The sequence below is a fragment of the Diaphorobacter sp. genome (assembly GCF_050251835.1).
Lineage (GTDB): Bacteria > Pseudomonadota > Gammaproteobacteria > Burkholderiales > Burkholderiaceae_C > JBFXIE01.
Genome location: NZ_JBFWLZ010000005.1, coordinates 1 through 50,773, shown reverse-complemented (window position 1 = coordinate 50,773; position 50,773 = coordinate 1). Strand labels below are relative to the sequence as shown.

The window sequence follows — 50,773 nt, the reverse complement described above, 5'->3', positions numbered from 1 at the left end:
TCGGCCTTCGTGGTGCTGATGCGCGCGCTGGACGTGCCCTCGCGCATCGTCACCGGCTACCAGGGCGGGCAGATGAACGAGATCGACGGTTACTGGACCGTGCGCCAGAGCGACGCCCACGCCTGGGCCGAGGTCTGGCTGGACGGCCGCGGCTGGGTGCGCGTGGACCCCACGGGCGCCGTGTCGCCCGGGCGCATCGGGCAATTTCAGCGGCTGCAGGCGCCGCGCGGCGTGTTCGGCACCGCGATGGATGCCGTCGTCAGCCCCACGCTGGTGCAGAACCTGCGCGCCGTGTGGGAAGCCGTGAACAACAGCTGGAACCAGTGGGTGCTGAACTACACCCAGGGGCGCCAGATGGACCTGCTCAAGCAGCTGGGCCTGCAGTCGCCCAGCTGGCAGGATCTGGTGCGCCTGATGGGCCTGCTGGCCGCGCTGGCCGCCGCCATCGGCGCGGGCTGGGCCCTGTGGGAGCGCCGCCGCCACGACCCCTGGCAGCGCCTGCTGCTGCAGGCCCGCGACCGGCTGACGCGCGCCGGTCTGCCGCTGCCGCCCCACCTGCCGCCGCGCGCCATGGCCCAGCAGGCCCGCGCCGCATTGGGCGCGCAGGCCGAGGCCGCCGCGCAGTGGCTGCTGCGCGTAGAGCAAGCCCGCTACGCCCCCCAGCCCCAAGCTGCTTTGGCAGACCTGCAGCGCGAACTGCGCCGCCTGCCCTGGCCTGCGGCGCCGGCTGCGCAAAGCCCCGGAACGCCGAAGACGACCAAAGCGCCTTTCACTCCAGACGCACCCGATTCATGATCCGCACCCTTGCAAAAGCTACACTTTTCATAGCTTCCAGCGCTTTATCCATAAGCGCGATAGCCCAAAACACCCCCAGAAAACCTGCCTCCAAGACGGCAACCGCCCATTACTACGCGCAGCGCCCTCAGGCCATGCAGTTCGCCGACGACCTGGCCGGACGCCGCGGCCTGGACCGTGAATGGGTGCGCCAGGCCATTGGCCAGGCACGGCTGCTGCCCCAGGTGCCGCGCCTGGTGCTTCCACCCGCCAAAGGCACGCCCAAAAACTGGGCCGCCTACCGCGCGCGCTTCGTCGAGCCGGTACGCATCCGCGCCGGTCTGCGCTTTTGGCAGGACAACGCCCCGGCGCTGGAGCGCGCGCAGGCCCACTACGGCGTGCCCGCCGAGATCATCGTCGGCGTCATCGGCGTGGAGACGCTGTACGGCCGGCACATGGGCGGCTTCAAGGTGATCGACGCGCTGGCCACGCTGGCCTTCGACTTTCCCGACGCCCACCCGCGTGCGGGCGAGCGCCGCGCGTTCTTCCAGCGCGAGCTGGAGCAGTTCCTGACCCTGATGGATCGCACGGGCATCGACCCCCACACCCCGCGCGGCAGCTACGCGGGGGCCATGGGCCTGGGGCAGTTCATGCCGTCGAGCTGGGCGCGCCATGCGGTGGACTTTGACGGCGACGGCCGCATCGACCTGTGGCGCAGCGCGCACGATGCGATTGGATCGGTGGCCAACTACTTCGTCGGCCACGGCTGGCAGACCGGCATGCCCACGCACTACCCGGTGGCGCTGGACACCACCACCGCGCAGCTGGACGCACTGCTGGCGCCCGACATCCTGCCCACCTTCAGTGCCGCCAGCATGGCCGACCAGGGCGCGCAGTTGCTGGAGGGCGGCGCGCGCCACGCGGGCCCGCTGGCGTTGGTCGAGCTGCAAAACGGTAGCGCCGCACCCAGCTACGTGGCCGGCACCGAGAATTTTTATGCCGTCACGCGCTACAACTGGTCCAGCTACTACGCCATGGCGGTGATCGAGCTGGGCCAGGCGGTGGCGGCGGCGCGTGCCAGCGCCGAGGCCAGGGCATCCGCCGAACCCATCACTGCCCCATGAGTTGGCGGATGGACGGCGGCACATCGCCGTCGGCGGCTGCTGCGTGCGGCGCTGGCGCATGCGTTGCGTTGCCGCTCAGGTCCTGGCCGTCGGCGGCCTGGACAGCCGGCGCACCGGGCACCGGGCCGGAGGCTGGCACAAGGTCTGGCACTGGCACTGGCGCAGCGTTTTGCCCCGGCGCAGGCAGCGCGGCTGCTGCTGCGCCCTGCGAAACGACGGCATCCGCGGTGACGGCGGCGCCAGACTGCGGCGCCTGCCCGGCGGTGGCAGGCAACGGCAGGGGCAGCGCTGCAGTGGCCGCAGGCGCCAGAACCACATAGCGCTCGAACAGCTGGAAGAAGCGCTCGTAGAACTGCGCATCGGTGATGGTTTCACTGCCCACCTTGACCAGGGTGTCGTCGGTGGCCGAAATGGGCAGCGACACCGAACCCACGCCGCCCACCCCCAGCGATGCGGAATTGTTGACCTTCTTGATCACATAGCGGTTTTGCAACGCGCTGGCAAAAGCCGAAGTGCGCGTGTCGCCCTGCCCCTCTGGCGCGCAGACGACGCGCATCTCCACCTCGTAGTGCACGTCGGTGTGGGGCTGGTAGTACTTGCGCCCGGCCACCATCTCGGCATTGGCCGAATGCACCACGTAGCCCTGGCTGAGCAGCGCTCGGCGCGCGGTCTCGCAGGTGTGCTGCTGCGAGGCCAGCACATGCCGCGTGTGCATGCTGGTGCTGTCAAAGTCGTTGGGCGTGAATTGCAGGCCACGCTCCAGCCCTGGCATAGAGTCGCCCATGCCCGCGCAGCCTGCCAGCAGGGCGCAGGCCGCCAGGCCAGGGATGAGGGAAAAAGTGCGGGGAAATCGGATCACGGCAAACAGGCAAAAAACAGCAGTAGGCCGCATTGTGAATGTCTGCCAGGCAGTGGTACTTTCTGCTACCAGTGTGATAGCAGTCGGCGCTTGCTGCGCTTGGACCAAAGACCCCTTTGACGCATAACCCTATTCATGGCGCAGCGCGTCGATGGGGTCCAGCTGCGCGGCGCGGCGGGCCGGAAAAAAGCCGAACACCACCCCGATGCCCGCCGAAAACACGAACGACAGCAGGTTCACGCCCGGGTGGAACACGTACGGAATGCCCATCACCTGCGACAACGCAATCGACGCGCCCGTGGCCAGCACGATGCCGATCAGCCCGCCCAGCGCTGCCAGCACCACGGCCTCGATGAGGAACTGCATCAGCACCTCGCGCTCCAGCGCGCCGATGGCCAGGCGCAGGCCGATCTCGCGCGTGCGCTCGGTCACGCTCACCAGCATGATGTTCATGATGCCGATGCCGCCCACCAGCAGACTGACGGCCGCCACCGCGCCCAGCAGCATGGTCATCACCCGCGTGGTGCCCGAGAAGGTGTCGGCCAGCTGCTTGGTGTCGAGCACGTTGAAGTTGTCGTCGTCGGTCTCGGCCAGCTTGCGCCGCTCGCGCAGCAGTTCGGTCAGGCTGGCCTTCACGCGCTCGGGGTCGCTGCCGTCTTGCATCGACACCAGCAGCGTGGGCACGCGCGTGCTGCCGGTCACGCGCCGCTGCAGGGTTTTGAGCGGCAGCAGCACCAGGTCGTCCTGGTCGTTGCCAAAGGCGCCCTGCCCCTTGGCGGCCAGCACGCCCACCACCTCGCACGAGAACTGGCGCACGCGCACGCGCTCGCCCAGCGGGTCGCTGCCGGTGGCGCCAAACAGCTCGCGGCGCACGGTCTGGCCGATCAGGCACACGGCGGCGCCCACGCGCTGCTCGTCGGGGGTGAATTCGCGGCCGCTGGCCAGCGTCCAGCCGCCGGTCTGCAGCCATTCGTTGGTGCTGCCCAGCACGCTGGTGGCCCAGTTGCGGCCATTGGCCACTGCGGTGGCGCTGGTGCGGGCTTCAGGGGCAACGGCCAGGATGCCGCCAATTTGCTGGCCTATGGCCTGCGCGTCCGCCTCTTTGAACCACGGCGCGCCGCCGCTGCCGCCCGGCCCCATGCGCTGGCCGGGCCGCACCTGCAGCAAGTTGGTGCCCAGGCTGGCAATCTGGGCCTGCACGGCCAGCGTGGCGCCGTTGCCCAGCGTGACCATGGTGATCACCGCGCTGACGCCGATCACGATGCCCAGCACCGTCAGAAAAGACCGCATCAGGTTGCGCCGTATCGAGCGCAAGGCCAGCAGCAGGGAGTTGAGCAGCATCATGCAGGCACCCCCTGCGGCGTCGGCTGCGTCTGCGTCTGCGTCTGCGTCTGCGCGTGGTGCAACGCATGCGGCTGCGGGTTGGCGCCGTCACTGTCGATGCGGCCGTCAACAAAGCGCACGATGCGCCGCGCGTACTCCGCCATGTCCGGCTCGTGCGTCACCATCAGCACGGTGATGCCCAGCTCGGTGTTCAGGCGCCACAGCAGCTCCATGATCTCGCGGCTGCGCTGCGTGTCCAGGTTGCCCGTGGGCTCGTCGGCCAGCAGCACCTCGGGCTGGGTGACGATGGCGCGGGCGATGGCCACGCGCTGCTGCTGGCCGCCCGAAAGCTCTGCCGGCGTGTGGTGCTCCCAGCCCTTGAGGCCCACGGCCTTCAGCGCACGCGCTGCCGCCGCATGGCGGGTAGCAGCGCTCTCGCCGCGGTACAGCAGCGGCAGCTCGACGTTTTCCTGCGCCGAGGTGCGCGCCAGCAGGTTGAAGCCCTGGAACACAAAGCCCAGAAAGCGCCGCCGCAACCGCGCCCTGTCGTCGCGCGACAGCGACTGCACTGGCACGCCGCGAAACAGGTAGGTGCCCGTGGTGGGCCGATCCAGGCAGCCGATCAGGTTCATGGCGGTGGACTTGCCCGATCCGCTGGGGCCCATGATGGCCACGAAGTCGCCGCTGGCAATGTCCAGGTCCACGCCCTTGAGCGCCTGAAAGGCCAGCGCCCCCTGGCCGTACACCTTGGTGATGCCGCGCAGCCGAATCAGCGGCTGCGCATTGGCTGCTGCGTTCATGCGCGCGCCCCTGCGGCCAGCTGGTCGGTGATGACCTGCATGCCGGGCTGCAGCTCGTCGCTTTCCACCTCGGTCACGCGCCCGTCCGTGATGCCCGTCTTGACGCTGATGGCCCTGGGTGTGCCGTCGTCTTGCAGCACCCAGATCTGGCGCTGCCCGGCGCCGCCCTTGCCCGGCGCGCCGTCGCCGCCGCCGCGGCGCTGGCCTGCGGCGCGCGGCATGCGCGGCATCAGCTGGCCCATGATGCCGCCGCCGGACGACTGCCCGGCCGATGAACCCGACGACCCGCCTCCCTGGCCCTGCCCCGGCTTTTGCGTCTGCCCTTGCGCGGAGGCACCCTCGGCGGCGCTGGTGGGCGTGAAGCGCAGCGCGGTGTTGGGCACGGTCAGCACGTCGTTTTTCTCGGTGGCGGTGATGGTGGCCGCAGCCGTCATGCCCGGGCGCAGGCTGAGGTCGGCGTTGTCCACCTCCAGGTAGGTGATGTAGGTGACCACGTTGTCCACCTTGGTGGAGCCGAACGCCACCCGCGTGGTGCGCGCCGGGTACGGCCGCGAGGGGTAGGCGCTGACGGTGAAGCTGGCCTGCTGGCCGGGCCGCACGGCGCCCACGTCGGCCTCGTCCACGCTGACCTCCAGGCGCAGGCGGGTCAGGTCTTCGGCCAGGGTGAACAGCGTGACGGCTTGCAGCGACGCGGCCACCGCGTTGCCGGGCTCCACCACGCGCGAAAGCACCATGCCGTCGATGGGCGCGCGGATCGATGCCTTGGTGACGTTGGTCTCGTCGGTGGTCAGGGCGGCGCGGGCGTCCTGCACGCTGGCGCGGGCTGCGGCCTCGTCTGCCAGGGCGCGGTCGTAGGTGGCGCGGCCCGTGTCCAGCTCGGTCGCGGACGGCACCTTGCCGCCCGACAGGCGGGCCACCTCCTCCAGGCGCGCCAGATTGGCACGCGCTTCTTTCACGGTGGCCTCGGCCTGCGCCAGCCGCGCCTGGGCCGATGCCACCGACGCACGCGAGCGCAGCACCTGCGCATCCAGCTTGGTGGTGTCCAGCTCCACCAGCACCTGGCCTTTCTTGACCACGTCATTCACATCCACCAGCACGCGGCGCACGGTGCCCGACAGCTCGCTGCCGATGTTCACCGACCGCGTGGGCTGCAGCGTGCCGTTGGCCGCCACGGTCAGCCGGACCTGGCCGCGCTGCACCGGCTGCGTAACGTAGCGCGGCGCAGCCTGCGCCTTTTTGGCGGATTGCCAGTACCACCAGCCACCGGCGGCAGCCGCCAGCACCAGCACGGCCAGCCACAAGGTGATGCTTTGCCACCAGCGCGGCTGCAGGCCGTCACCCAGCAGCGATTGCAGGTCTTGCACGGGCGCTTCTTTTGCGGTCGCTTTTGCGGACGTTTCGGCGGGGGGAGTCGTTTGTTTTTCTGTCATGGTTGTTTAGCCCATGGGGCACATCTCACAAGGCCTGCCAGCCGCCGCCCAGCGCCTTGTACAGACGCACGTGGCCGGTAGCCACGCCGGCTGCCGAGCTGGCCACGCTGTCCTGCACCGACAGCAGGGTGCGCTGGGTATCCAGCACGGTCTGAAAATCCACTAGGCCGCTGGCGTACTGGTTCTGCGCCAGCAGGGCCGCATTCGCCGCCGCCTCGGCTGCGGCGCCCAGACGCTCCAGCCGCTGGCGCTCGCCGCGCAGCGCCACCAGCGCGTCCTCCACATCCTGCAGCGCCAGCAGCACGGCCTCTTCGTAGCCCACGCGGGCCTGTTCCAGCGCCGCCTGCTGCACACGCACCTGGGCGCGCAGCGCGCCGCCGTCAAACACCGGCAGCGACACACTGGCCAGCAGCGACGCCACCGACGCGCCGCCGCCCGTGAGCGCGTCCAGCGTCAGCGCCTGCAGCCCCAGCGTGCCGCCAATGCGCAGGCTGGGCAGGCGCCGGGCCTCGGCCTGGGCCACACGTTCCCAGGCGGCGCGCACGCGCTGCTCGGCCTGGCGCACGTCGGGGCGCTGGCGCAGCGTGTCGGCCGGAAAGGCCAGCGCCAGCGTGGCCGGTGGCTGCGGCACGGGCACGCTGGCGGCCAGGGCTTCGTCCAGCGCCGCGGGCGGCTGGCCGGTGAGCACGGCCAGCGCATGGCGTGACTGGGCCATGCCCGCCTGCAGCGCGGGCAGTTGGGCAGCCGTCTGCTCGACGATGGTGCGCGCCTGCTGCGCCGCCACCGCGCTGGCCAGGCCCGCCTGCACGCGCCATTGGGCGATTTGTGCGGTCTCGCGCTGGGCGGCCAGGTTTTGCTGGGCGATCTGCAGGCGCTGCTGCTGGCTGCGCAGGTTGATGTAGTTCACGGCAACTTCAGCCGCCAGCGCCACCTGGGCTGCGGCCACGCCCTCCTGCGCTGCCAGCAGATCGGCCTGGCTGGCGCGCACACCGCTGGCAATGCGGCCAAACAGGTCAGGCTCCCAGCTGGCGTCCAGCCCCAGCTGGAAGTTGTTGCGGGTGCTGCCAGCGCTGCGGCTGCGCTGGGCCGTGCCCGATGCGTCCACCGCCGGTAGCTGGCCGGCGGCTTGCACCTCCAGCTGGGCACGCGCCTGCTCCACGGCGGCACGGGCGCCGCGCATGCTGGTGTGCGTTTGCAGGGCCTGGGTGATGAGGCCCGCCAGCTGCGCGTCGCCCAGCTGCTGCCACCACTGGTGCAGGGGCTCAGGCGGTTGTGCCGTGGCGCTGCCTGCGGTCTGCACTGCATCCTGGGCAGCCCAGCTGCTGGGCACGGCCGTGGCGGAATCCAGCGCGAACGGGGTTTGGTTGGCGCAACCCGCCAGCACCAATGCAGCCAGCAGCGGCGCCACAGCAACCGCACGCGGCGGTGTCTGCGGCACCGGCATGAACCGAGAAAAACGCGATGCGAAACGCGAAGAGAAAGACATGGCGGGCATTGTGCACACGCGGTTTGTCAGCGCCGCCAGCGCCCGATGAACTTGTGTAAAGAAACCGGGTTTGCGCCGGCTGCGCCCCATCGACGGGTCTGGTGTCTGGCTGCGGCCGTCAGGCGGCGATGGCGTCCAGCGGCCAGCGCGGCTTGACGTCGAAGGCATAGTTGCGATTGGCCTGTTGCTGGCCGGCCTGCAGCCGCATGGCCGCGGCCATGGCGATCATGGCGCCGTTGTCGGTGCACAGGTGCAGCTCGGGGTAGTGCACGCGCACGCCGCGTTGTGCGCATGCGGCATCCAGCTGCGCACGCAGCAGCCGGTTGGCGCCCACGCCGCCCGCCACCACCACGCGCCGCATGCCGGTGTGCTGCAGCGCCGCCAGCGTCTTTTTGACCAGCACCTCGACGATGGCGGCCTCGGTGCTGGCCGCCAGGTCGGCCTTGCGTGCCTGCAGATCGTCGCCCAGCTTTTTGGCCTGGGTGAGCACCGCCGTCTTGAGCCCGGCAAATGAAAAATCCAGGTTGCCGCTGTGCAGCAAGGGGCGCGGCAGCTTGAAGGCCCTGGGGTCGCCCTGCTGCGCCAGGCGCGACAGCGCAGGCCCCCCGGGGTAGCCCAGGCCCATGAGCTTTGCGGACTTGTCAAAGGCCTCGCCCGCCGCGTCGTCAATGGTTTCGCCCAGGATGGCGTAGCGGCCCACGCCGTCCACGCGCATCAGCTGCGTGTGCCCGCCCGACACCAGCAGCGCCACAAACGGAAACTGCGGCGGGTCGCTGCTCAAAAAAGGCGACAGCAGATGGCCCTCCAGGTGGTGCACGCCCAGCACGGGCTTGTCCAGCGCCGCGCCCAGCGCGCAGGCCACGCCCGCGCCCACCAGCAGCGCGCCCGCCAGGCCCGGCCCGCGCGTGTAGGCCACCACGTCCACGGCCGACAGGGGCTGGCCGGCGTCTTTCAATACGGCCTCGGTCAGCGGCAGCACGCGGCGGATGTGGTCGCGGCTGGCCAGCTCGGGCACCACGCCGCCGTAGGCCTGGTGCATGTCGATCTGGCTGTGTAGCGCATGCGCCAGCAGCGTGGGCACGCCGCCGCCGTCACCCGCGCGCACCAGGGCCACGCCGGTTTCGTCGCAAGAAGATTCAATGCCCAGGATCAGCAAACTCATGCCCGCGAGTGTAGGGCGTGCGCAACAGCCCAGGGGCGCAACCGGGGCAGGTCAGGCAGATGACTACAAAAACGATAGCTGCCTGCGCTTGTATTACAAGGGCAGGCAGCCAAAAACACCACAAACCGGCCATCGCGCCGGGCGCGCTCATCGCCCGCCGGTGATGTAGCGCTCCATCTCGGTGATGATGAATTGCTGCTCAGAGATCACGCTCTTGACCAGGTCGCCGATGGACACCAGGCCCACCACACGCCCGTCATCCACCACCGGCAGGTGGCGCAGGCGGTTTTCGGTCATCAGGGCCATGCACTGCTCGGCGCTGTGCGTGGGGTGCACAAAGCGCACCGCATGGGTCATGACCTCGCGCACCGGCGTGTCCACCGATGCGCGGCCCAGCAGCACCACCTTGCGGGCGTAGTCGCGCTCGGTGAAGATGCCTGCGATCTGGTCGCCCTCCATCACCAGCAGCGCGCCGATGCGCTTTTCAGCCATGAGCCGCAGGGCAGCGAGCACGCTGTCCGACGGGGTGATGGTGTGCACCTGGCCGTCGGGCTTGGTCTTGAGGATTTCTGCAACAGTCGTCATGGCGGCCTCCCTGGCTGTGAGTGAAAACGGTATCGAATGCCCGACCCCAGTGTCCCCGCAACCGGGGCCGGGGCGCAAGCTCGGGCAAATGCGAATGCCGCGCCCCTGCCCGGCTGGCGCTCAGCGGCGCCCGCCCAGCAGGTTGCCGCCGATCTTGAGCAGATCGCCCAGCCCCACCTGGCCGTCGCCATCCTGGTCCAGCAGGCTGCCCAGCAGGTCGCCGCCGGGCAGCCCCTGGCTGCGCACGGCTTCGCGCTCCTGACCCAGCATCTGGCCCAGGCCGCCGGCATCCATGCCGCCGCTGCTCACGCGCTGCGCCAGAAAAGACATGACGATGGGCGCCAGCATCTGCAGCAGCGCGCCGGCGTTGGGCCCCAGGCCCGTGGCCTGACCCAGGCCGGATTCGGCCTGACCGCGCGCGCCACCAAAGATGTGGCCCAGGATGTCCGCGCCCGCACCGCCCGCGCCCTGGTTTTGCGCGGCGCCGCCCAGCAGACCGCCGAGCAGGCCGCCCAGATCCAGCCCGCCCAGGGCCTGCTGCGGCGCGGCGCCCATGCCTGCCATGTGGTCGCGCTGCAGCGCGCCAAGCAGGGACTGCGCCCCTTGCGGGTCTTGCGCCTGCCGGCCCATGGCGCCCAGCAGCAACGGCAGGGCCATCTCGACGGCGCTTTGGGTCTGTGCCGGGTCGGTGCCCAGTTGCTGGGCGATCTGCTGCAACGGCTGGCCCTGCAGTTGCTGCAGCAGCTCCTGGGTCAGCAGGGGGGTGGATGCGGGGGTGTTCATGGCGGCTTGCTCCTTGGTGCGGTGGCGGCAGCCCACACGGGCTGCCGTGGGCGCATGGTATGCCGGCCCGTCCGGCCGGGCGTGACAGCGCCGCGCAAGCGCCGACTTTTTGCTATCAACTCAATAGCTTCCAGCGCTCATCCAAAAAGGGCTGCGGGCATTTTTTGCCAGGAGGAACCCACGTCAATCTCGGGTAAAGAATGATGAAGAATCGCGCCGGCGCCAACGCGTGCAGTGCCGATGTGCGAAAGTGTAAGCACCCTGGCCCAAGGTGCTCGCCGCCGCAGGCCGCTCCAAGAAAACCAACCCCCAAAAATTGCGCTGCGCCACATGACCCTCGCGACGAACACCGCAAACGTCACCATCACGACCTGCGCACCCCGCCCCCTCGCCTTCCCCCGCCCCCGCACGCTGCGCCTGCCCAGACCGGTGGCGGCGGGTCTGGCGCTGTGCCTGGCCATCAGCCTTGCAGCCTGCGGTGACAAGGCGGCCAAACCCGCCGCCCCGCGCGGCCCGGCGCAGGTGGGCGTGATCACGCTGCAGACGCAGCCGCAGCAGCTGGACGCCACACTGCCCGGCCGCACCCGGGCCTACCTGACGGCCGAGGTGCGCCCGCAGGTCTCGGGCATCGTGCAGCAGCGGCTGTTTACCGAAGGCGCCATGGTGCGCCAGGGCCAGGCGCTGTACCAGATCGACGACCGCTCGCTGCGCGCGGCGGTGGCCAGCGCTGAGGCGGTGGTGGCCAAAGCCGAGGCCAGCGCGCGCACTCTGGAGGCCACGGCCCGGCGCAATGCCGAGCTGGTGAAGATCGAAGCCATCAGCCGCCAGGCCAACGACGAAAGCCAAGCCGCCGCCGCGCAGGCCCGCGCCGACGTGGGCGTGGCCCGCGCCAACCTGGAGACGGCGCGCATCAACCTGCGCTACAGCCGCATCGAGGCACCCATTGCCGGGCGCATCAGCCTGTCCAGCGTCACGCCCGGCGCGCTGGTGACGGCCAACCAGGCGGGCGCGCTCACCACCATCGTGCAGATGGACCCGATGTACGTGGACTTCACCCAGTCCAGCACCGAGCTGATTCAGCTCAAGCGCGACTGGGAGGCCGGCCGCTACCAGAAGGTGGACGGCGACCAGATGCGCGTGCGCATCCGGCTGGACGACGGCAGCGACTACCCGCACGAGGGCAAGTTGCAGTTTGCCGGCGTGATCGTCAACGACACCACGGGCACGGTGACGCTGCGCGCGGTGGTGCCCAACCCGGGCGGCGTGCTCATGCCCGGCATGTATGTGCAGGCGCTGCTGCCCACCGGCCTGGCCAGGGACGCGCTGCTGATCCCGCAGCAGTCGGTAAGCCGCGACCTGACGGGCCGCGCCAGCGTGCTGGTGGTCAATGCCGACGACGTGGTCGAAAAGCGCCCCGTGGAGCTGGCGCGCGCGCTGGGCAACCGCTGGCTGGTGGACAGCGGCCTGCAGGCCGGTGAACGCATCGTGGTGGATGGCTTTCAGCGCATCAAGCCCGGCGACAAGGTCAGCCCCCAGATGGTGGACCTGAACGCCAGGAAAGGCGCGGCCCCGGCGGCCCCGGCCGCCCCGGCCGCCGCCGCCAGCTCCCCGGTGAGCATCGACGCCCCACGGGCCGGCGCGTCCCGATAAGAGCGGGAGCAGGCACACATGGCCCAGTTCTTCATCAACCGCCCCATCTTCGCGTGGGTGCTGTCCATCATCATCATGCTGGCGGGCGGCCTGGCAATCTTCACGCTGCCGCTGGAGCAGTACCCCGACATCGCGCCGCCGCGCGTGACCATCTCCGCGCAGTACACCGGCGCGTCGGCCGAGACGGTGGAAAACTCGGTCACGCAGATCATCGAGCAGCAGCTCAAGGGCATCGACAACATGATCTACATGAGCTCGACGTCCGACGCGTCGGGCCGCTCGGCCACCACCCTCACCTTTGCGCCGGGCACCAACATCGACGTGGCCCAGGTGCAGGTGCAAAACAAGCTGCAGTCGGCCCTCAACCGCCTGCCCGATGCCGTCAAGAGCCGCGGCGTGTTCGTCAACAAGGGCGGCCAGGACTACCTGGTCACCTACAGCTTTTTCTCGGACGACCCCAACATGACGGCGGTGGACGTGGGGGACTACCTCAACTCCAACCTGGTGGACGTGATCGGGCGCATCGACGGTGTGGGCGACATCCGCGTGTTCGGCACCTCGTACGCCATGCGCATCTGGATGGACCCGGCGCGCATGGAGAAGTACCAGCTCATGCCGTCGGACATCATCAGCGCGCTCAATGCGCAAAATGCCCAGGTGTCGGCCGGCCAGCTGGGCGCGCTGCCCGCCGTGCCAGACCAGCAGCTCAACGCCACCATCACCGCACGCACCAAGCTGCAGACGGTGCCCGAGTTTGAAGCCATCGTGCTCAAGACGGCCACCGATGGCGCGGTGGTCACCATCAAGGACGTGGCCCGCGTGGAGCTGGGCCCCGACAACCTGTCGGTCAAGGCCAAGCTCAACGGCCGCCCGGGCGCAGGCATGGGCATCGTGCTGGCCGACGGCGCCAACGCCATGGCCGTGTCAGACGCCGTGGCCGCCAAGCTGGCCGAGCTCAAGCCCTATTTCCCCAACCAGATCGACTACTTCGTCAGCTCGGACTCCACGCCCTTCGTGCGCGCCTCGATCAAGGAGGTGGTGACGGCGCTGGGCGAGGCCATGGTGCTGGTGGTGATCGTGATGTTCATCTTTTTGCAGAACTTCCGCGCCACGCTGATCCCGGCGATTGCCGTGCCGGTGGTGCTGCTGGGCACCTTTGGCGTGCTGGCGGCGGCGGGCTATTCGATCAACACACTGACCATGTTCGCGCTGGTGCTGGCCATCGGCCTGCTGGTGGACGACGCCATCGTGGTCGTGGAGAACGTCGAGCGCGTGATGCACGACACCGGCCTGCCCCCCAAGGAGGCCACGCGCCAGTCGATGCGCGAGATCACGCCCGCGCTGGTGGGCATTGGCGTCACGCTGTCGGCGGTGTTTGTGCCCATGGCGTTTTTTGGCGGCTCCACGGGCGTGATCTACCGGCAGTTTTCCATCACCATCGTGGCGGCCATGGCGCTGTCGGTGCTGGTGGCGCTCACGCTCACGCCGGCGCTGTGCGCCAGCATCCTGAGGGCGCCTGCCCACCTGCAACCAACGCCGCATGTGCGCCGCGGGCTGCTGGGCATCAACGACCGGTTCTTTATCTGGTTCAACCGCCGCTTCGAGGCCGGCACCACGCGCTACCAGAACGGCGTTGGCTGGATGCTGCGCCGCGCCAAGCGCATGCTGCTGATTTTTGCCGCCATCTGCCTGGCGGTGTGGTGGATCATCGGCCGCGTGCCCACGGCCTTTCTGCCCGACGAGGACCAGGGCTACATCCTGGCCAACGTCAACCTGCCCGCGGGCGCCACCGACGCGCGCCTGCAGGACGTGCTGGAGCAGATGAACCAGTATTTCAAGAACGTGCCCGAGGTCATCAGCTTCAACCAGGTGTCGGGCCTGAACGGCGACCAGAGCTCGGCGCGTGCCTTCATCCGCCTCAAGCCCTGGGACCAGCGCCCGCTGGCCAGCCAGTCCGGCGCCGCCATTGCCTTCAAGGCCACGCAGGACCTGGCCAGGATTCGTGACGCGCGCATCTTTGTGACGCAGCCGCCGGCGGTGCGCGGCCTGGGCTCCAGCGCGGGCTTCAACTTCATGATCAAGGACATCAACGGCCTGGGCCACCAGGCGCTGCTGGCCGCCAAAGACAACTTTCTGGCCGAGGCCCGCAAGCGAGCCGAGCTCACCAGCCTGCGCAGCACCAACCTGGACGACGCCACCGAGCTGCGCCTGGACATCGACGACCGCAAGGCCGCCGCGCTGGGCCTGAGCTATGACGCGATCAACGGCGTGCTGTCCAGCGGCATGGGCGGCACCTATGTCAACGACTTTCTGAACAACGGCCGCGTCAAGCGCGTGTACGTGCAGGGCGACGCGCCGCACCGCATGCTGCCGCAGGACATCGGCAAATGGACGGTGCGCAACAAGAACGGCGAAATGGTGCCCTTCAGCGCCTTCTCCAGGGCCTACTGGGCCTATGGATCGCCGCAGCTCATGCGCTACAACGGCGCCCCTGCCTATGAGATCGTGGGCAGCGCCGCGCCTGGCGTGAGCTCGGGCGTGGCGATGGCCGTGGTGCAGGACATCCTCAAGAGCCTGCCGCCCGGCATTGCCTATGAGTGGACGGGCGCGTCGCTGCAAGAGCGCCAGTCGGGCGCGCAGGCGCCGCTGCTGTATGCCATCTCCATCCTGTTCGTGTTTTTGTGCCTGGCCGCGCTGTACGAAAGCTGGACGGTGCCCGTGTCGGTGATGCTGGCCGTGCCGCTGGGCGTGCTGGGCGCGCTGCTGGCCACCTGGACACGCGGTCTGGCCAACGACGTGTACTTTCAGGTGGGCCTGATCACCACCGTGGGCCTGGCGTCCAAGAACGCCATCCTGATCGTCGAATTTGCCGTGCAGTTGCAAGAGAAAGGCAAACCGCTGTTCGACGCCACGCTGGAAGCCGTGCGCATGCGGCTGCGGCCCATTCTGATGACCTCGCTGGCCTTCGGCTTTGGCGTGGTGCCGCTGGCCATTGGCACCGGCGCGGGCGCTGGCGGGCGCAACGCCATCGGCACGGCCGTGCTGGGCGGCACCGTGGCGTCCACCGTACTGGGCATCTTCATGGTGCCGGTGTTCTTCTTGCTGATCCGCAGCTGGTTCAAGAGCCGCTCGCGCGAGGGCGATGCAGCCCCGCCTGCCGCACCACAACCGGAGGGCGCAGCATGACGCGCCACACCCCCAAACTTCATCGCGCCTCGCTCGTCGCGCTGGCATGCGCCCTGCTGGCCGGCTGCAACCTGGCACCGCGCTACCAGACGCCGGCCCTGCCCGTGCCCGATGCCGTGACGCCCACGCTGGCCCTGCCCTCCGCTGCCGCTGCCGCCGCCACCGCCGTGCCGCTGACGGAGGACGGCCCCATGCAGTGGCAGGACTTTGTGCAAGAACCCCGCCTGCGCGAGCTGGTGGGCATGGCGCTGGCCAACAACCGCGACCTGCGCATGGCGGTGCTGGCCATCGAGCGCGCTCGCGCCCAGTACGGTGTGACGCAGGCCGACCGCTTTCCCACCGTCAACGCGGCGGGCGCCGGCAGCCGCGCCCGCACGGCCGACGACCTGACCACCGCGGGCCGCGCCAACACCAGCGGCCAGTACAGCGCCACGCTGGGCTTCAGCAGCTACGAAATCGACTTTTTTGGCCGCGTGCGCAACCTGAACGACGCCGCGCTGCAAGAGTTCTTTCGTGTGCTGGAGAACCGCCGCAGCGTGCAATTGAGCCTGGTGGCGGAGGTCATCAACGCCTGGCTGCTGATCGATGCCGACGCGCGCCGCCTGCAGCTGGCGCGCGAGACGCTGCGCACCCGCCAGCACGCACTGCAGCTGACCCGCCGCGCCTACGAGCTGGGCGCCGCCTCGGCCCTGGTGCTGGCGCAGGCGCAGTCCAGCGCAGACACCGCCCGCGTGGACGCGGCTGCCCTGGCGTCGCAACTGGCGCGCAGCCGCAATGCCCTGACGCTGCTGGCGGGCGCGCCCGTGCCCGATGCGCTGCTGCCCGGCAGCGTGGCCGCCACAAGCATAGACATGGGCACCGACACCGGCGTTGACGCACCCAACGACACGGGCGCCACCGCCAGCCAGGGCCGCGCCGCCGTCCCGGCCCTGGCCGCGCCCGCAGCGCCCGCCACGGTGCTGCTGGGCGTGCCCGCGCACCTGCCCTCCAGCGCGCTGCTGCAACGCCCCGACGTGCGTGCGGCCGAGCATGCGCTGCAGGGCGCCACTGCCAACATCGGCGCGGCGCGTGCGGCGTTCTTTCCGTCAATCACGCTCACCGCCTCGGTGGGCACGGCCAGCAACGAGCTGTCGGGCCTGTTTGGCGGCGGCAATGGCACCTGGAGCTTTGCGCCGCAGATCCGCCTGCCGATTTTTGACGCGGGCCGCAACCAGTCCAGCCTGCGCGTGGCCGAAACCACGCAGGGCACCGCCGTCGCCCAGTACGAGAAAACCGTGCAGACGGCCTTTCGCGAAGTGGCCGACGCCCTGGCCGACCGCGCCACGCTGGACGAGCGCCTGGCCGCCCAGCAATCGCTGGTGGCCGCCACCCAGCGCACGCTGGAGCTGTCTGACGCCCGCTATCGCCTGGGTGCCGACAGCTACCTGGCGGTGCTGGACGCCCAGCGCCAGCTGTACGCAGCCCAGCAGGCGCAAATCACGCTGCAACTGGCTGAGCAGGTGAACCGCGTCACGCTCTACAAGGTGCTGGGCGGGCAGTGGGCGGCAGACGCTGCAGAGGCCGCAAACGCATCAGCGCCGGGCGGCGGCTGATCCAGAGCGCCTGATTCACCTCCCGCCTTTACTCCTGATTTAATAGCTGCCAGCGCTTGATTGATAAGCGCTGGCAGCATTTTCTCGCATCATTTCGTGCAAGACCACCGACGCGCTGCCACCACGCTTGCATATAACGACTAGTTATCAGTCATGCGGGAGAATATGCAAATTCTTCCCTCACCTTTTCCCGCCAACATGGGCATCAGCCACTACATCAAGGACATTGGCCGCGGCGCGCGCGGCGCCAGGGCGCTGGGCCGCGCGCAGGCCGCCGACCTGTTCGGCCAGGTGCTCGACGGCCAGGTGACCGACCTGGAAGTCGGCGCCTTCTGCGTGGCCATGCGCATCAAGGGCGAGACGGCCGAAGAGATGTGCGGCTTTCTGGACGCGGTGCATGCGCGCATCGCCGCCATCCCGGCTTGCGCGGGCGGGCAGCCGCTGATCGTGCTGCCCAGCTACAACGGCGCGCGCCGCCTGCCGGTGCTCACGCCGCTGCTGGCGCTGCTGCTGGCGCGCGAGGGCCTGCCCGTGCTGGTGCACGGCATGCGCACCGAGGCGCGCCGCGTTATTACGTCGGACGTGCTGTCAGCCCTTGACATACCAGCGCTGGAAGCTCCTGAAAAAATAGCACCTGGCAGCGTGGCCCACATCCACACGGCCGCGCTGCTGCCAGGACTGGCGCGCCTGCTGGCAGTGCGCGAGGTGATCGGCCTGCGCAACCCTGGCCATAGCGTGGCCAAGCTGATGAACCCCTGCGCCGGCCTGGCGCTGGTGGTGAGCAGCTACACCCACCCGGAATACTTCGACATGCTGCGCGCCACCTTCACTGCGCTGGGCGCGCACGCACTGCTGTCGCGCGGGCTGGAGGGCGAGGTAGCCGCCGACCCACGCCGCTCGCCGCGCTACGACGCCTTCATTGCCGGCACGCACCACCTGCTGCAAGAACAGCAGCCCGGCACGGCCGACGAGGTGCCCGGCCTGCCGGCCGAGATTGACGTGGCCACCACTGCCGCCTACACGCGCCGCGTGCTGGCGGGCAACGCACCCGTGCCTGACGCGCTGCGCCAGCAGGTGGAACATATCGTGCGCATGAGCCATCAAATCACCACACAGGCCCTGTCATGACCGCACACCCTTTTTCATCCCGCGCCGGCAGCTGCACCCTGGTGGGCGCCGGCCCCGGCGACCCGGAGCTGCTCACCCTCAAGGCCCTCAAGGCCATTCAGGCGGCCACCGTGCTGCTGGTCGATGACCTGGTGAGCGACGCCATCGTGGCGCTGGCTCCGGCCAGCGCGCGCGTTGTGCACGTAGGCAAGCGCGGCGGCTGCAAAAGCACGCCCCAGGCGTTCATCGAAAAGCTGATGGTGCAGGCCGTGCAGGGTGGCGAGACGGTGGTGCGCCTGAAGGGGGGCGATCCATTCATCTTTGGCCGCGGCGGCGAGGAGGTGGAGCACCTGCGCGCCGCGGGCATAGCCGTGCAGGTGGTCAACGGCATCACCGCGGGTCTGGCGGGCATGACGCTGCTGGGCGCGCCGCTCACGCACCGCGAGCATGCGCATGGCGTCGTGTTCATCACCGGGCACCACAAGCCAGGCAGCAGCGGCACCGACTGGCGCCAACTGGCCGCCACCGCACGCGACGCACGCCTGACCCTGGTCATCTACATGGGAGTGGCGGGCTGCGCCCACATCCAGCACGAGCTGCTCACCGCCTTGCCCGCGCACACGCCCGCCGCCGTGATTCAGTACGTCAGCCTGCCGCAGCAGCGCCATGCAGTGACCACGCTGGGCCAACTGCAGGCCACCATTGCGCGCGAAGGGCTGGCCAGCCCTTCGGTGATCGTGATTGGCGACGTGGTGCGCGGCATCCAGGCCGTGGCGCAAGCGCCAAGCGCGCCCGCGCAGGCTGCAGGCGGCGGGGTTTTCTGACGCGCTGACCGCTGTGGCCGCTCAGTCTTTCAGACCGCGGCGCTGGCCTGCGCCGTCTGGCGGATTTGCGCAAAGCGCTGCGCCTGCTCTTTGCGCAGGGCCTTGCGCAGCAGCGCGGCTTCCCAGCGGCGGCGCTCATCAAAGCTGATGGGCGTGAGCGCGGGCACGGCCGTGGGCTTGCCGGCATCGTCCACCGCCACCATCGAGAAAAAGCAGCTGTTCACGTGCCGCACCACCTGGCTGCGGATGTTCTCGGCCACCACCTTGATGCCGATCTCCATCGACGACTTGCCCGTGTGATTGACGCTGGCCAGAAAGGTCACCAGCTCGCCCACATGGATGGGCTGCAAAAACATCACCTGATCCACGCTGAGCGTGACCACGTAGCTGCCCGAATACCGGCTGGCGCAGGCATAGGCCACCTGGTCCAGCAGCTTGAGAATGGCGCCGCCGTGGACGTTGCCGGAAAAATTGGCCATGTCGGGCGACATGAGCACGGTCATGCTGAGTTGGTGCGAGGGTAGGTGCATGCGCCGATTGTAAAAAGCGCCCATGAACGCGGCATGGCGGCGCTGGGCGACAATCACCGGCTTTGCCCGCCAGGTTGCCGCACCGTGTCCACTGCTTTTTTTGATGCCGTCATCATCGGCGCCGGCGCCGCCGGCCTGTTTTGCGCCGCGCAGGCGGGTCAGCGCGGGCTGAAGGTGCTGCTGATCGACCACGCCGACAAGGTGGCCGAAAAAATCCGCATCTCGGGCGGCGGGCGCTGCAACTTCACCAACCGCGACCTGGACGTGCGCGCGCCGCACAAGCACTTTGTGGGGCAGAACCCGCAGTTTTGCCGCTCTGCCCTGTCGCGCTACACGCCGCAAGACTTCATCGCGCTGGTGCAAAAGCACGGCATTGCATTCCACGAAAAGCACAAGGGCCAGCTGTTTGCCGATAGGTCGGCCGAGGACATCATCGCCATGCTGCTGGCCGAATGCGCCGACGGCGGGGTGCAGCGCTGGCAGCCTTGCAACGTCAAGAAAGTAGCCTTTTTGGCTGATGAGGCAAGCGGGGAAAGCGCTGGCAGCTATCAAATTGATACCGACCGCGGCCCCGTGCTGACGCGCAGCCTGGTGGTGGCGACAGGCGGGCTGTCCATCCCCAAGATCGGCGCCACCGATTTGGGCTACCGGCTGGCGCAGCAGTTTGGCCTGCCGCTGGTGGAGCGCCGGCCCGGCCTGGTGCCGCTGACCTTTGACGGCGAGGCGTGGGCGCCCTACGCGCGGCTGGCAGGCCTGGCACTGCCGGTGGAGATCAGCACCGGCGCCAAAAAAGAGCGCATGGCCTTTCTGGAGGACCTGCTGTTCACGCACCGCGGGCTGTCGGGCCCGGCGGTGCTGCAAATCTCCAGCTACTGGCAGCCGGACACACCGCTGTCCGTCAATCTGGCGCCGGGCGTGGATCTGCCGGCCGCGCTGGCGCAGGCCAAGGCGCGATCGCGCAAGCTGATCGCCAACGAACTGGCCGCCCTGGTGCCCAGCCGCCTGGCCGACGCCTGGGCCAGCCAGAGCGCGGACTGGCAGCGCCCCATCAACGAAACCGCCGACAAGGCCCTGGCGCGCCTGGCCGATCAGCTGGCGCGCTGGCAACTGACGCCCACCGGCACCGAGGGCTACAAGAAAGCCGAGGTCACGCTGGGCGGCGTGGACACGCGCGCGCTGTCGCAGCAGACCATGGAATGCAAAACCCAGCCGGGCCTGTACTTCATCGGCGAGGTGGTGGACATCACCGGCTGGCTGGGCGGCTACAACTTCCAGTGGGCCTGGGCCAGCGCTGCAGCCTGCGCGCAGGCGCTGCCTCCAGGCGGCCTTTGCCACGCCACGGTTGGCCCGCTATAATCGCCCGCTTTGCTGGCAAAGCCTCGTCGGCCAAATACTAGTTAGAGACGGGGCAAAACCGCCGCGCATGGCTTTTGGGCCCGATCTTCCCGAAAACCCTCTGCGGGCATATTTGAAATACATGAGCTAATGACCACCATCCGTGTAAAAGAAAACGAACCCTATGACGTGGCGCTGCGCCGCTTCAAGCGCACCATCGAAAAGCTGGGTCTGCTGACCGACCTGCGCGCCCGCGAGTTCTACGAAAAGCCCACCGCCGAGCGCAAGCGCAAGAAGGCTGCCGCCGTCAAGCGCCACTACAAGCGCGTGCGCAGCATGCAGCTGCCCAAGAAGCTGTACTAAGCACAGCCCGGCGCCGTCCGTTCACGGATTTCGCCCACAAAACCCGCGCTAGGGACGCCAAGCGCGGGTTTTTTGTTTTTTCAAGGTCTGCAAAAAGCCTTTCTGGCGTAAGTTACAGCGCCTTGCCACCAAGGCTTTGCGCAAACCCTCTGTCTCTGCCTGACCAAAAAAGGAAGCCACCATGAGCCTCAAGGACCAGATCACCGAAGACATGAAAACCGCCATGCGCGCCAAAGATAGCGAGCGCCTGGGCACCATCCGTCTGCTGCAGGCGGCGATGAAGCAAAAAGAGGTGGACGAGCGCATCACGCTGGATGACGCGGCCATCGTCGCCATCGTGGACAAGCTCATCAAGCAGCGCAAGGACAGCATCACCGCCTTCGAGGGCGCGGGCCGCCAGGACCTGGCCGACAAGGAAAAGGCCGAGCTGGCCGTGCTGCAGGCCTACCTGCCCGAGCGCATGTCGGCCGAAGAAGTGGCCACCGCCGTGCAAGCCATCGTGGGTGAGATCGGAGCCAAGGGCCCCGGCGACATGGGCAAGGTGATGGGCGTGGTCAAGACCCGCCTGGCCGGCAAGGCCGACATGGGCCAGGTGTCTGCCGCCGTCAAGGCCGCGCTGGCCGGATAAGCGCTCCCAGCCCCCGGACCGGCGGACAAAAGCTCCTGAAAGAAGAGCACATACCGCCGGTTTTTATTGGCCTCACGGCTGATTCGAGCATCAATCCAAGGAGAAAACGCCCATGTCCGCCCCGCAAAAAATCGCCGTCATCGCTGGAGACGGCATTGGCCGCGAAGTCATGCCCGAGGGCCTGCGCGCCGTGCAGGCCGCCGCAGCGCGCTTTGGGCTGGCGCTGGAGCTTCACCACTTTGACTGGGCACACTGCGACTACTACGCACAGCACGGCCAGATGATGCCCGCCAACTGGAAAGCGCAGCTTGCCGGCATGGACGCCATCCTGTTTGGCGCCGTGGGCTGGCCCGCCACCGTGCCCGACCATGTGTCGCTGTGGGGAAGCTTGCTCAAGTTTCGCCGCGAGTTTGACCAGTACATCAACCTGCGCCCCGTGCGCCTTTTTGAGGGCGTGCCCTGCCCGCTGGCGGGCCGCAAGCCCGGCGACATCGACTACCTGGTGGTGCGCGAGAACACCGAGGGCGAATACACCTCGCTGGGCGGCATCATGTACGAAGGCACCGACCGCGAGATCGTGATTCAAGAGTCGGTTTTCAGCCGCAAGGGCGCCGAGCGGCTGCTGAAGTTTGCCTTCGAGCTGGCGCAAAGCCGCCCGCGCAAGCATGTCACCCTGGCCACCAAGAGCAACGGCATCGCCATCAGCATGCCCTGGTGGGACAGGCAGGCCGACGCCATGCACCAGCACTACCCCGATGTGGCGCTGGACAAGCAGCACATCGACATCCTCACCGCGCGCTTCGTGCTGCAGCCTGGGCGCTTTGACGTGGTGGCCGCCACCAACCTGTTCGGCGACATCCTGAGCGACCTGGGGCCCGCCACCACCGGCACCATCGGCCTGGCGCCATCGGCCAACCTGAACCCCGAGCGCACCTTTCCCAGCCTGTTCGAGCCGGTGCACGGCTCGGCGCCCGACATCTACGGCCAAAACATTGCCAACCCCATCGCGATGATCTGGTCGGGCGCGCTGATGCTGGACTTTCTGACCCACGGCCAGGGCGCCGGGCGCGCAGCGCACGACGCCATCGTGGCGGCCATCGAAGAGGTCATCAAAAACGGCCCGCGCACACCCGACCTGGGCGGCACGGCCAACACCACGCAGGTGGGCGAAGCCATTGCCGCCTGCATTGCGCGGGCCTGAGGCATGCCCCTGCGCTGACACAGCCGCCATGACGCAACCCGTGTCGCACCCCGTGCCGCATCCCCTGCCCCACCCGCTGCCGTTTTCCCAAGCCTGCGAGAACAACCAGACGCCCATCCTGGCCGTGCTGCAGCAGGCCTTTGCCGACCGGCGGCAGGTGCTGGAGGTGGGCTCGGGCACGGGCCAGCACAGCGTGTACTTTGCGCCGCGCCTGCCGCACCTCATCTGGCAAACCAGCGACCTGGCGGACAACCACGCCGCCATTCGCGCCTGGCATGCGCAGCACCCGGCGCCCAACCTGCGCCCGCCGCTGCTGCTGGACCTGGCCCACAGCGACTGGCCACAGGGCGGGCCAGATGGCACGCCTTTCGACGGCGTCTTCAGCAGCAACACCGCGCACATCGTGGCCTGGCCGCTGGTGCAACGGCTGTTTGCGCTGGCGGGCGCCCATCTGCCGCCGGGCGGCGTGCTGGCGCTGTACGGCCCCTTCAACTACGGCGGCACCTACACCAGCGACAGCAACCGCGACTTTGATGCGTGGCTGCGCCAGCGCGACCCGCGCAGCGGCATCCGCCACTTTGAAGACATCGTGGCACTGGCGGCGCAGCATGGTCTGGCGCTGGCGCACGACCACGCCATGCCCGCCAACAACCGCCTGCTGGTGTTTCGCCGCGGCGGCGCAGAGTAAAGCCCACCACGCCCCGGCCGCCCTAACCAGGAGCGCGCCCTGAACACGCCCCATGCACCGCACCACGGCGCCGGCCTGTGCTGCGGTGCGCGCCTACAGGTGAAAATCGCCCGCGGCCTCGGGCTGGTACAGCACCTTTCTGATCCGGATGTGGCAGGTGCGGTTCGGAATGCGCCAGCTGAAGGCGTCGCCCTCTTTGTAGCCCAGGATCGCGGTGCCGATGCCCGAGCAGACCGACAGCTTGCCGGCATGGTCGTCCGCATCTTCCGGGTACACCAGCGCCACCTCCACCTCCTTGTCGTCCACCTCCAGCAAGGCCTTGGAGTTCATCGTGACGACATCGTCCGCCACCTGCTGCGGATCGACGACGATGGCCCGCTCGATCTCGTGCTCCAGCTCAAAAATCTCTGCGCCCGCCTCCAGCTCAACCAGGCTCTTGAGCCGCGCCCGGTCGAACTCGGTGATATAGACGTCGGGCATGTGCGGCGCCGGGCTTTCGCGCAGCAGCCGCAGATAGCGATCCGCGGGCATGGCAAAAGACTTCATCGTCGGCGTTTCGCTTTCCAGCAAGAAACCGCTGCGCAAAAACGCCTTCAGCGACCGCGCGTTGTCCGGGTGGATCTTGGCGATGAGCCTGTCAGCCCGCATGTCAAAGAAGGCAAGCTTCATGCCCTCGCGGAGGGCGCTGGCGCCCAGCCTGCGGCCCCAGTTGTCGCGGTTGCCAATCACTAGGACCATCTCGCAGTCCGCGCCCTTCTTGACCAGGCGCACAAAGCCCACGGGCACGTCATGCCGGTCATAGGCCATGAAGAAGCGGCCGCCCTGGTTGAAAAGATGGGTGAGGATCGGCAGCTGAACCCGGCCGATCACCTGCTCGATGAACCGGGAGACATGGCGCGAATCGCTCAGGTAGCGGGTCACGCCCTCATCCTCCAACCAGTCCATCAAAGTCAGCGCATTGGCCCGAGTGATCTCGGGACACAGGGAAACGAAAGGCTTGTTCATCTTCACCCCGTTGGGTTTCAAGAATGAAAGCCTTTCATGGCCTTGGCCATGACGGTTCTTTCGACGAACCGGCGATTCTAGGGCGCTGCGCGGGCGTGGGGGGAGAAGCTGGAGTTGCGTGTGGCGGACGACCTGGTACAGCCAAGAGCCGCCGCTGGTGGGATCAAGAAGCAGAAATTCAACGTTTGAGGTAACCGGCTGCGCGGCGCAGGCGTTGGTTTGGCCCAAATTTTCGCCACATTCGATTTTCACCGGGCCGCGCGGGGCATCGGGTTACTTCTTCTGTCCGATGTAGCGAAAGCCGTCCTTGCCATTGGCGCGGAACTCGTATTTTTTGGTGTCGTTCTGGAACACGCCGGACGTGTTGATCTCCATAAGTACCGGAATTTCGGGAATGGGGGCGGCTACCGTTCCCACGTTCACGGGCAGGGTCACACTCGCCTTGGCGTTGACCTTCCAGGAGATGATGGCGTATACCTCCTTCACGTCCATGTTCATCAGGGGCAACCAGTGGCCGCCAATGCTGGAGTGTTCGGCGCCGTAGTAGCCCGTCAGAGCGAACTTGACCTCGGTTTGGGTAACCGGAATGACTCCTTTGGTCTTGAGCGTCACAACCTGCGAGGTGCCGGACTTGGCTCGGGCATAGTTGTCCCACTGGGGGTCGCTCGAGGCCAGTGCGCGTGTGAAGGCCCCCGTGGCGACGGTTTGGGGGCGGTTGTCCTTGATGACATCCCAGCCGAATTTTGCTACCGCGATGGCGGTAGCGGCGTTCTTGAGCGCCTTGGTCTGCGGTTGCAGATAGCCCTGCACAAAGGTCGAAATGTCCGTGGCGGCCTTGCCATAGTGGTCATACAGGCTGCTGAAATCGTCCTGGCGCGAGGCCATCAGGGCCAGAAACTGCTGCCAGTTGCTGCCATGCGCATGCAGCAAATCGAGAAGCTGCCTGGGGGTGATCTGGGCATTGCTCAGAAACTGGCTCAATTCCGCCTCGACTTTGCCGGTCTTGTCGAGCGTCGGGTGGGCATCCAGTGTTTCGTAGAAATCGACGAACTCCGGCAGGCTCAGCCCGGAGTTGCGGTAATCCGTGTAAATGGTGGCCAGCGAAATATCCAGGTCATGCACCTCTTGCGCCAGCTTGCTGGCGTCCTGTACGCCGTATCGCTTGCCCAGTTCAGCCCACAGTTGAGATACGAAGGCCTGGATCGCTGCCACATCGGGCACGGCATCGGCGGCTGCCTGCGTCTTGGCGTTGATGCGGCTGACCTCAATGGGGATAAGCCCGTCGCTCGCGAGGTCGTCACTGGTGGTTACCAGCTGGCCGCTGTTGCTGAGGCCGTAAACGCGATAGGTCGAGGTTTCTGTCAGTGTGTCGTCCAGGCTCAACTCAGTGGTGAACTCGTCGCCGGGGGCCAGCTTGCTCTCATCGTTACGGTCATCGCTGCCACCACAGGCGCTGAGGAAAGCAGCCGCCAAGGCTGCACACAATATGTTTTTTTTCATGAGTGGACTCGGTTTTGATGGTGAAGCAGGTATGTTCGAATGAATCTTGGTACCTGTCATTCCCTGGTTTCAGGTAATTTGAGGGTCATGGGGACCTGAACTGACGAACGATGCACACCAGGGTGCACTACCTCCTGCCCTGTGCCCTATCGCAGCCGCAAACCTCATTCGACCTTGGTGGGCTTGATGTTGGCTAGTGGCATGCCGCTGTCCGGTGAATGCGGTGGCTATGAAAGTGCGGCGCGCGGGCGGGGTAAATCAACTTGTGAATCAAGCGCGGTAGTGCCTTCATCGGCGTTGCCGAGTTGGCGCAAGCGATCTGTTACTTCATGGATCCTCACTGCCAAGCCCCAGCCGTTTGCGTGACACAAAAGCGCTGACACCCGCTTGTCGGATGCCACCTCTTTGCGTGCGGGGCAATTGCATGGCCCAGTACGGCAGCACGAAGTAGCCACACGCTTGAAATTGAATTCGCCCTTTTCATTCGAGGCAGGTGGCTATTTTTTCAATAGCAAAGTCAGGCTCACCACCGTGCCCGTCGCACCCGATGTGACTTCCAGCGTGCCACCCATGCGCTCGGCACGAGCGGCCATGCTGCGCATGCCCACGCTCAGCCCGGCTTGTTGCACGGCCTGCACGTCAAATCCCACGCCGTCATCCTCAATGCGCAGGCACAACACACCGGGCTGCGGCTGCGTGCATCTCACGCGCACCTGCCGCGCCCGGCTGTGCTTGATGGTGTTCGACAACGCCTCCTCTACCAGCCGCGTCAGGCCCAGGCACTGCAGCGCGCTGGGGCGGCCCTGCCATTGCAACGGCATGTCCCAGTGCGACGTCACTTCCATTTCATCAAAGATACCGGTAAACCGGTGGCGCAGCGGCGCGGCCCATTGCACCGGCGTATCGGGTACCTGTGCGCCGGCACTGGAGCCTTGGTCGATCACCTGGCGCAGGTCGTCGCGCAGCACCTTCAGCAATGAAAGCACGCGCTCATTGGGCAAGGGTTGGGGCGCCTGCTCCAGCAGCGCCATGCTGCGCATCAGGCTGCCGCCCAGACCATCGTGCAGATCGTGTGCAAGCTGCATGCGCTCCTGCAATCTGGTGCGCTCCAGCGCATGCGCGTGCTCGCGGGCCAGGGCCTGCGCCAGTTCGGCACGGGCTTCGGTAACGCCCTTCGTCAGTGCGCGGTTGAAGCGCTCCACGCTGCGCACCCGCTGCATGAGCTGCGCACCCAGTAGCAACATCACCAGCGAGATCACCAGCAAGCCGCTGAATGCTGCCCAGTTTCGCGCCACGTTCCAGCGGTCCACCCCAGGGATGAGTGTGGTCACTGTGAGCGCCGTGACCGCCAGCCAACACAATGCCAGCAGCATGTGCAGGGGCTTGCGCCCCTCGGTCTGGGGGCGCCATGCGTGCCACTGGAACTGCAGACAGTTGGCAATGAAAACCCACATGGCCCCTTGCCACACCTTGCCAAACCAGGGCCCCGCGATATCGTCTGGTACCAGCACCGCCGTGCCCGCGCCCACTGCTGCCAGAGCCCACAGCGCTTGCTCCACGCGGGGCAGCCTTTGCCCGCCGAAGCGCAGGGTGAAAAAGCAGGCTGAAAGCACATAGCCCACCATGGCCACCATGCTGAAACGGCTGCGGGTGATCGAATCGGGCCAAGGCCACTGCGTGTATGCCAGATAGGTGGTCAGATAGATCAGCCACGTCAACGCCATCAGTCCGAACCAGCCGTAGGCTGCGCTGGCCGGGGTCTTGCGGCGCAGTGCCCACACCACCAAGAACAGCGTGCCCGCCATACCGCACAGCACCGCGTTGATCAGGTACAGCGTGCGCTGGCGCCATTGGGTGCGATAGTGCTGAGCCGCCACCGTGGATGGGTCGCCCAGGCGCACCCCGCGCAGGCCTGGCCCCAATGCCGCCGGCCCCACAGCGCGCACCCACACGGTATTCACCCCTGGCTGCAGGCCTGATTCGGGCAGCACCCACCACCGCGGAACGTTCCAGCTGCGCGACAACGGCTCCACCAGGAAGGCGTCGCGCCACAGCAGATCGCCGTTGCTGTACACCTCGCCCGCCACGCTGATGCCGTCAATGCCCAGAGCAACGGGTTCGCCATTCTCACAGCCACGTTCCCAATCGATGCGGTACCAGCCTGAGTCGCCGTGCGCGGGCCAGCGGATGGTCCACGTGTCGGGCAAGGTCACGTTCACCCACCCGGTCAGAGGCCGGGCTCCATCGAGTGCTGGTGCAGCCTGCACCGACACAATGCGCGGTGCGCAGGTATTGGCCAACACCCCGGCTGGCAGCCACAGCACCAGTGCCAGCCACATCAGCAGCCGCATCAGCCCAGCCACCCGCGCGAACGTGCCTCACGCACCGCGCCCGTGCGCGATGACACCGCCAATTTGCGATAGACGCGCTTGACGTGGCTTTCCACGGTGTAGCGCGACAGGAACAGCTGCTGCGCGATCTCTCGGTTCGACAGTCCGCTGGCCACCAACTGCAAGATTTCGTTTTCGCGGTCACTGAGGCAGTTCTCTGGCGGCGACGATACCGCGCCTGACGCCGCCGAAGCGGGTAGCAACTCCAGAATACGCCGTGCGATGAACGGGTCGATGGGAGCTCCACCGCGCAGCACGCTGCGGATGGACAGCATTACCTCCATGTCGTCGCGCTCCTTGAGGACGTAGCCCGTGGCTCCCGCGCGCAGCGCGCCCAAAATGGCCTCTTCCGAACTCCAGGCCGATACCACCAGGATGCCCACGCCGGGGTCATCGGCGCGCAATTGCACGATCAACTCGCGGCCGTCTCCGTCGGGCAAATGCAAATCCACCAGCATCAGCGCTACAGGTTGCTGTGCCAGGCAGGTGCGCGCCTCGGCCAGCGTGGCGGCGAACAACAGCGCGTCTGGCGGGTAGCCCAGCGCGCTCAACACCCCGCGCAGGCGCTGCTGCAAGAGCGGCTCATCTTCCACCACCAGCACAGGTGCGGGCAGGATGGGATCGTTGACGGGGGGAGACATGGTGCTGGCAACCAAAATGAAACAAGCTCAATGGTAGGCCAGCGGGCCGCCCCCGCGTATCCCTGAGATTGGGTAATTTGTGGATACACCCCCCAAATTAACCAATCTCAGGGATACCGCAGCCGGTCACAAGTCCCTACGATTCCGCGCCACGCACACCCATCTTTTGAGGTGCTTTCTGGCCTCTGGCGCTTTACTGGAAAGCGCTGATTGCTATCAAATAAGGAATCTGCCTGGTGCTCTCCCCCATCGCTCCCCACCCCGCCCGCTGGCTTGCAGCCACGGCCCTGACTGCTGCCCTCACTGCCTGCGGCGGCGGCTCGCCCGACCCACTGAACGAATACCGTACGCAGACCGTGCACTGGGCCGAATGCGACTCCACCATTCTGGGCAGGCCCATGAGCATCGAGCAGCCCGCCGGGCGGCTGCAGTGCGCCCAGGTGCGCGCGCCGATGGACTGGAGCGAGCCCCAGCGCGGCGATGTCTCCCTGGCGGTCATGCGCATGGCGGCAGGCCGGCCCGAGGCGCGGCGCGGCGTGCTTTTCTTCAACCCCGGCGGGCCGGGCGGCGACGGGCTTTCCATGACGTTGCATCTGTGGGCTGCGTTCGCGGACAGCAATCCCGCCAGTTCCCTGGGCGCACAGCAGTTGCGGCTGCTGGATGAATACGACATGGTGGGCTTCTCGCCGCGCGGCGTGGGGGCCAGCACACGGCTGTCCTGTGCCACCAACGAGCTGACGCGCTTCGTGGACTACAGCGCGGCGGGGTGGGACACGCCCGAGAACATCGCCAACGTGCACTACAACGGCCGCAAGCAGGCCGAAGCCTGCGCGCGCAACCCCGTCACGCCGTACATCAACACCGACGCCACGGCACGCGACATGGATCTGCTTCGTGGCCTGCTGGGCGATGAGAAGCTCAACTATCTGGGCTACTCATACGGCACCTGGCTCGGTGCGTGGTACGCCAGCCTGTTCCCTGAAAAGGTGGGCCGCATGGTGCTGGACAGCGCGACGGACTTCAGCGCCTCTATGGAGCAAATGCTGCACGGGCAGCCGCCCGCGCGCCAGCGCCTGTTCGACGAGGTGCTGGCACCCTACGCCGCGCGCCACCCAGACGTCTTCCGCCTGGGAGCCACCGAGGCTGAGGTGCGCACAGTCATGCCCAGCCTCGCGCCCCGCGTGCAGGCTGTCTTGGGCGGACCCTTGAGTCGGCTGAGCTACAGCCGCGACAGCGCTGTCGGATACCTGAGCCACATCGCGGCGGCCCAGGGGCTGGACGCAGCGCTGCTCAGCGTGCCGGATGCAGCGGATGCCGATGCGGTGCATGACGCGCTGGCGTTGCACGCCTTCGCCCCCGGCAATGAGCCGCGCGACGTGCTACTGCGCAAGACGGCATGGAAACTCTATGACAACTACCGTAGCATCTGGCTGGAGCCTGGGGCGGCAAGCATCCGGCTCGACGACGCCACCGGCGTTGCGGTCCGCTGCAACGACACGCCCAGCACGACGGACCTGTCGGAGTGGATCGCCAAGGTGCGCCGCATCGCCCGGCAGGCGCCCATGCACTTCGGCGGGCTGCTGTTGCTGGATGCCTGCGCGTTCTGGGGCGGCCCCTCGGTGCGCAAGCCAGATCCGGCGGCCATGCAGCAGCTCCCGGTGCTGTTCGTGCAGTCGCAGTACGACGGGGCCACCAACACCGACGACGCCAACCGCTTCTTCGCCCAGTTGCCCGGTGCCCGCCGCGTGTACGTGGCGGGTGACTTTCAGCACGGCGTTTACCCCTACAGCGACGCCTGCGTGGACCCGAAGGTAACGGCCCACCTGCTGGGCGAAACGCCTGCGCAGCGCGAAACCACCTGCCAAGGCAAGCCGCTGGCGGGAGAAGAGCCAGCCGCAGGCGCCGTGCCCGAAGCCAAGGCCAAGGCAGCGGACAGCACACCCCCGGTTTACAAGAACCCTGAGAAGGCGCGCGCGCTCATCGACCAATTCAAGCGCGGCCTGGTACCGCACTGATTGATTGATTGTTTGTCTTTACAGCCTCGAGGAAAACCATGCACAACCTCTCACGCCGCCACATGCTTGGCACCGCCGCCGCCCTGCTCGCTGGAGGGCTTGCCGCCTGCGGCGGCAGTGGCCCCGACTCCAGCGCGCCGCTCAGCACTACGATGCTCGTTTACCTGCTGGGCTCCAACCTGGAGAGTGAACACAACGCAGGCACGGACAACCTGCTGGAGATGCTCGCGGCGAAGGGCTCAGCCCACACCCGCATTGTCATCACCACGGGGGGGGCCGACAAGGCCGACCCGGCGGGTCTGGTCACCAGCTGGAAGACCGTCAAGCGCTTCGAACTTGCGGGCGGAAAGCTCAAAGAACTGGCTGACCTGGGCCCGCAGAACATGGTGTGGGGCAGCACGCTGCAAGACTTTGTGACATGGGGCGTGCGCACCTACCCGGCAGACCGTACCATGCTGATGCTGTGGAACCACGGCAGCGGCTACTTCGGCTTTGGTAGTGACGAAAACTTTCCTGACGGCGAGTCGATGATGCGAATGCACACCATGGCGGCGGCGCTGCAGGACGCCCGAGCCGCTACGGGAGTCACTCTCGACTACATCGGCTTCGACGCCTGCCTGATGGCTACGCTGGAAGTGGCCAAGACGCTCCAGCCCTGCGCCCGCTACCTGGGTGCATCGCAGGAGCTCGAGCCCGGCGCGGGCTGGGACTGGACCACCCTGGTCGAGACCGCCGCCCGCCAGCCCGCTCCCAGCATCCCAGAATTCGGCCGGGCGGCAGCCATTGCTTACTACGATAAGCAGATGCGCAGCAGCCCCGGCGGCAGCTTGGTGCCTTTTGGGTCCGACAACGTCACCTTTAGCATCATTGACCTGGCGCGCATTCCTGCCTTGCTGGAGCGGCTGGACGAATGGGCCCGTGCGGTACACGCCTACCATGACACCGCCCCCAAGCTGGCCAAGGCAGGCAGCGCAGGCATCTTCTGGCCGCCCATGTTCAAGCGGCCCCGCCAAATGGCCAAGAGCATCAGTACGGCCACAGCAAGCGCAGCCGTCGCAGAGGACGAAACCGTCGAACGCTGGAAGCAGGTCGCCATGGCACGTCTGAGCACCCTTGCCTTCGGGGGAAGTCCGAACACGAAGGAAGCCTTCGACCTGGTGGACCTGGGGCAGTTTGCCGCGCTGCTATTCGACCAGGGCATTGCCGTCGGCCCGCAAGCCGCCCTGCAGCAGGCGCTGCAAGACGCTGTTCTGTTCAACATCACCGGCTCCAAGGCCCGCAGCGCTCAAGGCCTGAGCATTTTCTTCCCTCTGGGCCAGCGCACCGCACAGCAGCGCGCTCTATATGACACATTCCGCATGCCCGCCGGGTACATGGGTTTGGTGGACCGCCATACGCAACAAGCGCAGCAAATGCCTTCGGTTATTTATGTAGCGCCGCTCCAAGCCGATGGCGAACTCATCGCAGGCGAAGTCGCCTCTCGGTATGGTGTGCAGCTGGCCGATCTGATGCAGGTGCAGTTCGTAAATGCCAATGTAGTCAAAGTCACGGGAACCACGCCCCTTGCCGTCTCCGGCGAGGGCAAGCTCGGCAAGGGCTACGGCACGGTCTATTTCAGTACGGATGCATGGTTGCAGCTCGACGGCCAGCCCCTGCTGCTCTACACCCTGAGCGTGCAAACGGCCGAAGACGGCGACCTTGAATCAGCGATGCTCGGCGCACCCGTGCGCCTGCAAAGCCGCACGGGCGACAGCGCTGCGCGCATCGTACTGCTGCTGATCCAATGTGAGCCCGACCCGGACACGGAAGAGCCGAAGTGCACCATCATTGGCGCGCGCGATATCGACCTGGACGACCCCGACAAACAGCCCGATCGCGTGGACCACCACCTCTACGCAGGTGACACAGTGGAGCCGCTCCACCTCCTCTACGACGTGCAGACCCAGGAACCCGTGCAGGAGCCCGGCGGCGGCCTGGCCATCACCTTCGGCAGGCCCATTACCCTGGCGCCGGATAGTGCCCTGCGCTCCGAGCCGCTGGCCGCTGGCACCCACACGCTGATCCTGAGCGTGACCGACCTGGCCGACGGAGTGAACTTCTCGCCGCCTCTGACTGTCACTAGGTCGTGATTGATCGGGTTAGGTGCTGCGGAGGGCTACGACTGAAAGATCAGTGCGAACGTGCGCAGAGTCTGCGAGCTGAAAACCGCCCCGGTGACGAGGCGCTGACCAAGCTGTTCTATCGGGCCCTGCGCAACATCAGTCAGAAGTGGACCATGCCCATCCGGGATTGGAAGGCCTGAAAATCGCTGCCGCAGGAACCGCCAGCCCGTTGGACTCCTTGGCCTTGCACTTGCGGCCTGGCTGAATGACGGCTTTGGAGCTTCTAGCTGGATGGCGGCTCAGGGCCCACTCCAGCCAGACCCAACTACCCAGCGACACGAAGCCCGTCACCAAGGCCACAGCCCGTGAACGGCAGAACCCCGCAGCAGCAGCAGCCGCACCGCACAGGCATACTCACCGCTTCCGCCCGCGCCGCTCCTCTAGCCCCGCCCCGCGCATCCACCCGCTTTTTGCCTACGCCTCCCATGACATCGTCCCCCGCCGCCCGACCCATTGGTGTGTTCGACAGCGGCATTGGCGGCCTGAGCGTGCTGCAGGCGCTGCGCCACGAGCTGCCGCACGAGCATTTCGTGTACCTGGCCGACAGCGGCAACGCGCCCTATGGCGACGCGAAGGGCGATGCCTTTGTGCAGCAGCGCACGCTGGCGATTGCCGGCTTTCTGCGCCAGCGCCACGGCATCAAGGCCCTGGTGGTGGCCTGCAACACGGCCACGGCCGCCGCGGTGGAGCAGTTGCGCGCCGCCATGCCCGACCTGCCCGTCATCGGGGTGGAGCCTGCGCTCAAACCCGCCGCCGCGTGCAGCCAGACGCATCATGTGGGCGTGCTGGCCACGCGTGGCACGGTGAGCAGCGCCCGCTTTGCGCGCCTGCGTAACGACCATTCGGCGCGCACGCACTTTGCGGTGCAGGCCTGCGACGGCCTGGCCCGCGCCATTGAGCAGAGCACCGAAGAGCCCCTGCCCGCCACCGCATCGACGGAAAAAATAAGAGCGCTTTGCGCCCAGTACACGGGCGCTTTGGGCAGTTTTGGCCTGAAAACCGGCGACATCGACACGCTGGTGCTGGGCTGCACGCACTATGTGTTTGCCAAGGATCTGCTGCGCGCGCTGGTGGGGCCGGACGTGCAGCTCATTGACACCGGCGCCGCCGTGGCGCGGCAGACGCGCCGCATCCTCACCCAGGCCGGCACGCTGGCGCCCGAGCAGGCGCCAGACGGCCAGCCCGCCGCGCCGGGGCCGGTGCAGCTGTACACCACCGGGCAGCTGGTCGCGCTGCAGGCCGCCGCCGATCGCTGGCTGGGCCTGCCCGCGCAGTGCTGCGCGGCGCTGCCGGTGGCCTGAACTTCAAGCAAAAACAGCCCCTAGCGCTTACCCACCAAGCGCCAATAGCTATTTTTTTAATAGCAAACTACCACAACTGCGCGCCACCCGCTTCCAGGTACGTGAGGTACAGGCGCAGGTCAAACTCGTACTGGTGGTACTGCGGCTCCATGTGCGTGCACAGCTGGTAGAAGGCCTTGCCGTGGTCTTTTTCGCGCAGGTGCGCGAGTTCGTGCACGACGATCATGCGCAGAAACTCGTCGGGCCCCTGCTTGAACAGCGAGGCCACGCGGATCTCGTGCCGCGCCGCCAGGCGGCCACCCTGCACGCGCGCCAGGTGGGTGTGCAGCCCCAGGGCATGGCGCACGACGTGGATCTTGCTGTCAAACAGCACCTTGTTGACCGTGCCCGCGTTGCGCAGGTGACGCGCCTTGAGGTCCTGGGTGTAGTCGTACAGCGCGCGGTCGCTGCGCACGGCATGCGCTTGGGGGTACTTGCGCTGCAGCAGCGCGCCCAGCTTGTCCTGCGCCAGCAGGGTCTGTACCTGGGCCTGCAGCGCGGGCGCGTAGGCCCGCAGGTAAGGCAGATCGTGGGATGAAGTCATGAACGCGCCGCGCGGCGGCCGGGCGCCGCCTGGGTCTGAAAGGGCGCAGAGTGTAGAGGAGACAGCCGCCCGCGCGGGGCGTGGGCGGCCGGGCGGGGTTTATTCCGCCTCGATCTTCGAGCTTTTGATCACGCCCGCCCAGCTGGCAAAGTCGGCCTTCACGCGCTCGCCCAGCTGCTGGGGGCCCAGGTAGTCGGCTGCGGCGCCCTGCTCTTGCGCCTTTTTGCGGAAGGCCGGGTCTTCCACCACCTTCTTCAGGTCGGCGGCCAGCTTGTCGATGACCGGCTTGGCAACGCCCGCGGGCGCGAACAGCGCAAACCACGATGTGGCGTTGACGCCGGGGTAGCCGGCCTCGGCGGTGGTGGGCACGTCGGGCAGGCTGCTCAGGCGCTCTTTGCCCGTGACGGCCAGCACGCGCAGCTTGCCGGCCTGGATGTGGGGCATGAACGGCGGCGCGGTGCCAAACGTCAGGTCCACCTGGCCGCCCAGCAGGTCCTGCAGCGCGGGCCCGGTGCCTTTGTAGGGCACATGCACCATCTTGATTGCGCCCTGCTGCTCCAGCATGGCGCCGGTCACATGCTGCAGCGAGCCGTTGCCTGACGAGGCGTAGTTGAGCTTGCCGGGGTTGGCCTTGGCATAGGCGATCAGCTCGGCCAGGGTCTTTACCGGCAGGCCGTCGCGCACCACGATGATCTGCGGCGCCGAGATCACGTTGGCCACGGGCTGAAAGTCCTTGTGATCCCACTGCGGCGCGCGGGTGAGGTGGGGCGAGATGACGTGGTAGCCCGAATACTGCATGAACAGTGTGTAGCCGTCAGGCTCCGCGCGCTTGACGACGTTGGCCGCAATGGCGCCGTTGCCGCCGCCCTTGTTGTCCACCACCACCGACTGGCCCATGACGGCAGACAGCGCCTGCGCGGCCATGCGTGCCGAGATGTCGGTGGTGCCGCCGGCCGCGGTGGGCACGATGAAGGTAATGGGCCTGGCTGGATAGGCCTGTGCGGCGGCGCCACCGGCGCAGGCCAGGGTTGCAGCGGCCAGCGCCAGTGTGGTGAATTGCTTGCGGGTGATGAGCATGGTGGATGTGTCTCCTGGTTATCGTGGTCAAAATCGTCATCAAAAATCAGCTTGCCGCACGTGCCAGCGCACGCTCGCGGATCGCGTCGAAGCCCGCAGGCACCGGGTGCAAGTCCAGCCGAGGGCCGGCGCGCACGATCTGGCTGGGCACCTCGTGGCCAACCAGCGCGGGCAGGCGGGCGGCGGCGGCGATCAGCGCGGGCAGGTCGATGCCCGTGTCGTAGCCCATGAGCTGCAGCGCATGCACCACCTCTTCGGTGCACACATTGCCCGATGCGCCCGGCGCGTAGGGGCAGCCGCCCAGGCCGCCCAGCGATGCGTCAAAGCGCTGCGCGCCCGCGTCGATGGCGGCCAGCACGTTGGCCAGACCCATGCCGCGTGTGTTGTGAAAGTGCAGCGTGAAGGCCATGCCCGGCCAGCGCGTGCACGCGGCGGCCACCAGCTGCGCCACCTGCGTGGGAAAGGCCATGCCCGTGGTGTCGCACAGCGTGACGCCCTGCACGCCCAGGTCGGCAAAGCGCTGCACATGGTCCCAGATGGCACTCTCAGCCACATCGCCCTCCATGGGGCAGCCGAACACGCACGACAGCGACACGTTCACCGGCACCTGCGCGGCCTGCGCCATGGCAATCACCTGTGCCAGTGCCGCGAACGATTGCGCGCGCGTCATGCGCAGGTTGGCCAGGTTGTGCGTCTCGCTGACCGACATGACCAGGTTCAGCTCGTCGGTGCGCGACTCGATGGCGCGCTCGGCGCCGCGCGCGTTGGGCACCAGCGCGGTGTAGGTCACGCCGGGGCGGCGGGTGATCTCGCGCATCACCACCTCGGCATCGCGCAGCGCGGGAATCGCCGTGGGCGAGGTGAACGAGGTCACCTCGATCTTGGACAGGCCCGCGTGGGACAGCGCATTGACCAGCGCGATCTTGTCCTCGGTGGGCACAAACTGCGCCTCCACCTGCAGCCCGTCGCGCAGGCCCACGTCGCACAGCGTGATGCGGCGCCCGGCGCCGTTCCAAACGCCCGCCGTCATTGGATCACTCCCTTGCGGCGCAGCAGCGCGATCTGCTCGGCCGTCAGCCCGGCCTCGGCCAGCACCGCATCGGTGTCGTCCCCCAGGCGCGGCGCGCTGGTGCGGATGGTGCCCGGCGTGGCCGAGAGCTTGGGCACGATGCCCGGCACGGTGACCTCGTAGCCGTCGCGCGTGCGCTGCGTCAGCAGCATGCCGCGCGCCTGGTAGTGCGGGTCCTCCACAATGTCTTTGGCGGTGTACACCTTGCCCGCGGGCACACGCGCGGCGGCCAGCGCATCCATCACCTGTTGCACGCTGCGCTGCTGCGTCCAGGCGCCAATGGCGGCGTCGATCTCGGCCACGCGCGCCACGCGGCCGGCGTTGTCGGCCAGGTCGGGCGCATCGGCCAGATCCTGGCGGCCGATGGTGGCCATCAGGCGCTTGAAGATGCTGTCGCCATTGCCGGCCACCAGCACCCAGCCGTCCTGGCAGGGGTAGGCGTTGCTGGGCGCAATGCCCGGCAGCGCGCTGCCCGCGGCCTCGCGCACGGCGCCAAAGGCGCTGTACTCGGGGATCAGGCTTTCCATGCAGTTGAACACCGCCTCGTGCAGCGCCACGTCGATCACCTGGCCCGCGCCGCCATTCACCTTGCGGTGGTACAGCGCCATCATCACGCCGATGGCGCCATGCAGCGCGGCCAGCGTGTCGCCAATCGACACGCCCACGCGCACCGGCACGCGGCCCGGCTCGGCCGTCAGGTGGCGCAGGCCGCCCATGGCCTCGCCGATCACGCCAAAGCCCGGCAGGTCGCGGTAGGGCCCCGTCTGGCCGTAACCCGAGATGCGCAGGATGACCAGGCCCGGGTTGAGGGCGTGCAGCTCGTCGGGCGACATGCCCCAGCCCTCCAGCGTGCCGGGGCGAAAGTTCTCGATGAGCACGTCGGCCTCAGCGATCAGGCGGCGGGCTATTGTTTGCGCCTCGGGCTGGCGCAGGTCCAGCGCCACCGACTTCTTGTTGCGCGACTGCACCTGCCACCACACGGAGGTGCCTTCCTTGATGAGCCGCCAGTTGCGCAGCGGGTCGCCTGCGCCCACGGCCTCGATCTTCACCACATCGGCGCCAAACTCGCCCAGCGTCTTGCCGCAGAACGGCCCGGCGATGAGCTGGCCCATCTCGATCACACGCACGCCGGCCAGTGCCGCGGGCGTGGCTGCGGCGCTGCCCTGAACAGTGTCTTGCTCGTGTTTCATATGCCTCCTGGAATCCTGCGCGCATGATGCAGCGCGCGCGCCGGCCCGCAAAACGCTCAAGCGCGAGGCTGCCATCGCAAACCGGCATGGCCACGCGCCGGCGCAGTACCATCGCCGCCCATGAAGCTCGACCCGGTCTCCCTGCGCCTGTTCGTCGCAGTCATGGAAGAAAACGCCATTGCCCGCGCCGCGGCGCGCGAGCACATTGCCCCGTCTGCCGCCAGCCGCCGCCTGGCCGAGCTGGAGGACGTGCTGCGCGTGGAGCTGTTCACGCGCAGCAACCGCGGCACCGAGCCCACCGCCGCCGCCTACGCGCTGCTGCACCTGGCGCGCGGCGTGCTCAACGACCTGGACGGCATCGCCACGCAAATGCAGGACTTTCGCGCCGGCGTGCGCGGCCATGTGCGCGTGGTGGCCAACATCTCGGCCATCACGCAGTTTTTGCCGGACGAGCTGCAGCGCTTCATGGCCGCCCACCCGCAGGTGGATGTGCGGCTGCAAGAGCAGATCAGCACGGCCGTGGCCCAGTCGGTGGCCGAGAACGCGGCGGACGTGGGCATCCTCAATCACGGCAGCCACCACGGCTACGAAGGCCGCATCAGCCTGCTGCCCTACCGTGAGGACGAGCTGGTGCTGATCGTGCCCGCGGGACACGCGCTGGCGCGCCGTCAGCGCGTGCGGCTGCAAGACGCCCTGCCCTGCGACTTTGTCGGCATGCACCCGGGCAGCGCGATCAACAACCTGCTCACGCGCGCGGCGGCCGAGCTGGAGATGCCGCTCAAGCTGCGCATCCAGGTCACCAGCTACGACGCGCTGTGCCTGATGGTGTCCGCCGGCCTGGGCGTGGGCGTGATACCCCGCGGCAGCGCACAGATCTACCGCGGCACGCTGGCGATCCGCGCCATCACGCTGGCCGAGCCTTGGGCGCACCGGCGGCTGTCGCTGTGCGTGCGCTGTGGCGAGCCACTATCCGGCGTGACCCGGCTGCTGGTGGATCACCTGCGCGCCTGCGCCCCGGAGGCCGCATGACGGCCACCACCGCCAGCCTGCGCTGGGACATCTTTTGCCAGGTGATCGACAACTTTGGCGACATCGGCGTGTGCTGGCGCCTGGCGGCTGACCTGGGCCAGCGCGGCCACCGTGTGCGCCTGTGGGTGGACGACGCCAGCGCGCTGGACTGGATGGCGCCCCAAGGTGCCCCCGGCGTGCAAGTGCTGCCCTGGCCCACGCAGGCGCACCAGTTGCCCGCAGACGGCCCCGGCGACGTGGTGGTGGAGGCCTTCGGCTGCGAAATTGCTCCGCAATTCATAGCTGCCATGGCAGATTGCACCAAGGCTACAGGCCCAAAACCCTTGTGGATCAATCTGGAATACCTGTCGGCCGAAAGCTATGTCGAGCGCTGCCACCGCCTGCCTTCGCCCGTCATGAGCGGCCCCGGCGCGGGCCTGATGCGCTGGTTTTACTACCCCGGCTTCACCGATCGCACTGGCGGCCTGCTGCGCGAGCCGGATCTGCTGGCGCGCCAGGCAGCATTCGACCGCACGGCCTGGCGCGCGCGCCACGGCGTGGCAGGGCAGCAGCTGGCCATCTCGCTGTTTTGCTACGAGCCGCCAGCGCTGCCCGCGCTGCTGGCGCAACTACAGCGGCGCGGCGACGCGCGGCTGCTGGTCACGCCGGGGCGCGCTGGCGCGGCGGTGCGCGACTGGCAGCAGAAAATTTTGAGCCAAATTGACGCTGAACCATTGCAAAACAAGCGCGAGCAGCTATCAATTTCATACCTGTTACCCTGCCCTCAGCCAGCGTTTGACGAAATGCTGTGGGCCTGCGACCTGAACTTTGTGCGCGGCGAAGATTCGCTGGTGCGCGCCCTGTGGGCGGGCCAGCCCTTCGTGTGGCACATCTACCCGCAGCACGACGATGCCCACCACGCCAAGCTGATCGCCTTTCTGGACTGGCTGCGGGCGCCTGCGTCGCTTCGGCGCTGGTCCGCGCTGTGGAACGGGCTACAGACTGCGGACGAACTGCCCACACTGGACTCCGCCACCCTGGCCCAGTGGCGCGATTGCGTGGTCGCGGCGCGTGCGCGTCTGCTGGCGCAACAGGATTTATTGACAGGCCTGCTCAGGTTCGTAGCCGAAAAAAGCTAAAATCCGCGGCTTTGCGCCATTACCCAAGGCGGCACAGTGTCGTGCCGCGCAGGCGCCCCCGCCGCGGAACATGCGCCGGGGTGGAAGGCAGCCCGCCTGGCGCAACACCACGGGCCACGTCTGCCCGCCCCGACTTGTGGAGCGGCCCAACCTCTCGCTGAAGCCAACCCATGAAAATCGCTCAAGAAATCCGCGCAGGCAACGTCATCATGCAGGGCAAAGACCCCATGATCGTCCTGAAAACCGAATACGCCCGCGGCGGCCGCGGTGCCGCCACCGTGCGCATGAAGCTCAAGGCCCTGCTCAACAACATGGGCACTGAAGTCGTCTTCAAGGCCGACGACAAGATCGACAACGTGATCCTGGACAAGAAGGAGTGCACCTACTCCTACTTCGCCGACCCCATGTACGTGTGGATGGACACCGAGTACAACCAGTACGAAGTCGAAGCCTCCAACATGGGCGACGCCATCAGCTACCTGGAAGACGGCATGGCCGCCGAGGTGGTGTTCTACGACGGCAAGGCCATCTCGGTCGAACTGCCCACCAGCGTGGAGCGCGAAATCACCTGGACCGAGCCCGCTGTGAAGGGCGACACGTCCGGCAAGGTGCTCAAGCCCGCCAAGATCGCCACCGGCTTTGAAGTGGCCGTGCCCCTGTTCGTGGACCAGGGCGACAAGATCGAAATCGACACCCGCACCGGCGAATACCGCAAGCGCGTCTGACGGTTTCAGGGGCGTCACCGCTTTGCTGACGCCCAGGCGACGGCCCCGTCGCCACACAAAAAGGGAATCTGCCTTGTGCAGTTTCCCTTTTTTGTTTTCAGGCGCCATCAGGCAAACAAGGCCTGCTCCAGCCGGGCGTACTTCATGTCACCCACCGCCTCGCGGATCTTGGGAGCCAGAGCCGCCAGGTCTTCAAAGCCGCTGCTGCCCTCCACCGCCAGGTTCAGGCGAAAACCCCTCAGCCCCAGGCTGGCGGTGAGTTCGGCGGCAACGGGGTAGGCCGTCTGGTAACGCTCGCGCGATGAACGGGCGCTGCCCTCGCCTGCCGGGTGTGGCGCGGCGGCATCTGTCAGGGACGCAGTTGCTGCGCGTGCCCGCGATGCAGACGTAGATGAAGAAGGTGCGGCAGAGGCTGTGCGCTCCAGCAGGCCCTGGTCGATCATGAGCTGCACATCTTCGTGCGTGATGCCCATGGCGCTGGTGGCTTCAAGCACATGCGCCAATGTGCGCTTTCCGTCAAAGAGGATGAAGGCGGAACGCTGGCGGGGCGACAACACGCCCTGACGCTCCCTGAGCGCTTGCTGCCCCGCTGGAGTCTTTGCAAGAATCATCGAGTCCCCTCATTCGTGACTATTTGCGTTCAGGGTGACACAAAGGTGTATCGCCGTGAATGAGGGGCAACCCACAAATTCAACCTAGGCCAAGGCAAGCCGGCCGAACCCGGCCAGGCCTACAGCCCGTCCGCAGGCACAGGCTGCACCCTGGCGGGCCGGGTGACCAGGCTTACCAGCCAGGCGCTCAGCAGGCCTGCGGGCACGCCAAACACGCCTGCCGATATGGGATGTATGCCAAACCACAGGCCATCGATGAGCAGCGCGCCGGGTACCAGCTCGCGCACGGCGTCCACCTGCGCCAGCATGTAATACACAGTGACCGACAAACCGCCCAGCATGCCAGCCACCGCCCCCTGACGGGTGGTGCCGCGCCAGAAGATGCCCATCACCATGGCGGGCACAAAAGCCGATGCGGCAATGGAAAACGAGGTGGAGACCAGGGGCAGAATCTCAGAGGGCTTGACCGCTGCCACGAAGGCGGCACACAAGGCCACGATGAGCAGCATGAACTTGGTGAGTATCACGCGCTGCTCGGGCGTTGCCTTGGTGCGCATTTCCTGAAAGTACAGGTCGCGCACCAGCGCATTGCTGATGGTCAGCAGCAGCCCGTCCGCGGTGGATAGCGCCGCGGCCAGCCCGCCCGCGGCCACCAGGCCCGAAATGACGTAGGGCAGCCCGCCAATCTCGGGCGTGGCCAGCATGATGAGGTCGGCGCCCAGGCGGACTTCGCCAAACTGCACAATGCCGTCGCCGTTCACATCCTCGATCGACAGCAGTGATTCGTCCACCCGCGCCCATTGCGCCAGCCAGTTGGGCAACTCGTCAAAGCTGCTGCCGACCAGATTGTTCATCACCTCGAACTTCACCAGCACCGCCAGCGCCGGCGCGCTGAGGTATAGCAGCGCAATGAAAAACAGCGACCACGCCACCGAGGTGCGCGCCGCCGCCACCGATGGCACGGTGTAGTAGCGCGTCAGCAGATGCGGCAGGCCCGCCGTGCCCACCATCAGGCAGAACATCAGCGCCAGAAAGTTGCGCCGCGCGTGATCGAAAGTCTGCCGCTCGGCCGGGGTGCCGTTCGGGTCGCCCGCAAAGGCCTGGCTGTGGCGCGGCAGGCCGCCCAGCTCGCGCGCGCGCTCGTAGTTGGCGTGCATCTCGCGCGTCCAGCGCTCACGGGCGGTGGTCTCGTCGCGCGGCATGGTGGTCAGCTCGCGGCTGGCCGCAACGATCAGGCCTACGTCGGCGTTTTGTTCGCGCAGCCTGCGGATGCGCTCGCGGGCTGCCTCGCGCTCCAGCGCCAGCGCAGCGGGCACGTCGGCCAGGCGCACCTGGTAGTCGATTGCACGCTGCAGATAGACGGCCACCACTTCGTGCTCGACTTTGGAGGCCAGCAGCGCGTCCTCCAGCTGCGCGATCTTGCTGATCTGGGTGCCAGCCACGGCGGGCGCCACCGGGTTGCCCAACTGCTTGTACGCCAGCCACGACACCGGAATGAGAAAGGCCAGCAAGATCACCACATACTGCGCCACCTGCGTCCAGGTGATGGCGCGCATGCCGCCCAGAAACGAGCACAGCAACACACCGCCCAGGCCCAGCATGATGCCGATCTCGAACTGCACGCCCGTGAGGCGCGAGGCAATCAGGCCCACGCCGTAGATCTGCGCGACCACGTAGGTGAACGAGCACAGCACCGCCGCCAGCGCCGCGATGATGCGCGGCCAGCGCCCGCCAAAGCGCACCTGGAAAAAGTCGGGAATGGTGTAGAGGTTCATCGCCCGCAGGTGGGGCGCCACCAGCATGGCCACCAGCACAAACCCGCCCGTCCAGCCCAGCAGATAGGCCAGTCCGCCGGGCTGCTCGGGCGTACCCGAGAAACCCTGCAGATACAGCGCCCCCGACAGACTGATGAACGAGGCCGCGCTCATCCAGTCAGCGGCGGCGGCCATGCCGTTGTAGAACGGAGGAATGCGGCGCCCCGCGACGTAGTATTCGTCGGGGTCTGTGGTTCGGCCATAGACGCCGATGGCGGCATAGGCCATCACGGTCAGAAACAGAAAAATGGGCCCGATCCACTGGCGCGACAGGCCGCGCTGCTCGGCCCAGGCCATCAGGGCCACAAAGGCCAGCAGACCGGCCACATACAGGGCCAGGATGCGGTTCAGACGCGCCAGGTAGGCCCGCCCCGCACCGTGCTCAGTCATGCGACGGCAGGTCGGCGGCGCTGGACCGGCCCGCCGCCCTGTCCTGCCGCTCAAAGTGATTCATGGCCGCGCAATAGATGCCGACGATGACGATGAACATCAGCACGGCCCCCTGCGCGGCAATCCAATAATTGAGGGGCCATCGCCACACCTGCACCTGCAGGTCACGTGCAAAGTAGGCAGCCCCGAAGGACACCAGCGCCCACGCCAACAACAAACCCGCCTTGAGCCACAAATGCCGCGCATCGTGCAGGTCAGGGGCAAAGGGCGCCCCTGCAAGCTCGTCGTGCGTCAGTGAGCGGCGATGGGGCATGGCCTGCGGCGCTCCTGGGTCAACCTGCCAGCTGCTGCCAGGTGGCAATCACGCTGTCGGGGTTGAGCGAGATGGACGTGATGCCCTCGCGCGCCAGCCACTGGGCAAAGTCCGGGTGGTCGCTGGGCCCCTGGCCGCAGATGCCGATGTACTTGCCCTGCGCAAGGCAGGCCTTGATGGCCTGGTGGATCAGCGCCTCGACGGCCGGGTCACGCTCGTCGAAGTCAGCGGCCAGCAGCTCCAGGCCCGAGTCGCGATCCAGACCCAGGGTGAGCTGGGTCAGGTCGTTGGAGCCGATGGAAAAGCCATCGAAGAACTCCAGGAAGCGCTCGGCCAGGATGGCATTGCTGGGGATTTCGCACATCATGATGAGCTTGAGCTCGTTGTCCCCGCGCTGCAGCCCATGCTGCGCCAGCAGCTTGGTCACGCGCTCGGCCTGGCCCAGCGTGCGCACAAAGGGCACCATGACCTGCACGTTGGTCAGCCCCATGTCGTTGCGCACGCGCTTGATGGCCTCGCACTCCATGGCAAAGGCCTCGCCAAACTCCTGGCTCACGTAGCGTGCCGCCCCGCGGAAGCCCAGCATGGGGTTTTCTTCCTCGGGCTCGTAGCGGCTGCCGCCGATGAGCTTGCGGTATTCATTGCTCTTGAAGTCCGACAGGCGCACGATGACCGGCTTGGGCCAGAAGGCCGCCGCAATGGTGGCCACGCCTTCAGCCACCTTGTCCACATAAAAGGCGCGCGGGCTGGCATGGCCGCGGGCAACCGATTCCACAGCCTTCTTCAGGTCGGCATCCACGTTGGGGTAGTCCAGGATGGCCTTGGGGTGCACGCCAATGTTGTTGTTGATGATGAACTCCAGGCGCGCCAGGCCCACGCCCTCGTTGGGCAGCTGACAGAAGTCGAACGCCAGTTGCGGGTTGCCCACGTTCATCATGATCTTGGTTTTGATGGGAGGCATGGCGCCGCGCTGCACCTCGGTGACCTCGGTCTCCAGCAGGCCGTCATAAATGTGGCCGGTATCGCCCTCGGCACAGCTCACGGTGACCAGCGTGCCATCCAGCAGCTTGTCGGTAGCGTTACCGCAGCCCACCACGGCCGGAATGCCCAGCTCGCGCGCAATGATGGCAGCGTGGCAGGTGCGCCCGCCGCGGTTGGTGACGATGGCGCTGGCGCGCTTCATCACGGGCTCCCAGTTGGGGTCGGTCATGTCGGTGACCAGCACGTCGCCGGGCTGCACCTTGTCCATCTCGGAAATGTTGTGCACCAGGCGCACCGGGCCGGTGCCGATCTTCTGGCCAATGGCGCGGCCCTCGGCCAGAACCGGGCCGTGGCCCTTGAGCTTGTAGCGCAGTTCGGCCTGGCCCTGCATCTGGCTTTTCACCGTCTCGGGGCGGGCCTGCAAGATGTACAGCTGGCCGTCTTCACCGTCCTTGCCCCATTCGATGTCCATCGGGCGGCCGTAGTGCTGCTCGATCACCAGCGCATAGTGGGCCAGCTGCTGCACGTCGGCGTCGGTCAGCGAATAGCGGTTGCGCAGCTCTGCGGGCACATCCACCGTCTTGACCAGCTTGCCCGTAGCGGCCTTTTCTTCGGGCGACGAGAACACCATCTGGATCAGCTTGGAGCCGAGGTTGCGGCGAATCACCGCCTGCTTGCCGGCCTTGAGCATGGGCTTGTGCACGTAGAACTCGTCAGGGTTCACGGCGCCCTGCACCACGGTCTCGCCCAGACCATAGCTGCTGGTAATGAACACCACGTCTTCAAAGCCGCTTTCGGTGTCGATGGTGAACATCACGCCCGCCGCGCCCAGGTCGGAGCGCACCATGCGCTGCACGCCCGCCGACAGGGCCACAACGTCGTGCGCAAAGCCCTTGTGCACGCGGTAGCTGATGGCGCGGTCGTTGTAGAGCGAGGCAAACACCTCTTTCATCTTGTGCAGCACTTCATCAATGCCGTGCACGTTCAAAAACGTCTCTTGCTGACCGGCAAACGATGCATCGGGCAGGTCTTCGGCCGTGGCCGAAGAGCGCACGGCAAAGCTGGCGTTGGGGTTGCCGGCCGACAGGCGCGCGAACTCGTCGCGAATGGCCTGCTCCAGATCGGCCGGAAACGGCTGTGCCTCAACCATGGCGCGGATCTCTGCGCCCACGCGGGCGAGCGCGCGCACGTCCTCGGTATCCAGGCTGGCAAGCTTTTGGCTGATGCGCTGGGCCAGGCCGTCGTACGCCAGAAACTCACGGAAGGCATGGGCCGTGGTGGCAAAGCCCGTGGGCACACGCACGCCCTGGGGCAGCTGGGAGATCATCTCGCCGAGGGAGGCGTTTTTACCGCCGACCGACTCGACATCGGTCATTCTCAGGTTTTCAAACGGAACGACCAGGGCGGTCGGACTGAAAAGTGCAGACATGGGAAAGCTCCAGAAGTTAAAACCGGGACTGCGCGCCCGCCCGGCAGGAGCAAAGGGCGAGCGGCCATGCACGGGCTGCAGCTTTTTCGTTGTGGTTGTGGGCCGAGCGGGTGCATGGTGAGAATTTGGATAATGGGCGCGATTGTAGGGCCCGTATGGCGGCGGCCCAGGGCAGCACAAAAGGCTTTTCATGCACACGCGCACCGTATTTTTTGTCTCTGATGGCACCGGCATCACCGCCGAAACTTTTGGCAACGCCATCCTGGCGCAGTTTGAGATCATCCCGCGGCGGGTGCGCCTGCCCTTCATCGACACCGTGGACAAGGCCCATCAGGCCGTGCGCCAGATCAACCACACCGCCGAACTGGAAGGACGCAAATGCATCGTCTTCACCACGCTGGTGAACATGGAAGTGCTCAAGGTCATCCAGGAAGGCTGCAAAGGCATGCTGCTGGACATGTTCGGCACCTTCGTGCACCCGCTGGAGGTAGAACTAGGCATCAAGTCGCACCACCGTGTGGGGCGCTTTTCAGACATCAGCAAAAGCAAGGAATACAACGACCGCATCGAGGCCATCAACTACAGCCTGGTGCACGACGACGGTCAGAGCCACAAGAACCTGGAAGAGGCAGACGTGATCCTGGTGGGGGTGTCGCGCAGCGGCAAAACACCCACCAGCCTGTATCTGGCCATGCAACACGGACTGAAGGCGGCCAACTACCCGCTGATCCCCGAGGACTTCGACCGCCGCCAGCTGCCGCCCGCGCTGGTTGCGCACAAGAAAAAAATCTTTGGCCTGAGCATCAGCGCCGAGCGCCTGTCGGAGATCCGCACCGAACGCCGCCCCGACTCGCGCTACGCCAGCCTGGAAAACTGTCGGCACGAGGTCGCCGAGGCCGAGGCCATGATGCGCCGCGCGGGCATCCGCTGGCTGTCGTCCACTACCAAGTCGATCGAGGAAATCGCCACGACGATCCTGCAGGAAATCCGGCCGGAGCGGCTGAGTTATTGACAGGCACTTTTGCCGTCAGCGTCGCGGGTGTCCGCGCCGTGCATCCTGGCGCGCTCGTGGTCTGCGACGGGGAAGAATGACGCGAGGAACGCTCGTGGAGGCCCCCTGACAAAACCGAACCTTGGCTCGCCAAAAGCTCAAACGGCGGCGCTGTTCACCACAGCACCGCCGCTTCTTTTTTTATAGCTGCTAGCGCTTACCATATAAGCGCCAGAGCCTTATTTGACCTACAACCCGATCAGTGACGGATCAGGTGATCAAAGGCCGACAGCGCAGCCGTTGCACCCGCGCCCGCAGCGATGATGATCTGCTTGTAAGGCACGTTGGTGCAGTCGCCGGCGGCAAACACGCCGGGCACGTTGGTGTGGCCTTTGGCGTCGATGACGATCTCGCCAAACTTGGTGAGGTCCACTGTGCCCTTGAGCCAGTCGGTGTTGGGCAGCAGGCCGATCTGCACAAAAATGCCCTCGACCGCCACGGTCTTGACTTCTTCGGTCACGCGATCCTTGTAGGTGATGCCGGTGACCTTGCTGCCATCGCCATTCACCTCGGTGGTCTGGGCGTTGACGACCACGGTCACGTTGGGCAGGCTGCGCAGCTTGTTTTGCAGCACGCCGTCGGCCTTCAGTTCACCCGCAAACTCCAGCAGCGTGACGTGCTTGACGATGCCGGCCAGGTCAATGGCGGCTTCCACGCCCGAGTTGCCACCGCCGATCACTGCCACGTCCTTGCCTTTGAACAGCGGGCCGTCGCAGTGCGGGCAGTAGGTCACGCCCTTGGTGCGGTATTGCTCCTCGCCGGGCACGTTCATGTTGCGCCAGCGCGCGCCCGTCGAAAGGATCACGGTCTTGCTCTTGAGCGTGGCGCCGTTTTCCAGTTCGATCTCCAACAGACCGCCTTCGGTTGCGGCAGGCTTGAGGGCCCTGGCACGTTGCAGGTTCATCACTTCAACGTCGTAGTCGCCCACGTGCTGCTCCAGCGCAATGGCGAACTTGGGGCCTTCGGTCTTGCTGACCGAGATGTAGTTTTCGATGTCCACGGTATCCAGCACCTGGCCGCCGAAGCGCTCGGCCGCCACGCCAGTGCGGATGCCCTTGCGCGCCGCATACACGGCGGCCGCGGCGCCAGCGGGGCCACCGCCGACCACCAGCACGTCAAACGGCTCCATGGCGTTGATCTTCGCAGCCACGCGGGCATGGGCGCCGCTGTCGATCTTGGCGACGATCTCTGCCAGCTCCATGCGGCCCTGCCCGAAGTTCTCGCCGTTCAGGAACACGGTGGGCACGCCCATGATGTCGCGGCTCTTGATTTCGTCCTGGAACACGCCGCCGTCGATGGCGGTATGGGTGATGCGCGGATTGAGCACGCTCATCAGGTTGAGCGCCTGCACCACGTCGGGGCAGTTGTGGCAGGAGAGCGAGTAATAAGTCTCGAAGTGGAAGTCGCCTTGCAGGCCCTTGACCTGCTCCAGCAGATCGGCTGCTTCCTTGGAGGGATGGCCGCCGACCTGCAGCAACGCCAGCACCAGCGAGGTGAATTCATGACCCAGGGGAACGCCTGCGAAACGCACGCCAGTGTCCACGCCAGGGTTGGTGATCAAAAAAGAAGGCTTGCGCACGGGCTCGTCGTTCTTCTCGACCACGGTGATCTTGTCCGAGAGGGCCTGAATCTCGTGCAGCAGCTCCCGCAGCTCTTGGGATGTGGCGCCGTCGTCCAGCGTGGCGACCAGCTCCACCGGGCGCTGCAGGCGTTCCAGATAGGCTTTCAATTGGGCTTGGAGATTGGCGTCGAGCATAGGGTTACTCCTGATCAAACTGTTGTTGGGCAAAAAAAACCCGGGTGTCGCGCACCCGGGCGTCGTGAACAGCCGGGCAAGCGGCCGTCAGCAGGCAGGGCGATACTTAGATCTTGCCGACCAGGTCCAGCGAAGGCGTGATGGTCTTGGCGCCTTCCTTCCACTTGGCGGGGCACACCTGGCCGGGGTTGGCGGCGGTGTACTGGGCAGCCTTGAGCTTGCGCAGGGTTTCGCTCACGTCGCGGGCGATTTCGTTGGAGTGCACTTCCATGGTCTTGATCACGCCATCGGGGTTGATCACGAAGGTACCGCGCAGGGCCAGACCTTCTTCAGGAATGTGCACGCCGAAAGCGTGGGTCAGCTGGTGCGTTGGGTCGCCCACCAGCGGGAACTTGGCCTTGCCCACGGCGTCGGAGGTTTCGTGCCACACCTTGTGCGAAAAGTGCGTGTCGGTCGTGACGATATAGACCTCGGCACCAGCGGCCTGGAAGGCTGCATAGTTTTCGGCAGCGTCTTCGATTTCGGTGGGGCAGTTGAAGGTGAAAGCTGCCGGCATGAAGATCAGCACAGACCATTTGCCCTTGAGGGACTGCTCGGTCACTTCGATGAATTCACCCTTGCCGTTGCGGTTGACGAAGGCGTTGGTCTTGAAGGGCTGGACTTGGGTGTTGATCAGGTTCATGTTGATTCCTCTTAATCAGGTTGAAGGGCTAGAACGAAACTGAAGTTTAGGCCGCATCCGACAATAAATCCAATAAATTGAAATCATCGGTTTGATTGTCTTTGACTATTTTAGCCTCTTTGCAACCACGACTCGGTATCGCGCGCAGGCGAACGGGGCCTGCAAGAGCATTGTGGTACGTGGCTGTGCCCAGGTCATGACAAAGCCTTGCCCGACCAGGAGATGGGCGGCTCGCACCGATTTCGCTGGACATGCCCGACAGCGATACGGGACTGGCGATAGTGGGCGGCGGCGGATTGTGCAGCCCCGACACCGACGAAGATGTAAGGCAAATTCCTACGAACCACGTCAGCCGACCGGACAGCACGCAGAGCACAACCCCGACTTAATTTACTTTTGGCCCGGTTTCACAATCCATTTCAACGGATCACGCAAAACATGCAACAGTATGCAACGCAGCGATCCTCCACTGGAAAGGATTGAATCATGACCTCCGAACAACTGCTTGCCG

At 66.7% G+C, this 50,773-nt stretch carries 43 protein-coding genes; 19 read left to right on the top strand and 24 right to left on the bottom strand.

Going from position 1 to position 50,773, the window contains the following annotated elements:
• The coding region (locus AB7E35_RS03160; RefSeq protein WP_428167053.1) for a transglutaminase-like domain-containing protein at positions 1–795 on the top strand (795 nt) is incomplete at its 5' end.
• A complete protein-coding gene (gene mltB, locus AB7E35_RS03155) occupies positions 792–1,898 on the top strand; it encodes a lytic murein transglycosylase B (RefSeq protein WP_428164183.1) in 1,107 nt (368 codons plus the stop codon). The genes AB7E35_RS03160 and mltB, both read left to right, overlap by 4 nt.
• Here the strand turns inward: mltB and AB7E35_RS03150 are convergent.
• The 9 genes from AB7E35_RS03150 to AB7E35_RS03110 form a co-directional block, all read right to left on the bottom strand.
• A complete protein-coding gene (locus AB7E35_RS03150; RefSeq protein ID WP_428164182.1) occupies positions 1,885–2,757 on the bottom strand; it encodes a DUF2242 domain-containing protein in 873 nt (290 codons plus the stop codon). The genes mltB and AB7E35_RS03150 overlap by 14 nt on opposite strands.
• Before the next feature lie 129 nt (positions 2,758–2,886).
• The gene (locus tag AB7E35_RS03145) at positions 2,887–4,098 is read right to left on the bottom strand and encodes an ABC transporter permease (RefSeq protein ID WP_428164192.1); all 1,212 of its coding nucleotides are present in this window, start codon (positions 4,096–4,098) and stop codon (positions 2,887–2,889) included.
• Positions 4,098–4,880: an ABC transporter ATP-binding protein gene (locus AB7E35_RS03140; RefSeq protein WP_428164181.1), complete on the bottom strand. Its 783-nt coding sequence runs from the start codon at positions 4,878–4,880 to the stop codon at positions 4,098–4,100. Before AB7E35_RS03140 ends, AB7E35_RS03145 begins: the two co-directional genes overlap by 1 nt.
• Entirely contained in the window at positions 4,877–6,310 is a 1,434-nt protein-coding gene (locus tag AB7E35_RS03135) for an efflux RND transporter periplasmic adaptor subunit (RefSeq protein WP_428164180.1), read from the bottom strand. Before AB7E35_RS03135 ends, AB7E35_RS03140 begins: the two co-directional genes overlap by 4 nt.
• A gap of 25 nt (positions 6,311–6,335) precedes the next feature.
• Positions 6,336–7,754 (bottom strand): efflux transporter outer membrane subunit, encoded by a 1,419-nt coding sequence (locus tag AB7E35_RS03130; protein ID WP_428164191.1) that lies wholly within the window; start codon positions 7,752–7,754, stop codon positions 6,336–6,338.
• A gap of 160 nt (positions 7,755–7,914) precedes the next feature.
• Positions 7,915–8,958, bottom strand: a complete 1,044-nt coding sequence (gene tsaD / locus AB7E35_RS03125) for a tRNA (adenosine(37)-N6)-threonylcarbamoyltransferase complex transferase subunit TsaD (RefSeq protein ID WP_428164179.1) — start codon at positions 8,956–8,958, stop codon at positions 7,915–7,917.
• Positions 8,955–9,077, bottom strand: coding sequence for a hypothetical protein (locus AB7E35_RS03120; RefSeq protein ID WP_428164178.1), 123 nt, complete (start codon positions 9,075–9,077; stop codon positions 8,955–8,957). The genes tsaD and AB7E35_RS03120 overlap by 4 nt, the downstream gene beginning before the upstream one ends.
• Positions 9,078–9,105: 28 nt before the next feature.
• Entirely contained in the window at positions 9,106–9,543 is a 438-nt protein-coding gene (locus tag AB7E35_RS03115; RefSeq protein ID WP_428164177.1) for a CBS domain-containing protein, read from the bottom strand.
• A 120-nt stretch (positions 9,544–9,663) separates the two neighbouring features.
• On the bottom strand, positions 9,664–10,326 hold the full coding sequence (locus tag AB7E35_RS03110; RefSeq protein WP_428164176.1) for a DUF937 domain-containing protein: 663 nt from the start codon (positions 10,324–10,326) through the stop codon (positions 9,664–9,666).
• A gap of 330 nt (positions 10,327–10,656) precedes the next feature.
• Between AB7E35_RS03110 and AB7E35_RS03105 the strand changes: the two genes are divergently transcribed.
• The 5 genes from AB7E35_RS03105 (at position 10,657) to cobA (ending at position 18,685) form a co-directional block, all read left to right on the top strand.
• Complete coding sequence (locus tag AB7E35_RS03105) at positions 10,657–11,976, top strand: efflux RND transporter periplasmic adaptor subunit (protein WP_428164175.1); 1,320 nt, start codon at positions 10,657–10,659, stop codon at positions 11,974–11,976.
• Between the two features lie 18 nt (positions 11,977–11,994).
• Positions 11,995–15,162 (top strand): efflux RND transporter permease subunit, encoded by a 3,168-nt coding sequence (locus AB7E35_RS03100; RefSeq protein WP_428167052.1) that lies wholly within the window; start codon positions 11,995–11,997, stop codon positions 15,160–15,162.
• The gene (locus tag AB7E35_RS03095; RefSeq protein WP_428167051.1) at positions 15,159–16,754 is read left to right on the top strand and encodes a TolC family protein; all 1,596 of its coding nucleotides are present in this window, start codon (positions 15,159–15,161) and stop codon (positions 16,752–16,754) included. Before AB7E35_RS03100 ends, AB7E35_RS03095 begins: the two co-directional genes overlap by 4 nt.
• Positions 16,755–16,952: 198 nt before the next feature.
• On the top strand, positions 16,953–17,882 hold the full coding sequence (ybiB, locus tag AB7E35_RS03090; RefSeq protein WP_428167083.1) for a DNA-binding protein YbiB: 930 nt from the start codon (positions 16,953–16,955) through the stop codon (positions 17,880–17,882).
• Complete coding sequence (cobA, locus tag AB7E35_RS03085) at positions 17,879–18,685, top strand: uroporphyrinogen-III C-methyltransferase (RefSeq protein WP_428167050.1); 807 nt, start codon at positions 17,879–17,881, stop codon at positions 18,683–18,685. The genes ybiB and cobA overlap by 4 nt, the downstream gene beginning before the upstream one ends.
• A gap of 29 nt (positions 18,686–18,714) precedes the next feature.
• On the opposite strand, the gene AB7E35_RS03080 is transcribed toward cobA, so the two are convergent.
• A complete protein-coding gene (locus AB7E35_RS03080) occupies positions 18,715–19,215 on the bottom strand; it encodes an acyl-CoA thioesterase (protein ID WP_428167049.1) in 501 nt (166 codons plus the stop codon).
• 84 nt (positions 19,216–19,299) lie between these two features.
• Between AB7E35_RS03080 and AB7E35_RS03075 the strand changes: the two genes are divergently transcribed.
• From AB7E35_RS03075 to AB7E35_RS03055, 5 genes are all read left to right on the top strand, one after another.
• Entirely contained in the window at positions 19,300–20,571 is a 1,272-nt protein-coding gene (locus AB7E35_RS03075; protein ID WP_428167048.1) for an NAD(P)/FAD-dependent oxidoreductase, read from the top strand.
• A 129-nt stretch (positions 20,572–20,700) separates the two neighbouring features.
• The gene (gene rpsU / locus AB7E35_RS03070; RefSeq protein ID WP_428167047.1) at positions 20,701–20,913 is read left to right on the top strand and encodes a 30S ribosomal protein S21; all 213 of its coding nucleotides are present in this window, start codon (positions 20,701–20,703) and stop codon (positions 20,911–20,913) included.
• Between the two features lie 181 nt (positions 20,914–21,094).
• A complete protein-coding gene (locus AB7E35_RS03065; RefSeq protein WP_428167046.1) occupies positions 21,095–21,541 on the top strand; it encodes a GatB/YqeY domain-containing protein in 447 nt (148 codons plus the stop codon).
• A gap of 112 nt (positions 21,542–21,653) precedes the next feature.
• Positions 21,654–22,742 carry a tartrate dehydrogenase gene (locus tag AB7E35_RS03060; protein ID WP_428167045.1) on the top strand — a complete coding sequence of 363 codons (1,089 nt, stop codon included), beginning with the start codon at positions 21,654–21,656 and terminating at the stop codon, positions 22,740–22,742.
• 28 nt (positions 22,743–22,770) lie between these two features.
• A complete protein-coding gene (locus AB7E35_RS03055; RefSeq protein ID WP_428163905.1) occupies positions 22,771–23,430 on the top strand; it encodes a DUF938 domain-containing protein in 660 nt (219 codons plus the stop codon).
• Between the two features lie 93 nt (positions 23,431–23,523).
• Here the strand turns inward: AB7E35_RS03055 and AB7E35_RS03050 are convergent, their stop codons facing one another.
• The 4 genes from AB7E35_RS03050 to AB7E35_RS03035 all read right to left on the bottom strand — a co-directional run bounded on the left by AB7E35_RS03050 (position 23,524) and on the right by AB7E35_RS03035 (position 28,966).
• On the bottom strand, positions 23,524–24,435 hold the full coding sequence (locus tag AB7E35_RS03050; RefSeq protein WP_428163911.1) for a GNAT family N-acetyltransferase: 912 nt from the start codon (positions 24,433–24,435) through the stop codon (positions 23,524–23,526).
• Positions 24,436–24,708: 273 nt separating this feature from the next.
• Positions 24,709–25,935 carry a hypothetical protein gene (locus AB7E35_RS03045; RefSeq protein ID WP_428163904.1) on the bottom strand — a complete coding sequence of 409 codons (1,227 nt, stop codon included), beginning with the start codon at positions 25,933–25,935 and terminating at the stop codon, positions 24,709–24,711.
• A 497-nt stretch (positions 25,936–26,432) separates the two neighbouring features.
• The gene (locus AB7E35_RS03040; protein ID WP_428167044.1) at positions 26,433–28,286 is read right to left on the bottom strand and encodes an ATP-binding protein; all 1,854 of its coding nucleotides are present in this window, start codon (positions 28,284–28,286) and stop codon (positions 26,433–26,435) included.
• A complete protein-coding gene (locus tag AB7E35_RS03035) occupies positions 28,286–28,966 on the bottom strand; it encodes a LuxR C-terminal-related transcriptional regulator (RefSeq protein WP_428167043.1) in 681 nt (226 codons plus the stop codon). Before AB7E35_RS03035 ends, AB7E35_RS03040 begins: the two co-directional genes overlap by 1 nt.
• Before the next feature lie 236 nt (positions 28,967–29,202).
• On the opposite strand from AB7E35_RS03035, the gene AB7E35_RS03030 reads away from it, so the two are divergent.
• The 3 genes from AB7E35_RS03030 to murI all read left to right on the top strand — a co-directional run bounded on the left by AB7E35_RS03030 (position 29,203) and on the right by murI (position 34,444).
• Positions 29,203–30,981: an alpha/beta fold hydrolase gene (locus AB7E35_RS03030; protein ID WP_428163901.1), complete on the top strand. Its 1,779-nt coding sequence runs from the start codon at positions 29,203–29,205 to the stop codon at positions 30,979–30,981.
• Between the two features lie 38 nt (positions 30,982–31,019).
• Positions 31,020–33,110 carry a clostripain-related cysteine peptidase gene (locus AB7E35_RS03025; RefSeq protein WP_428163900.1) on the top strand — a complete coding sequence of 697 codons (2,091 nt, stop codon included), beginning with the start codon at positions 31,020–31,022 and terminating at the stop codon, positions 33,108–33,110.
• A 458-nt stretch (positions 33,111–33,568) separates the two neighbouring features.
• On the top strand, positions 33,569–34,444 hold the full coding sequence (murI, locus tag AB7E35_RS03020; RefSeq protein ID WP_428163899.1) for a glutamate racemase: 876 nt from the start codon (positions 33,569–33,571) through the stop codon (positions 34,442–34,444).
• A 67-nt stretch (positions 34,445–34,511) separates the two neighbouring features.
• Here murI and AB7E35_RS03015 read toward each other — a convergent pair whose 3' ends face one another.
• From AB7E35_RS03015 to AB7E35_RS03000, 4 genes are all read right to left on the bottom strand, one after another.
• Positions 34,512–35,027, bottom strand: a complete 516-nt coding sequence (locus AB7E35_RS03015; RefSeq protein ID WP_428163898.1) for a M48 metallopeptidase family protein — start codon at positions 35,025–35,027, stop codon at positions 34,512–34,514.
• Positions 35,028–35,126: 99 nt separating this feature from the next.
• Positions 35,127–36,104 (bottom strand): Bug family tripartite tricarboxylate transporter substrate binding protein, encoded by a 978-nt coding sequence (locus tag AB7E35_RS03010; protein WP_428163897.1) that lies wholly within the window; start codon positions 36,102–36,104, stop codon positions 35,127–35,129.
• A 46-nt stretch (positions 36,105–36,150) separates the two neighbouring features.
• Positions 36,151–37,134, bottom strand: coding sequence for a hydroxymethylglutaryl-CoA lyase (locus AB7E35_RS03005; protein WP_428163896.1), 984 nt, complete (start codon positions 37,132–37,134; stop codon positions 36,151–36,153).
• Positions 37,131–38,363 carry a CaiB/BaiF CoA transferase family protein gene (locus AB7E35_RS03000; protein ID WP_428163895.1) on the bottom strand — a complete coding sequence of 411 codons (1,233 nt, stop codon included), beginning with the start codon at positions 38,361–38,363 and terminating at the stop codon, positions 37,131–37,133. Before AB7E35_RS03000 ends, AB7E35_RS03005 begins: the two co-directional genes overlap by 4 nt.
• A 120-nt stretch (positions 38,364–38,483) precedes the next feature.
• On the opposite strand from AB7E35_RS03000, the gene AB7E35_RS02995 reads away from it, so the two are divergent.
• The 3 genes from AB7E35_RS02995 (at position 38,484) to efp (ending at position 41,235) form a co-directional block, all read left to right on the top strand.
• The gene (locus AB7E35_RS02995) at positions 38,484–39,392 is read left to right on the top strand and encodes a LysR family transcriptional regulator (RefSeq protein WP_428163894.1); all 909 of its coding nucleotides are present in this window, start codon (positions 38,484–38,486) and stop codon (positions 39,390–39,392) included.
• The gene (earP, locus tag AB7E35_RS02990; protein ID WP_428163893.1) at positions 39,389–40,510 is read left to right on the top strand and encodes an elongation factor P maturation arginine rhamnosyltransferase EarP; all 1,122 of its coding nucleotides are present in this window, start codon (positions 39,389–39,391) and stop codon (positions 40,508–40,510) included. Before AB7E35_RS02995 ends, earP begins: the two co-directional genes overlap by 4 nt.
• Positions 40,511–40,680: 170 nt before the next feature.
• A complete protein-coding gene (gene efp / locus AB7E35_RS02985; protein WP_428163892.1) occupies positions 40,681–41,235 on the top strand; it encodes an elongation factor P in 555 nt (184 codons plus the stop codon).
• Between the two features lie 107 nt (positions 41,236–41,342).
• Here efp and AB7E35_RS02980 read toward each other — a convergent pair whose 3' ends face one another.
• From AB7E35_RS02980 to ppsA, 4 genes are all read right to left on the bottom strand, one after another.
• Complete coding sequence (locus AB7E35_RS02980; RefSeq protein WP_428163891.1) at positions 41,343–41,846, bottom strand: hypothetical protein; 504 nt, start codon at positions 41,844–41,846, stop codon at positions 41,343–41,345.
• 119 nt (positions 41,847–41,965) lie between these two features.
• Positions 41,966–44,050, bottom strand: coding sequence for a VC_2705 family sodium/solute symporter (locus AB7E35_RS02975; RefSeq protein WP_428163890.1), 2,085 nt, complete (start codon positions 44,048–44,050; stop codon positions 41,966–41,968).
• The gene (locus AB7E35_RS02970; protein ID WP_428163889.1) at positions 44,043–44,363 is read right to left on the bottom strand and encodes a DUF4212 domain-containing protein; all 321 of its coding nucleotides are present in this window, start codon (positions 44,361–44,363) and stop codon (positions 44,043–44,045) included. The genes AB7E35_RS02975 and AB7E35_RS02970 overlap by 8 nt, the downstream gene beginning before the upstream one ends.
• Positions 44,364–44,382: 19 nt before the next feature.
• Positions 44,383–46,773 (bottom strand): phosphoenolpyruvate synthase, encoded by a 2,391-nt coding sequence (gene ppsA, locus AB7E35_RS02965; RefSeq protein ID WP_428163888.1) that lies wholly within the window; start codon positions 46,771–46,773, stop codon positions 44,383–44,385.
• Between the two features lie 190 nt (positions 46,774–46,963).
• Between ppsA and ppsR the strand changes: the two genes are divergently transcribed.
• Positions 46,964–47,785, top strand: coding sequence for a posphoenolpyruvate synthetase regulatory kinase/phosphorylase PpsR (gene ppsR, locus AB7E35_RS02960; RefSeq protein WP_428163887.1), 822 nt, complete (start codon positions 46,964–46,966; stop codon positions 47,783–47,785).
• A 238-nt stretch (positions 47,786–48,023) separates the two neighbouring features.
• On the opposite strand, the gene ahpF is transcribed toward ppsR, so the two are convergent.
• Together ahpF and ahpC are read right to left on the bottom strand one after the other, a co-directional pair.
• Complete coding sequence (gene ahpF / locus AB7E35_RS02955; RefSeq protein ID WP_428163886.1) at positions 48,024–49,580, bottom strand: alkyl hydroperoxide reductase subunit F; 1,557 nt, start codon at positions 49,578–49,580, stop codon at positions 48,024–48,026.
• A gap of 106 nt (positions 49,581–49,686) precedes the next feature.
• Positions 49,687–50,262, bottom strand: coding sequence for an alkyl hydroperoxide reductase subunit C (gene ahpC / locus AB7E35_RS02950; RefSeq protein WP_428163885.1), 576 nt, complete (start codon positions 50,260–50,262; stop codon positions 49,687–49,689).
• Positions 50,263–50,773: the final 511 nt, after the last annotated feature.

Excerpts from the sequence above, each read along its gene's own strand:
- AB7E35_RS02980 (WP_428163891.1), bottom strand. The coding sequence starts at position 41,846 with ATGATTCTTGCAAAGACTCCAGCGGGGCAGCAAGCGCTCAGGGAGCGT.
- AB7E35_RS03015 (WP_428163898.1), bottom strand. The coding sequence starts at position 35,027 with ATGACTTCATCCCACGATCTGCCTTACCTGCGGGCCTACGCGCCCGCG.
- AB7E35_RS03010 (WP_428163897.1), bottom strand. The coding sequence starts at position 36,104 with ATGCTCATCACCCGCAAGCAATTCACCACACTGGCGCTGGCCGCTGCA.
- AB7E35_RS03100 (WP_428167052.1), top strand. The coding sequence starts at position 11,995 with ATGGCCCAGTTCTTCATCAACCGCCCCATCTTCGCGTGGGTGCTGTCC.
- ybiB (WP_428167083.1), top strand. The coding sequence starts at position 16,953 with ATGGGCATCAGCCACTACATCAAGGACATTGGCCGCGGCGCGCGCGGC.
- AB7E35_RS03040 (WP_428167044.1), bottom strand. The coding sequence starts at position 28,286 with ATGCGGCTGCTGATGTGGCTGGCACTGGTGCTGTGGCTGCCAGCCGGG.
- AB7E35_RS03110 (WP_428164176.1), bottom strand. The coding sequence starts at position 10,326 with ATGAACACCCCCGCATCCACCCCCCTGCTGACCCAGGAGCTGCTGCAG.
- AB7E35_RS03105 (WP_428164175.1), top strand. The coding sequence starts at position 10,657 with ATGACCCTCGCGACGAACACCGCAAACGTCACCATCACGACCTGCGCA.
- AB7E35_RS03115 (WP_428164177.1), bottom strand. The coding sequence starts at position 9,543 with ATGACGACTGTTGCAGAAATCCTCAAGACCAAGCCCGACGGCCAGGTG.
- ahpC (WP_428163885.1), bottom strand. The coding sequence starts at position 50,262 with ATGAACCTGATCAACACCCAAGTCCAGCCCTTCAAGACCAACGCCTTC.
- murI (WP_428163899.1), top strand. The coding sequence starts at position 33,569 with ATGACATCGTCCCCCGCCGCCCGACCCATTGGTGTGTTCGACAGCGGC.
- AB7E35_RS03045 (WP_428163904.1), bottom strand. The coding sequence starts at position 25,935 with ATGAAAAAAAACATATTGTGTGCAGCCTTGGCGGCTGCTTTCCTCAGC.
- tsaD (WP_428164179.1), bottom strand. The coding sequence starts at position 8,958 with ATGAGTTTGCTGATCCTGGGCATTGAATCTTCTTGCGACGAAACCGGC.
- AB7E35_RS03145 (WP_428164192.1), bottom strand. The coding sequence starts at position 4,098 with ATGCTGCTCAACTCCCTGCTGCTGGCCTTGCGCTCGATACGGCGCAAC.
- AB7E35_RS03060 (WP_428167045.1), top strand. The coding sequence starts at position 21,654 with ATGTCCGCCCCGCAAAAAATCGCCGTCATCGCTGGAGACGGCATTGGC.
- AB7E35_RS03000 (WP_428163895.1), bottom strand. The coding sequence starts at position 38,363 with ATGAAACACGAGCAAGACACTGTTCAGGGCAGCGCCGCAGCCACGCCC.
- earP (WP_428163893.1), top strand. The coding sequence starts at position 39,389 with ATGACGGCCACCACCGCCAGCCTGCGCTGGGACATCTTTTGCCAGGTG.
- mltB (WP_428164183.1), top strand. The coding sequence starts at position 792 with ATGATCCGCACCCTTGCAAAAGCTACACTTTTCATAGCTTCCAGCGCT.
- AB7E35_RS03025 (WP_428163900.1), top strand. The coding sequence starts at position 31,020 with ATGCACAACCTCTCACGCCGCCACATGCTTGGCACCGCCGCCGCCCTG.
- rpsU (WP_428167047.1), top strand. The coding sequence starts at position 20,701 with ATGACCACCATCCGTGTAAAAGAAAACGAACCCTATGACGTGGCGCTG.
- AB7E35_RS02975 (WP_428163890.1), bottom strand. The coding sequence starts at position 44,050 with ATGACTGAGCACGGTGCGGGGCGGGCCTACCTGGCGCGTCTGAACCGC.
- AB7E35_RS03005 (WP_428163896.1), bottom strand. The coding sequence starts at position 37,134 with ATGACGGCGGGCGTTTGGAACGGCGCCGGGCGCCGCATCACGCTGTGC.
- AB7E35_RS03035 (WP_428167043.1), bottom strand. The coding sequence starts at position 28,966 with ATGTCTCCCCCCGTCAACGATCCCATCCTGCCCGCACCTGTGCTGGTG.
- ppsR (WP_428163887.1), top strand. The coding sequence starts at position 46,964 with ATGCACACGCGCACCGTATTTTTTGTCTCTGATGGCACCGGCATCACC.
- AB7E35_RS03065 (WP_428167046.1), top strand. The coding sequence starts at position 21,095 with ATGAGCCTCAAGGACCAGATCACCGAAGACATGAAAACCGCCATGCGC.
- AB7E35_RS03095 (WP_428167051.1), top strand. The coding sequence starts at position 15,159 with ATGACGCGCCACACCCCCAAACTTCATCGCGCCTCGCTCGTCGCGCTG.
- AB7E35_RS03050 (WP_428163911.1), bottom strand. The coding sequence starts at position 24,435 with ATGAACAAGCCTTTCGTTTCCCTGTGTCCCGAGATCACTCGGGCCAAT.
- AB7E35_RS02970 (WP_428163889.1), bottom strand. The coding sequence starts at position 44,363 with ATGCCCCATCGCCGCTCACTGACGCACGACGAGCTTGCAGGGGCGCCC.
- AB7E35_RS03055 (WP_428163905.1), top strand. The coding sequence starts at position 22,771 with ATGACGCAACCCGTGTCGCACCCCGTGCCGCATCCCCTGCCCCACCCG.
- AB7E35_RS02995 (WP_428163894.1), top strand. The coding sequence starts at position 38,484 with ATGAAGCTCGACCCGGTCTCCCTGCGCCTGTTCGTCGCAGTCATGGAA.
- efp (WP_428163892.1), top strand. The coding sequence starts at position 40,681 with ATGAAAATCGCTCAAGAAATCCGCGCAGGCAACGTCATCATGCAGGGC.
- ahpF (WP_428163886.1), bottom strand. The coding sequence starts at position 49,580 with ATGCTCGACGCCAATCTCCAAGCCCAATTGAAAGCCTATCTGGAACGC.
- AB7E35_RS03130 (WP_428164191.1), bottom strand. The coding sequence starts at position 7,754 with ATGCCGGTGCCGCAGACACCGCCGCGTGCGGTTGCTGTGGCGCCGCTG.
- AB7E35_RS03080 (WP_428167049.1), bottom strand. The coding sequence starts at position 19,215 with ATGCACCTACCCTCGCACCAACTCAGCATGACCGTGCTCATGTCGCCC.
- AB7E35_RS03135 (WP_428164180.1), bottom strand. The coding sequence starts at position 6,310 with ATGACAGAAAAACAAACGACTCCCCCCGCCGAAACGTCCGCAAAAGCG.
- ppsA (WP_428163888.1), bottom strand. The coding sequence starts at position 46,773 with ATGTCTGCACTTTTCAGTCCGACCGCCCTGGTCGTTCCGTTTGAAAAC.
- AB7E35_RS03140 (WP_428164181.1), bottom strand. The coding sequence starts at position 4,880 with ATGAACGCAGCAGCCAATGCGCAGCCGCTGATTCGGCTGCGCGGCATC.
- cobA (WP_428167050.1), top strand. The coding sequence starts at position 17,879 with ATGACCGCACACCCTTTTTCATCCCGCGCCGGCAGCTGCACCCTGGTG.